The following is a 41226-nucleotide window of genomic DNA, read 5'->3' on the forward strand; positions in this document are numbered from 1 at the left end:
GCACCTCAGGGACCAGGGGGTGTGTGATTCTGTCGGATCAGGGAGCGGAGGGGCCGGTACCGATCACAGGATGAGCGTCACCACTATCGCCACGGCGCACGCCAGCACGATGATGCTGAGCGCCAGCACATCTGCGCGCCCGGGACCGGCGTGATGGGCGGTCAGACGGCCGGTGCCGCCGCGGGCGGTGATCGCCTCGGACATCTCGGCGCTGCGTCGGAGAGCCGAGGACATCGCCGCCGTGATCAGGTCCATGATCCCCATCTCCGCCGACGGATGATCGCTGCGTCCCCTGGTGGTGGGACGCAGCCGATGCGCGGCGCGCAACATGCGCAACTCCTCGATCAGCAGCGGAAGACCCCTGAGGCACAACGCGATCGCCACCGCCCACTCGTCGACGGGCAGCCGGAGCCACCGCAGCGGGCGCATCAGCCGCGCCAGGGCGGGCGCCACGTCTGCCATCGGGGTGGTCCAGATGACGAGGATCGAACTGGCGACGAGGACGAGGGCAAGCGTGATCGCACGCAGGAACACCAGGGCACCGGGAATGCCGGCGAACGACACATTGAACGCGACGCCGATCCCGATCAGTCCCCAGAACCACCACGGCGGACGCGGTATGGCGCCCAACGGGATTCCCGCCACGAGCGCGGTGATCACGACCATCGCGGCAACCATCCCGAGCGCCGGCCACGACGGCAGCACCCACGTCATGATCCCGAGGATCAGCACGATCACGAGCTTGGTCCCCGCCCACAGCCGGTGCACGAACGAGTTGCCCGGCACCTGCCGCAGGGGGACGGTACGCATCGTCATCGGATTCCTCCGTCCCAGCCGGTCGCCTGGTCGATCATGTGCTGCGAATCGGGTAGCAGCCGGCCGTCGACGAGCCGGACCCGTCGCGTACACACCGACTCCAGGGATTCGAAGTCGTGGGAGATGATCACGATCGTCATGCCCTCGGCCCGCAATCGGGCCAGCAGGGCGACGATCTCCTCGCGGGCCGGCGGATCGAGACCGGCCAGCGGCTCGTCGAGGACGAGGAGATCGGGGTGACGCGCGATGAGGCCCGCGAGCACGACACGTCGCATCTGCCCGCCCGACAGCGCGTCGACCTTGGTGATCGCCATCTGACGTGGCAGCCCCACGAGTTCGAGCACGCGGGCGACCTCGGCGGTGCCCACCTTCTCGCCGCCGGCCGCCATGATCTCGTCGGCGACGGTGACCTTCTGCAGCTGCAGCCGTGCGTGCTGGAAACCTAGCCCGACCGCGCCGACACGCTCGGTCATCGGCGTGCCTGCGTCGAAACCTGTTCCGGGATTGATCTTTTCGTGGGTATCCAGCAGACGGCACGTTCCGGTCCCCGGTGGGAGCAGTCCGGCCATGATCCACGCGAGGGTCGTCTTGCCCGACCCGTTGCCGCCGACGATCAGCAACCCCTCGCCGCGGTAGACGGTCAGCGAGATGTCCTGCAGCGCGACGACCTCCCACGGCGAGCCCGGCAGATGGGCGTACCCCACCTGGTCGAGAACGAGTAGCGGCCCACCGATCCGCGAGGTCGGCGCGGGCGGCAGCGACGGGCGCATCGCCTGCGCCGGCGCAGCCAGGTCGGCGTCGGGACTCGGCATCCAGTCCGGCGCGTGCGGCACCAGGCGCCCGGAGTCCAGATGGATCACCCGATCGGCCGCCGCGGCCTCGCTGCCGCGATGGGTGACCAGGACGACGGCGATCCCACGGCGCGCCGGCAGACCGGCGAGCAACGCCAGCAGTTGTCCGCGACCCTCCGGGTCGACCATCGAGGTCACCTCGTCGGCGATGAGGAGTTGCGGGTCCCGCGCGAGCGCGCCGGCGATCGCCAGCCGCTGCTGCTGGCCGCCGGACAGGTCTGTGGTCTCCCGGTCACCGAGGCCGGCGAGTCCGACCTCGGCGAGCAGCGCCTCGACATCGACGTCGACGCCGGGCGGCAGACCCCACACGACGTCGTCGGCGACGCGAGAACCCAGCATCTGGATCTCGGGACGCTGCAGGACGAGAGCGGTCCCGCCCTGCGCACCCAGACCCGGCAGGCCCGGCCGGTGGACCGTACCCGTCGTCGCGGGCCGGCCGGCGATGATCTTGGCCAGCGTCGACTTCCCGGACCCATTGGCGCCGACGACGGCGACGAACTCACCGGGATCGATCCGCAGGTCGATACCGTGCAGCACCGGGCGGGCCTCGGGCGAGTACGCGAATCCGACGTGGTCGAAGACCACGGGGAGCGGCGCGATGCCCGAATCGTGGGGCGCACCGGCGGACGCGGCCGGAGCAGACCCCGACGGGACGGCGTCGAGAGTGTCCTCACTCGGCACATCTCGCAACCGCCCGATGACGGAACCGAGAATCCACCACGCGACGACGAGCGAGATCGCGGTGCCCACGGTCCCCGACACCCAGACCCACACCCACCAGTGGTCGGCGATGCTCCGGCTCATGGTGTCGAGCCCGTCGGCGACGCCCCCGGTCGGTCCCCATCCGTGCAGCCACTTCGCGACACCGTGGATGGAGTTGGTCATGGCCTCGATCGTCAACTCGCGCAGGGGCACCAGCACGAGCAGGATCAGCACGGAGATCCCGCCGAGCAACGGCGACGCCACGAGTGTCGCGACACCCAGGACGCCGATACCCCGGCCCCGGCGCTTGATGTCTCCGACGAGCCCTCCGACCAGCGCGGAACCCAGGACGGTCGCCATCGCGCCGGTCCCCGCCATCGCGAACGCGACCGCGGTGGTGGCCACGGTGGCGGTGACGAGGGCCCGCGGCCGGGTGCGCGCCGCGATGAGTGCGAGCGGCACCGGGGCGAGCAGTCCGGCCGCCTGGGCCAGCGGGATGACCGACGCGATGACAACCGCCGCGACGGTCAGTCCGCCGAAGATCGCGACGGACGCGAACTCCATCGGACGCAGCGGGGGCGAGTTCTTCACCGGTCCAGTGTGCCTGGTGTCGTCGTCCCGACCGGCGGGGACAGCGCCCCCGAGCCGGGGCTGTCGGTCGTTCGCATGTTAAAGATCCATCACAACACGGTGATTCGAGTTGTCGGCGTCTCGCTGCGGGCGGATGGTCTTTTCACCCGGGTCGGCCATCGGTCCCCAGTCCGTGGATCATCGGCGAGGTCTCGCCCGGGCCGGAGGAGGACATGATGCAGTCGATTCCGATCGGTCTCACCCCGTTCCAGCAGGAGGGCACCCTGAACGGGATTCTCATCTCCGGCCGCTGGCCGGAGTCGACGCTCGAGTGGACGCAGACACTCGTGGCCTCGGTCCGCATCGCCTGCCGGCCGGGTTTCCTGTCGACGACGACGATCTTCGGCGTGGTCGAGCAGCGTCCCGAACAGGGTGAGGCGGACGCCGTCGGCATGATGGTCGCGATCGGCAACGTCGTCGACGACAGCTTCGTCGAGGCGGGCCGGTTCCTGAACAATCCGCCGGCTCTGGTCATGCTGCATCCGCCATCGCAGACGCGCCCGTCGCTGCCCGAGTGCTCACAGGTCGCCTCCGGGTGCGTGCTGCTGCCCGGTCTCCCCGAACTCGGGCTCGAGCACCGGGCGGGCTGGGCCGAGGCGGAAGCCGACGGGACCGTGGTGAACCTCCGCAATCAGGTGGGGATCGACCCCAACGCCGACCCCGACACCGCGGTGCTCGCGATGCTTCTCGCAGCGTAGGGCGCCGAGGCTCCCCGAAGGCGTTTCGACGGGCCGCCAGAGCGTTCGATCACGGGCACCCGAACATTTGATTTTGATGCCCCTACCTGCGGAAATACGGGCATTCGACGAGTTGCACCGGCGAGTTCGGGCTGACTAACCTGGCGTCCGTGATTGCTGCCCTGCTCCTGAGCTTCGGCGTGATCTTCGTCGCCGAACTCGGGGACAAGTCACAGCTGATGGCGATGACCTATGCCCTGCGCTACCGCTGGTGGGTCGTCCTCCTCGCGATCACCGTGGCCACCACCGCGGTGCACGCGGTCTCGGTCTTCTTCGGCCATTTCCTCGGACTGTCCATCCCCACCGCACTCCTGACGATCCTCGCCGGACTCGCCATGCTGATCTTCGGCCTGTGGACCCTGCGGGGCGACCGGCTCGACGACGAGGAGTCCAACCGGGCGACCCGCGTCGGCGCCTCGGTGTTCTTCGCGGTCATGTCGGCGTTCTTCCTCGCCGAACTCGGCGACAAGACCATGCTCGCGACCATCACACTCGCCACCGACAACGACTGGCTGGGGGTCTGGATCGGGTCCACGCTCGGCATGGTCGCCGCCGACGCCCTCGCCATCGGGGTGGGCGTCCTGCTGGGTCGCCACCTCCCCGAGCGCGTCATCGCCATCGGAGCGGCCGTACTGTTCTTCGCCTTCGCGACATGGCTGATCGCGGACGGGCTGATCGGTGCGTCGGTACCCGTGATCGCCGGCACCCTCAGCGCTGTCGTGGTCATCACCGGAGTGGGGCGTGGTGTTGATCCGCCGCGAGAACCGCCTCCGCGTCCAGGAACGCGCCCGAGCGCTCGTTCGGTAGAACCGAGGGCTGATCGAGGGTCCTTCACGACACCTGACTATCGTGAAACTGCAGCATGAGCCGGAGCGGCGTCGCCGACGACGGTGACGCGGCCGGCAGGAGAACGGGTCGGGTACCGCGAAAGGATCACTCACAAATGGACGTTTCAGGCGCTTCCGTACTGGTCACCGGCGGGGCTTCGGGCCTCGGCGCCGCCACCGCACGGCGTTTCGCCGCAGCCGGCGCCCAGGTCTTCGGTCTCGACCTGCAGGCCTCTATCGACAAGGCCGCGCCCACCGACGGTGTCACGCTGATCGCCGCCGACGTCACCGACGAGGCTCAGGTCCAGGCCGCGATCGACACCATCGCCGAATCCGGGGCGCCGTTGCGCGTCGCGGTGAACTGTGCGGGCGTCGGCTGGGCCGCACGGATTCTCGGCAAGAACGGCCCCCACGAACTCGGCCTCTTCCGCAAGGTCATCGACATCAACCTGATCGGCACCTTCAACGTCATGCGGCTGGCCGCCAACCGCATGCAGGAGGAATCCACCATCGATGGCGACGGCCAGCGCGGCGTCATCATCAACACCGCATCGGTGGCGGCGTTCGAGGGTCAGATCGGCCAGATCGCCTACGCGGCGTCGAAGGGCGGCGTGCATGCGATGACCATCTCGGCAGCACGCGACCTCGCGCGCATCGGTGTGCGCGTCTGCACCATCGCCCCCGGGACCATCAGCACCCCCATGCTGGCGGGCGTGACCCCCGAGTTCCAGAAGACCCTGGCCGAGGCCATCCCATTCCCGCAGCGTCTCGGGGAGCCCGACGAGTACGCACAGCTCGCCGAGTTCATCGTCACGCACAACTACCTCAACGGCGAGACCATCCGCATGGACGGTGCCATCCGCATGGCCCCGAGGTGACCTGGCGACCCCGTCGCGCAGGAGCCGGCCGGCCGATCACCGGTCGGCCGGTTCCTCGACATCCCGCTGCGCCACCACTGCGCGGGCCAGCCTGACCAGTGGAGCGGCGTCGGCCTCGAGTCCGTCGCCCTCTGCCGGGGCCAGGTCTCGGACGGCGCCGCCGGTGCCGTCCCGCGGATCGTGCTCGGCGACGGCAGCGCGCAACAGCCGCGCCTGCACCTCCGGTTCGGCATAGGAGAACACCGCCGGAATCCGAGGACTCAACTGGGTCAACGCGTCCCGGGTCTCGACGACGCGCCGATGCAGACGTGTGGTCGGCGCCAGTCGCCCGGCGTCGGGTAGCACCACTTCCGGGACCGCGTCGGTCACCAGTCGCCACAGGGGCAGCAGTTCGGTGTCGAGCCGTCGACGGCGCCGGTTGGCGGCGACCGTCTGTATCCGCGCGTAGACCATCGGGTAGCTGATCCCCATCAGGAACGCGACGACACCGACGACGGCGACGACCCGGTTCGTCGTCAGAAGCCACGGGGACCGAACGACATTCGTCGCGGACACGACCACGAACACGACCTGGCACACGGCGCCGATCGCAAGACACGTCAGGCCGGTCATCAAAAGACCAAGAGACACACGGAGATAGCCGTCCGCCGTGACGTAGAACTTGCGGACACTGTTGACGCACGCGATGAAACCGTAGGTCAGGTAGCCGCTGGCGATCAGCATGAAGAGCGCGAAACCCCAGTTCTGAACGGTCCATTCGTCGATCGTCGCGGTGCGGATCTCCACCGGGATGACCAGCATGGTCACCTGCAGACCGACGAGGGCCATCACGAGCGGCAACGCCTCCCACCCGGCCCGACGTTCGCGCGTGACCTGTCCGGGGAAGAAGAACACCACCACGAGCGCCGCGACCCCGATCGCGAGGAGTGCGTAGAACGCCACCCTGGACAGGCCGGCGAACCCGACCTCGTTCAGCACGTCGGCAACCGAGTCGTCGACGACGACGAACGCAAGGGTCAGCGCCGCGACGGCAACCATCATCGCCAACGGCTGCAGCCCCCACCCGGCGCGCCGGATCTGATCGAGACGCCAGCAGAACGCGAAGGCGAAGACGACCGCGGCGACCGCATTGACCGCGCCGATCCCGACGTCCACACCCGACGCCAGATCGACCGACGACGTCTGGACCTCGGATGCAGGGACGCCCCACGACACCGGATGGACCGTCGGGCCCCCGCCCGCGACAGTGATCACGCCCAACAGGGACTCACATTCTCACCGCGGTCGCAACCGGCCGGCATGTCACAACCATCCCCGGTGGCCGCCGAGCAGGCGCTGCAGGCCGCGCAGTTCGTCGTGCGCGGCGGTGCTCCCGACGCCGGTGCTGGCGTCCTCGGCCCAGCCGAGGATCAACGACGCCAGCATCTCGGCTTCCCACTCCGCGTCGTCGGAATAGCACGTGCGCCGTAGCGCGGCCGAGGACTCGTCCTGGCTCAGAGCGGCGATGCCCTGGGCCGAGGCCTCCCCCAGGACCTGGTGGCCGGCGACCAGATGTCCGAACTCGTGGATGACGATCTGGTCGCGGTGCAGCCGGGACGTCTCGGCCTGGTGGAAGAAGTAGTCCGCGTCGGAGGCAGCCAACCAGATGCCGTTGGGCACACCGGCGGGCAAGGGATGCGCGATCAGCCGGATCGGCCGGCCGCGACGCTCGCCGTATCGGTCGCACAGTTGAGTGACGTCGAGGGGCAGATCGAGATCCAGCCCCTTCAACGTGGTGCGGCACAATGCACGCAATGCGCGCTCTGATCGACGCATGGCCTCATCGAAGCACGAGCGCCGTCGGCGCCGCGACCCACCCACGGCGATCGACCTCTCGGGCCCGTCCGGGCCGACACCCCTCGGTCCGGACTGATCAGGCTCCGCGAACGCCTCGGTCGCGGTCAGTCGTCGCTGTTGTCCCCGACGACGCGCAGGCGCGAATCGGCCGACGGCTTGCTGTCACTCAGGCCGGCCGCGATGACGTCCGGCGGGTCCTTGGGCAGGCCCTGCTGCTCACGCAGCACCTTGATCAGCTCGTTGACCACCGTGACCGAGTCACTCGACAGCCCGGCCAGACGGAATGCCGCCAGTTGGACGTTCGTGTCGGCCTGCAACCGCATCAGGTCGATCTCGTCGCGGGTGCGCTGCGCCGCCCGATCCTCGAGGAAATAGTGCACGTCGACCCCGAAAGCGGCCGCGATGCCCTCGACCGTGCGGAACGACGGGGACTTGGCCTTCCCCGATCGCAACTGGCTCAGATACGACTCGCCCAGCCGGAATCCCCGTTCGGTCGATCGTGCCGCGATCGCTTTCGCGCTGTACGCCCGGCCGTTCGGCCCCGGAACAGTGCGGAACAGCTCTTCGAGCCGCCGGGCGAAGAGCCCGGGGTCGAGAGCATCCGTGTCCGTGGTCTTCGAACGATCGGTGTCAGTGCGTCCGGTGTCGCCCATAGGCTTCTCCGCCCCTCCTGAAGTCATGACACTCTTCTCCGAAATGCAAAATTTGAATTTGCAAGCATTAAAGCCCGCTGTACACGGCCATTGCAACGATCGGTACGATCAGAAAGTACCGGACCGCCGCACTCGGCGCGTATCACCTGTGAAGATGGTGTAACGATCGATAGTGTGGCGTTCTTCACATTCTTGGGGGTCATGGGTTGCAGACACGGATCCGGCGGGTGAACATCTGGCTCCGACCCGGAGCGGGCGGCGGTCTGCCCCGCAGTGTCGGCGGCGCTCTCTGTCCCCATCGACTGTACGCCTGACGCCATGACCCACCGTCTCCCTTCCGGCCCCAATGCCGGCAGCAGGCCACGCGGCCTCGCCGTCCTCTTGGTCGTCATCGCCGCGATCGCTTTCATCGCTCTGGCGCCCGGTGTCGCGTCGCCCGCGCCGTCGGACCCCGGCGCGTCCGGGTCCGACTCGGCCGGTTCCGCCGACACGGATGCCGACACCGACACGGACACCGATGCGGACACCGACGTCGACGCCACCGACGACGAGGACTCCACCGACACCGACGAACCCGGCGGCTCGGCGACCACGGATGATCCCGAGACCACCGATCCCGAAGACACCGACGAGCCCTCGTTGCCGTCGTTCCCCTCGGGATGCGAGTGCGGACCGACGCCGACGACCGGCACATCGGACCCGACGACGGAGACCACCGAGACGACCGAGACCAGCGAGACCAGCGAAACGACCGAGACCAGCGACACGACGACAACAACGACGACCGACGATCCGGACCCGACGAGCACCGAGCCCACGAGCACCGAGCCGCAGACCTCGTCCGGGAGCGACGGCGAGGGCGGCGTCACCGTCAGCCGCACCCGCGAGCCGGAGGCCGCCACGCCGACCTCCGACGACGACGCAGGCGGGTCCGATCCAGCAGGGGCACCCGCGGAATCCGGGCCCGCGAGCGGCGACGTGCCGTCGGTTGCGCCACCGAGCGGCGGCGGGTCCGCGGAGTCGTCCGGAACGCCTCCGTCCTCGGGTCCGGCGGGCGAGTCGAGGGCCGACCGCCCTTCTTCCGACGACACCGACGATTCGCAGACGGTCGCCGGTGCGCAGGAACCGCCGGCGGGTCCACCTCAGGCGTCGACCGGTACTTCGGATGGTTCGACGTTGACGTCGGTGCGGAAGTTCGTCCTCGGGGTGGCGCCGGGCGCGCTGCTCCTGCTGGGTGCCGTCGCCCTGTTCGGCAGCGGGTCGTTCCTCGACTCGTTACGGTCGATGCGTCCCTGAGTCGTTCCCTGCTGGTTCGTTCCCTGCTGGTTCGTTCCCTGCTGGTTCGTTCCCGGCCGGTTCGTTCTCGGTTCAGCCCCGGTGGTGTCCGCCGGTGTCGACGGCAGCCCGGGCCGGAGCCGGCGCAACGGGTGACCATTCGAGTAGATCCCGCTCGTGGGGCACCTGCGCGGCCGCGCCGTCGGACATCCACTCGCGCAGGACCTTGGTGGCGCGCACATCGTCTTCGTTGTACTCGAGAAGGCGCTGACGCTGGCCATCGTCGGGACGTCCACCGCCGAGCGCAACGGCCGCCCGGTACCACTCCATCGACGCCTCCCCGCTCGCGTCGTCGTCGCGCCAGGAGAATCCTGCCACCGGCGCCACCCGTTTCAGTCCTTTGCCGCGGGGACAGATGAAGTTCTCGCCGACGGCCTCGTAGATGTCCACCCATTCCGACGATCCGATGAAGGCCTGGACCTCGGCACGAGCGGGGATGCCCGGTTCACCCGCGAAGCGGTCGGCCGACCCCAGAAGCCACCGGTTCTCCGCCTGTTGGGAGTAGCAGTAGGCCGCGAACGTCTTGCCGGCGTCTCGCGCAGCATCCCGTTGCGCCATCAGCCAACCCCAGAACTCGGCGAAGGACCGTGCCTCGTCGCGGGTGGGCAGCGGATCCCAGGTGACGAACGGGCGATACTCGACGGGCACCGACTCATCGGTGGTGTCCGTGAGCAGTGTTCCCCACAGATACGCGCCGTGCTCGCCGTAGCTCTCCATGTCGACGTCGATCTCGACATCCGCGCGGTGGACCCGGGGCGAGTCGACGCGACGCACGAGCTCGGTGCCTGTGAGCCAGGCGATCGCATTGATGATCGCGTCCCCGAACCGGACTCCGCCCGGCCATCCCTCCGGCGGTGCCCCGCGCTGCGCGGCGAGCTGATCGATCGTCGTGATCCCCGCGTCGATCAGCACCGCTCCCTGGTTGCCGGTCGCCACGAGACTGACGTCGCGCTTCTCCTCCAACTCGGGTCCGCAGCGAACCCACCACGGACACGAGCGGCATTCGCTGATCCGGCGGGGCTCGGTCGGGATCTCCCCCGCCGCGACCGCGAGCCGGCGCTCGAGGATCGCCGAGTAGTCCTCGAGCATGGCTCCGGTGTCCAGGACGACGATGCAGTCGGCGTCCACGCCGATCACGCCGCCGCGCAGATCCGCCGAGTCGGTCGACGACGCCCTGCCGAGCTCGACGAGCATGGCGGTCAACTGTGCCAGCCGGAGGTTGTCCCGACGATTCGGCCGGCCGGTCCGATAGGGATCGGGACTCGGCGCCCACGTCCAGAACGGACTGGTCACCAGGGTGGCCGGACGTCCGTCCGGGTCCGGAGCCGACTTCGCCGGCTGGCTGACGCGGTGGTTGACGACGATGACCGGGACGTATCCCTCGCCGACCCGGACCAGCAGCTCGGAGTGGCCGCGCCGCCCGTGCACCTCGTCGACGGGGAGCGTCGCGTTCCAGATCCACTCGGCACCGTCGTCGCAGGCTCGAAGCGTCGCCGCGACGCGGTCCGATGCGCTCGCGTCGGGGTCGACGACCACGAACACGCCGGGCTGGTCGCTGTGCACGCCGCGAAGCAGTTCGCGGACCGCGGCGCGGTGATCGGCGGCGGCCTCCTTACGACGCTGCACACCCGGCGGGTCGGGCTCCTCGGCAGGACGTCTGCTGTGGGCGAAGTCGAGAGCCACTCGGTGCTCGCAACCAGCGAGGTCGCGCGGCGACAACACGACAGGGGCCACGCCATCCCTTTCTGGGCTCGAGCGGAGGAGACACGTGGTCGGATACAACCACATGTCATGCTTGTACTTGTTATCACGCGCACCTGACGCCGGGAGCGAAGCGAGCGGGGCCACAGAAGTGCGGCGCCGTGGGCGGGCGAGCCAGCCGGTCGACCGGCGCCGGGAGCGGAACGGGAGCGGGCCGGGGGTCGACTGCGGTCTACTCGGCAGCAGCGAAAGGGCATTCGATGGGATTGTTCTCCTCCGACGGTACGACTCGTGCGCAGCGCAAGGCAGAGGCCAAGGCTCTCAAGGCGAAAGCCAAGCTGGAGGCGAAGTTCGATGCCAAGTCGCGGCGCAAGGAGCAGAAGGCTCGTCGCAAGAACGAGCACAAGTACTTCAAGAAGGAGATGAAGGCCGAGCGCAAGACCGCCAAGCAGCTCGCCAAGTCCCAGACGAAGGTGAGCAAGGCCGAGGCGAAGAAGTTCGCCGTCGAGGCGCAAGCAGCTGCCGACGCGAAGGCGCTCAGCCCGGCCAGCGTGAAGCGCTACCTCACCGTCGCGCGGCTCGTGGCACCGATCGCCGCACCGGTCGTCTACCGGGCCGCAGTCGCCGGACGTGAGCAGCTCTCGACGCTGCAGGCCAACCGCGCGGGGGTCTCACCGGAAGTGTTGCGCCAGTTCAGCGGTCACGGCGCCAGCCTGTCCGCACGGATCGCCACCACCCGCACTGCCCTGGAGAAGGTCGTCGCGCAGGACACCAGTGCCGATGCCAAGGACTTCGTCGCGGCGATGACCAAGCGCCTCGACAACCTCGACATCGCGGTGCAGACCGCCGAGACGATGTCGGCCGGTCAGCGCCGCACCGCCCACAAGTCCATCGCCGACGAGCTCGAAGCGGTCGACGCCGACATCCTCGCCCGGCTCGGCGTCCGTTCCTGACGCGAGTCCCCTGCGGGCTCTGCAGGCACCGCCCAGGGGCCACGACCCTCGTCGGGTGAGGGTGCCGACCCACTAGGATGGGCCCGAACGGGCCGCGCGGCGGAGCAGTCGCCGAGCGCATGCCGGACACTTGCGAGGGAGCACCGTATGACCGAGCCGGATCCGAATGTCACGCCGTCCGGCGGTGACCCGAACCGCGACGAGCAGGCACTGTTCCCGATCGCCACACCTGGCGATCCGAACGCCGACGCGCCGGCCTCGGCACCCTCACCCGAGAAGCCGGTAGCGAAGAAGGCGGCCGAGAAGACGCCGGCGAAGAAAGCCACGCCGGAGACAGCGGCCGCGGAGTCGGGCGGCGACAAGCTCCCGCCGAAGAAGGCCGCGAAGAAGACATCCCCGACCAAGGCGCCGGCCAAGAAGAGCCCGGCGAAGAAGGCAGCCGGCGTCGCACCGGCGAAGAAGTCGACGGCCAAGAAGGCGCCGGCGAAGAAGGCACCACCGAAGTCGGCCCCGCCCGTGCCGGAAACGCAGGCGCCGACTCCCGAACCCGAGGCGCCGCAGGTGTCGGCCCCGGTGTCATCGTCGAGTCTGCCGGTGACCCGCTCCCCGGAGCCGGCCTCCACGGCTCCGGCCGCCACGCCGCCCGCACCGACGTCTGAGCCCGCACACCCGCCGGTCGACGTGGTCGCCGAATCCGACGCCGCCCGTGCGACTTTCGCTCAGTTGCGCTCGGGCTCCCCGACCGAACCCCCGACCACCAATCTGACGCCCGCATTCGCGGGGCTGGCGGCCGCGGTCGCCCTGATCGTCTTCGTCGTGTTACGCCGAATCCTGCGCTGACGGACCGCCGGCCGGTGACGCGGTGTCCGTACCGTGGGCCGGGGTCGAATCCGTTGCATCCGAGCCGGTTCGCGTCCGATGGTCGGTGACGCGGGCGAGGATCGCCGCCGCGACGTCGTCGGGGTGGGCCTCCGGTAACCAGTGGTCGGCGCCGGGCAGCACGATGAACTCGTAGTTCGCCTCGACCCAGCCCGAGCACAACCGGGCCGCGGCCGGGCCGATCGCGATGTCGGCGTCGCCCCACACGAACGTGGTCGGGACCCGCACCGGTCGTGGCGTGCTTCGCTTGTCCGGCAGGAACATCGCGCGGTACCACCCCAGCGCGCCGGGCAGTGCGCCGGAGTCGCCGATCTCGGTCGCGACCCGCGACGCGAACGGTTGCGGGAGTCCCATCCGCTCACCGAAATCCGGCTGCGTCCGCATCGCCGCGCCGAGGAGTTTCTCGGGCAGCACCGGGACCTGGAATGCGGCCATGTACCAGGAGCGGAAGATCTGGCCGTGGGGCATGGCGCGCAGGAACGCCCCGGGGTGGGGCACGGACAACGCGGTGAGCGTTGCGACCCGGTCGGGATGGTTCGCCGCGACCGTCCACCCGACGATCGCACCCCAGTCATGGCCGACGATGTGAGCTCGTCCGATGCCGGCGGCGTCGAGCAGGGCGACCACGTCGGCCGCGAGCTCCCCCTGGACGTAGTCACGTCTCCGTGTGGGCCGGGCGCCGGGCGAATAGCCGCGCTGGTCCGGTGCCAGCGTCCGGAACCCGTTGTGGTGCAACGTCGGCGCGACCAGCTCCCAGCACGAGGCCCGCTGGGGGAACCCGTGCAGCAGTACGATCGGTTCACCGTCGGCCGGCCCCGCATCGGTGACATCGAAGGTGAAGGGCCCGCGATCGAACCGGGTGAGGCGTGTCGTCATCGATGACCTTTCGTATCCGTTCACACGTGGACCGTTCACACCATTGCGAGTACGCGCGCCGGACCGCCGGTTCCGCCGGCGAACCTCGGGGCGCCGACGATCACGGTCGAGCCCTGCGGCGGAACCGCTTCCAGGTTCGCCATCGCCTCGACGGCGTACCGCCCGCTGCCGAGGATCGCGGTGTGGGCACCGGTGGCGCCGCGGACGTCGACGCTGAGCGTGTCGGTCCCGATGGCCACCACTCCCCGCTCGGTCACGAGCATGCCGACCGCGGCGGATGAGTAACCAGCGGCGTCCGCGCCACCGGTTCGCGGCTGCCACCCGGTGTGCAGCGCGACCAGCGCGCCGCGGGGAATCCGCCCGTGTCTCGACTCCCAGTCCTCGACATCGCGTTCGGTCAACTCGGCCCGCCGGTCTCGGCGTGCCCTGGACTCGATACTGATCACCGCGAGAGGCGCTACGAGGTCGGCCGGATCGATGCGGTCGACGGTGATCCCGCCCCCGATCTTGTGGGCGGGCGCATCGACATGGGTGCCGGTGTGCTCGGCGAACGAGACCCAGTTGGTCGCGAAGCCCGAATTCCCCGCCCGCACACGGGATGTCGGCACGGTGACCATCGGCGGGTTGCCCGGCCACACCGGGAACGTCGGTGAGAGTGTGTGGGTGAGGTCGACGATCCGCCCGGCCGATGCGTCACCCGGCGCTCCGCGAGAGGGAGCTGCCAGTCCGGCTCCCGCGGCCACCGAGGCCGAGATCCCCGTCGCCACCCCGGCAGCCACCCGCAGTGCCGTACGACGAGACATCCGGCGCGCTTCCTCGTGTACGTGCTCGACGATCGCGTCGTCGCACATGCCTCAGCCGTTCCAGCGCACACGCAGGATGCGATCCGAACCTTCGCCGTCGCTGGTCGTCAGGACGAGTGAGCCGTCGGGCGCGACGGCCACCCCGCGCAGGCGGCCGTGCGCGTCCTTCAAGGCCTCGGTCTCCGAGACCACGCGTCGCCCGTCGTCGGAGAGCTTCATGAACACCAGTCGCTTGCCCTTGAGTGCCGTGAGCACGAGACCGCCGCTGTACGCGCCCCAGCCGGTCTCGGGCAGGAAGGCGATGCCCGGCAGGGCTATCGTCGTGTCGCCCGAGCTCCACACCGGGCCGATCGCACCCGGGACCCGGACCGGATCGGTCATCGGCACCGATTCGTCGTAGATCACCGGCAGACGATCGGGTTTGTACCCGTAGTTGCCCCCGGCGACGATGCGGTTGAGCTCGTCGTCGCGGGTCGTCCCCTGCTCGATGGCGTACACGCGGCCCGTGCCGGGCTGGACGGCAACGCCCTGGACGTTGCGGTGCCCGAGGCTGTAGATCGGACTCCGCGGGTTCGGATTGCCCGGAGCCGGGGTGCCGTCGAGCCTGATGTGCAACACCTTGCCGCCCAGCGAGGTACGAGACTGCGGAATCCACGGAGTGGCGTTGTCGCCGGTTCCGATCCACAGACCGTCGGCGGTCGCCGCCAGCCCGCAACCGCCGTGGCGTCCCGACGAGTTGACCGGAATCCCGCTCAGCACCGTGCGTTCGCGGGCCATCTGGGTCCAGTCGGAGCCGACCCGCCAGGACACGACCTTGATGGTCTGCCCGGTCTGCGGGAACTCGATCGGGATGTTCGACAACGACCCTGGCGCACCCGGAGCACCGGGCACGGTCGCCTCCGCCTGGCAGGAGTACACGCGGCGGGTCTGTGCGAAACGCGGATCGATGGCGAGTCCCATCAGCCCCGACTCGCCTTCGGCGAAGATGCGCGACAGGTCGGCGCGGACGTTCACGCGTTGTCCTCCCGGGCGCACCGCGACGAACCGTCCCGACCGCTCGCCGGTCAACACGGTCCCGTCGGGAGCGACCACGACGCCCCACGGGATGCTCAGCCCGTCGGCGACGGTCGTCACCTGGAGGGCCGGTGCCGCATCGGCGGCGGGCGCGGACACCAGCGTCCCGACGAGGGCTGCCGACACTGCCGCGGTCAGCACCCCCAGACGCGTCCGGCGGGATCGGGTCACGGGGTCTCTGCGCATGCGGGGGCTCCGGGTCACGGGGCTACCGTAACCACGCTCACACCGATCGGGCAGGACAATCGGCTCACTCGGGGGGCGGGAGGCGCCGCCGGGCGCTAACGGCCGGGCAGGTACTTCAGCGCGCGGACAGCGGCCGGGGTGATGGCGCGGTAGATGTTCGTCGGGACCACCGGCATGCGGTCGATGCCGATGAAGCGCTGTTCGGCGATGGTCTGCGGCTCGGTGTACTTCAGCAGGCCCTCGTCGCCGTGGCGGCGTCCCACCCCGGAGATGCCCATGCCACCCATCGGGGCCGCCGTCGACGCCCACGCCGCCGCATAGCCCTCGTTGATGTTCACCGTCCCGGCCCGGAGTTGCTCGGCGACCTCCTGCGCCTCAGCGCTGCTACCGGCGAAGACGCTCGCGTTGAGGCCGTAGTCGGTGTCGTTGGCGAGTTTGATCGCCTCGTCGGTGGAGTCGACGGGGTAGACGGAGACGACGGGTCCGAAGGTCTCGTTCCCGAAACACACCATGTCGTCGGTGACGTCGGTGAGGACCGTCGGCTCGAAGAAGAAGGGGCCCAGGTCGGCTCGTCGTTTCCCGCCGGCCAGCACCTTCGCGCCCTTGGCGACCGCATCCTCGACGTGCGCCTCGGCGGTGTCGACCTGGGCGGCCGAGGCCAGCGAGCCCATGTCGGCGCTGAAATCGTAGGAGGCCGACAGCTTCATCGTCGACACATGGGCGGCGAACCGCTCGGCGAAGTCGTCGGCGATCTTCTTGTCGACGTAGATCCGTTCGATCGAGATGCACAGCTGCCCGGAGTTGGAGAACGACGCGCGCGCCGCACCCCGGACGGCGTTGGCGATGTCCGCACTCGCGGTGACGACCATCGGGTTCTTGCCGCCGAGCTCCGCCGAGAAACCGATGAGCCGACGCCCCGCCTGCTCGGCGAGGGTCGCCCCGGTCTCCGAGGAGCCGGTGAACATCACATAGTCGGTGGTGGCCATGATCGCCTGTCCGACAACCCCGCCCGGGCCGGGCACCACGGCGTACAGCTCGCGCGGCAGGCCCGCCTCGTACAGCAACTCGGCCAGGGCCAGTGCGCAGTACGGGGTCTGGCTGTCCGGCTTGATGACCACGCCGTTGCCGGCGATGAGCGCCGCCACCGCATCGGACACGGCCAGTGTCAGCGGGTAGTTCCACGGGCTGATGATGCCGACCACGCCCTTGGGCAGGTAGCGCACACGGACGCTGGTCGCACCCGGCAGCATGCCCTTGACCTTGCGGTCGGCGAGCAGCTTGGGTCCGTTCGTCGCGTAGTGCCGCGCGGTGATCGCGACGTCGATGACCTCTTCTTGCGCGTAGATGCGCGCCTTGCCGGTCTCGGCCTGCGCGATGTCCATCAGCGACGCCGCGTTGCGGTGGACCAGCTCGGAGAACCGATCGATGATCGCGGCGCGGTCGGCCGGCGTGCGGGCCGCCCACCCCTGCTGTGCCTGGCGGGCACGGGCGACCGCCACCTCGAGATCCTCGGCGGTGGCGACGGGAATGGTCGCCATCTCCGTCCCGCTGAACGCCTCGAGGACGGGGCGCGTGGGACGACTCGCGGCGTCGTCGATGGCGACGAGCGCACCCAGGCGGGCGAAATAGTCTGCGGTGGGCTTCGGCATGGCGGTGCTCCCTAGCGCTGTCGGGTGTCCGGTGTTCTCTTCGATGGCGATCGCCGTTTCCGGCGATCGGGGTTCTGCCCGGTGTCGGCCTACTGTGGTTCCGGCGCGACGAGCACGATGCCGTCGTCGTCGGAGTAGACGATGTCGCCGGGGGTGAACGTCTCACCGCCGATGCTCAGCGGGACGTCGCGCTCACCGGCGCCGGTCTTGGTCGATTTGCGCGGGTTGGTGCCCAGGGCCTTGACCCCGATCTCCATCCCACCGATGGTCTTGGCGTCGCGGATGGCGCCGTTGACGATGATCCCCACCCAGCCGTTGGACCGGCCGAGTTCGGCGATCAGGTCGCCCACCAGCGCGGTGTGTACCGACGCGTCGCCGTCGACGACGAGCACCCCGCCGGGGTTGGACTCACCGAGAACCGACTTCAGCAGGGCGTTGTCCTGGAAGCATCTGACCGTCGACACCCGTCCGACGAATTCCCGGTTGCCGCCGTACTGCGTGAACTGGGTGTCGCAGCTACGGACATCGGCACCGATCTCGTCGACGAGGTCGGCCGTCGGGGTGAAGGTCAGCTCGCTCATGCCGAACAGTTTAGGTGTAACCGCAAGTAGCTGGTTACTCGCGGGTAGGGATCGATCGGACCCCACGGATGATCTCGGCGACGTCATCCGGGCGCTCGGAGACCAGGAAATGCCTCGCCCGCGGGAGAACGGCGATCTCGCGCGCGCCGAGCACCTCGGCGTATCGCCGTTGCTTCCATTCCCACAACTCGCGCCACCCCGGAAGCCTCGACGACGCCACGACGACGATCACCGGGGCGTCGGGCATCGGCGCGGACCGTCGCAGACTCCGCAGTGTCTGGTTCATCGACCCGAAGGCGGCGTTCTCGACGAGGAGCGCGAGCAGATACGGCGGCTGCCCGAACACGTGGGTGCTCCACCGGCGCTGCTGCTCCCCGCGGCCCTCCGGGGGCGCCGGCACCACGCGGCTCCACACCTGGAAACTCGGCCAGCGGCGGATACCGACGCGACTCGTCACCGCACGCGCCGCACCAACCACCCGATGGGCGTTGCCGACCCGGAACGAGAGCGGGACGAGCCGCCACGGGAGCAGCACGAACGACCCGTCGAGCACGACCACACCCGCCGTCCGTTCGGGATATCGCCGCGCGAACGCCTCCACGTACAGCGACGCCAGCGAATGACCCACGACCACAACCGGTTCGTCGACGCCACGCGCATCGAGGACGGCGGCCATCCGTTCCACCTCGCCCAGCAGCGAGGGATGGTGGCCCCGGCCGATGGGATCGGACAGCCCGTAGCCCGGGCGATCGTAGCGAAGGACCCGCCACGACGAGGACAGCCGCGCGACCAGCGGATCGAGGTCGAACCAGTTGCTCCCGAGCGCCGCCATCAGGAGCAGAGGCGGCCCCGAACCCTCGTCGAGCACGTGGAGACGATGCTCCCCCACCGTCACGACCGTGCCGGGTGTGTCCGGGCCCTCGTCGGGCATCCTCTCGCGCACTCGTCCAGTGTGCCCGGAGGGACCCGGCAGCGTCGGCGGACGATGCGACCGGACGCCACCGACGAGCCTGGTCAGCGATCGTCGTGCGAGTCCAGGCAGATCCGCAGCCGGCGCAACCCGTCCCGGATCCGGGACTTCGTGGTGGGGAGCGGTGTGTCGGTGCGCGCCGCCACCTCGGGATAGGTGAGCCCGCCGAAGTACGACATCTCGAGGCTCCCGCGCTGCAGGTCGGTGAGGTGTCCGAGGCAGGTGCGCACCGCGCTCACCTCCGCCGCCCGGACGACTTCTTCGAGCGGAATATTCTGCGCACCTTCGGGTTCCGCGTTCCGAGCGCCGTACTCCGACATCCGCTCGGTCTGCATGTTCTCGGAGCGGACCCGGTCGACGGCGCGGCGGTGCGCGATCGTCATCATCCAGGTGATGACCGACCCGCGAGCGGGTTCGTAGTCGGCGGCCCGCTGCCAGTACTGCAGGTAGGCCTCCTGGACCACCTCTTCGGCGTAGTGCCGGTCACGGACCACCCGGACGGCGAGCCCGTAGATGCGGGAACTGGTCAGATCATAGAGACGCGTGAACGATGCGCGGTCTCCTCCGGCGACGGACACCAGAAGATCGCGCAAGAGCTGCGATTCACCCCCGCCCCCGTGGTCCGCTCTCGCGGTTGCGTCGCTCTCCCTCGGCGCCACGGGTTCAGGTGCTGCGCAGCTCTTCGACGACCATTCCGGGCACCTCTCGTCAGACGTAGGGGGTTGATTACTAGGTCGTTCGACCCGATCCCACCGTTACAGATCGTGACCACGTGTAGCTCAAGCGGATGACAGGCGGTCCCCCGGACGGGTTATGTCCGACAAGTGCACACGGCGTGACTGTACAGTGCGTATGCACACGATGTCTTGCCGATGTACGGCAGCGAGACAGCCGGGTTTTCCTCCGGTCAGGCGTCCTGTGGTTTCGCGAGCGGGAACGCCAGCGACTCACGGATCGACTGTCCGGTGATGAGCATGACGACCCGGTCGACGCCGACGCCGAGACCGCCCGTCGGCGGCATCGCGTACTCGAGCGCCTGTAGGAAGTCCTCGTCGAGTTCCATGGCCTCGGGGTCGCCGTCGGCCGCCAGGATCGACTGCTCGGTGAGGCGCTTGCGCTGCTCCACCGGATCGGTGAGCTCGGTGTAGGCAGTGCCCAGTTCGACGCCCCAGGCCACGAGATCCCACCGCTCGGCGACGCCCGGCTTGCTCCGGTGCGCGCGTGTGAGGGGCGATGTCGACGTCGGGAAGTCGATGTAGAAGGTCGGGAACGTCGTGCGGTCCTCGCCGAGGTGCTCGTAGAGTTCCAGCACGATCTGCCCGGCGTCCCAGTCCGGCCGGTGGTTGATCTCGAGGCGATCGCACACGGCGCGCAAGACCTCGACGGGGGTCTCGGGGGTGATCTCCTCCCCCGCCCCTTCGGACACCACCTGGTGGACGGTCTTGACCGGCCACTCCCCCGAGATGTCCACGCGCTCTTCGTTTCCGTCGGCGTCGGTCCGCACGATGACCGGTTCCCCGTAGGCGGCGGTCGCCGCGTGCTGGATCATCTCGCGGGTGAGGTCGAGCATCTTGAGGTAATCACTGTGCGCCTCATAGGCTTCGAGGCTGGTGAACTCCGGGTTGTGACTGAAGTCCACGCCCTCGTTGCGGAAGTTGCGGCCGATCTCGAAGACCTTCTCCACACCGCCGACGCAGAGTCGTTTGAGGTAGAGCTCCGGCGCGATGCGCAGGTACAGGTCGAGGTTGTAGGCGTTGATGTGCGTCTGGAACGGGGTTGCGTTGGCGCCGCCGTGGATCTGTTGGAGGATCGGTGTCTCGACCTCCAGATACCCACGCGCGGAGAGGAAGTCGCGCAACGACTTCACGACGAGGCTGCGCGTCGCGAGTGATGCCCGGGTCTGCTCGTTGATGGCCAGGTCGACGTAGCGCTGGCGGACACGCGCTTCCGGATCGGTGAGGCCGGCCCACTTGTCGGGCAGCGGGCGCAGGCACTTGCCGTTGATCCGCCAGGCGTCGATCAGGATCGACAGCTCGCCCTTGCGGCTGGTGCCCACGACGCCGCGCGCCTGGATCAGGTCACCGAGGTCGACGTCGGTGCCGAAGTCGGGAGTTCCCGGGATCACGCGGGAATCCTCGACGAGGACCTGGACCTCGCCGGACCAGTCGTGCACGTCGGCGAACACCACCTTGCCGAAGTCGCGAAGCCGCGTGACGCGGCCGGCGACGGTGACGACGGTCCCTTCGGGTTCGGCCTTGGCCTGCGCGATCGTGTGCGTGGGCCGGTCGGCCGGCGGGTACGGATCGAAGCCCCGTTCGACGAGCCGGTCCATCTTCTCGAGCCGGACGCGGACCTGCTCCGGACGGTGGACGACCGCACCCTCCGGGGTGGCCGCCTCGGCGTCGAGTTCGGCGATGAGGGCGGGGGCGTCGACACCGGGCGGGATCGACGGCTGGCCTTGCGTGTAGTGCTTGGCCCGGCCGAAGCGCGGCAGCGTGATGAAGCCCTCGGTCACGATCGCGGCCAGGCCCACCCGGGGCAGGATTCGGCTGTCCTCGAAGCACAGGTAGCGCGACTGCCAGTCCGGCAGATACTTCGCATTCGACTTGTACAGCGACTCCATCTGGAAGAACCGCGAGCCGAACATCAGCACCGAGTAACCCATCCTCATCACGGGTCCGGCACCGATCTGGGGCCCCTGCTCGAAGAACGCCCGGAATGCGGCGAAGTTCAGGGATACCTCGGTGATGCCCAACTGTTCGGAGTCGCGGCACAATTCGGCGACCATCGTCTCCACGACGCCGTTCGGCCCGTGCCGGTCGCGACGCATCAGGTCGAGCGAGACCCCACGGCGCCCCCACGGCACGAAGGACAGCATCCCGACGACCCTCTCGTCGGGAGCGCCTTCGTCCATCACCGCCTCGACCAGCAGGCAGTCGCCGTCCGCGGGATCGCCGATGCGCGAGAGCGCCATAGCGAAGCCGCGTTCCTCGTCGGTGTCGCGCCAGTCATCGGCCCGCGCGACGATCTGCGCCATCTCGGTGTCACCGATCTCGGAGTGCCGCCTGATGCGGACATCGACCCCGGCACGCCGGGTGCGTGTCACGGCCTGGCGCACCGCCTTCATCGCGGGCCCGCTGAGGCTGAACTCACGCGTGTGGAGGATGGCCTCGTCACCGATGTTGAGGGAGACGAAACCGGCGGCGTCGAATGCCGCCGCGCCACGTGGGCTCGACCCCATCGACGCCGGATGCCATCCGTATTTCTCGCAGAGCGTGAGGAATTCGGCGATGGCGTCGGGCCACGACTCGGGGTCGCCGATCGGGTCACCGCCTGCCAGTCCGACGCCGACCTCCACCCGGTAGGTGATGGCCGCGCGGCCGTCGGGCGAGAACACGACGGCCTTGTCGCGACGGGTCGAGAAGTAGGCGAGCGAATCGTCGTCGTTGAACCGCGCGATCAGAGCGCGGATGAGTGCCTCGTCCTCGGCGGTGATGAGCCAGCGCAGCCGCTGCGAACGGAACAACACGATAGCCGCGGCGATCAAGGCCAGCGCCCCGAACAATCCCAGCAACCCGTTGACGAAGAGATGCGTGTGCCGGCCGTCGAACGACGCGTCTTGGTCGATGGCGCCGAAGGCGACCACCCGGTTGAACGCATAGGGCAACCGGTCGCCACGGGTGAGCGTGTGCGGGAACGCCCATACGAGCGCCCAGCCCAGCAGCGTCGCGATGACCAGGCCGGCGACGAGGGTGCCGAACGCCGCGGGGATCGCTCCCCTGCGGACCCGCGTGTAGAACTGCCGGTACGTGGACAGCAGGAACATCAGCGCGAGAGCGTCGATGAACAGGCCGAGGTAGATGTTGGTGCGGTCCCACGCCGTGACGCCGAGGTCGTCCTCGAGCGACGGCACCAGATAGAGAACGTTGGCCGTCATGAACAGCACGAGGTAGACCACACTGATCCACCAGGCGATCCGCTTGCGTGCGGAGAGCGCGACGGCGATGAGCGCCAGCACGAACGCCCAGGCGAAGCTGGTGTCGGGCAGGGTGATGATGTAGTCGTCGACGTAGCGTCGCGGGTCGTGGATCAGATGCCGGATCGCCGGAAAGAGACTGGACAGCAACGCGATGGCGGCGAGGACACCGACAACGGTGCCGGCGATGTGCGGAGCGCGGGTACCGAACCCGGTCGGTCGCCTGATCTTGTCGAGGAGCGCCAGGGATCGACGATCGGCGGCGGTGGGTGCGCGCGACGTGCCGATGTGACGCTCATCGGGGTTCTCGGGGTCGACCGGCGCGAGGGGGGTGTCGGTGGCCATGCGTAAACGGTAGTCGGGAACATGAGTATGTCCGGGCAGTCCACGCGGATCGGCCATGTCCGGCTCAGATCGTCTCCACGGACCGTTCTCCGGTGCGCGCCCGGCCGAGGTGGCCCCGCCCGCCCGGTACCGGCATGATCGAAGCCGTGTACGACGTGACGATCCGGGACGAGTCCATCCGCCTCGGCCAATTCCTCAAACTCGCCAACCTGATCGAGTCCGGCGCGGAGGCCAAAGAGGTGATCGCCGACGGTCTGGTCAGCGTCAACGACGAGGTGGAGACCAGGCGGGGCCGGCAGCTGGCGATCGGCGACGTGGTGTCCGTCGGCGGGATGAGCGTACGAGTGGTCTCCGGGACCGACGACCTACCCGCTCCTTGATCCGATAGGGCGCGAACCACTGGCACACCCGCTCCGTGAGGAGCGAGCCTCCTGCTCCCTGAGCCTCGAAGGGCGCTACGTGCGGACGCCGAATCGTCGGAGTTCGGCAGGGGTGATCAGACGTTCCGCTTCAGCGGGGAACATCGTCGTGGAACCGCGACGGCCCCCGAGTCGCCCGCCGGTCAGCGAGTTCAGCAGGGAACCCCGGCGGGGTGGGTGAAATGGGTCAGCCAACTTCATGACCAATCACTTCCTGATACTTCACATTCGTTACAACGGACTCGAACTTTGTTCTACTGTAGCGGCTGTTCCGGATCGTGTCGCCGGACTATTGCGTGGCCTACGCCACGTCCCCCGCGACTGCCGACACGTGTGAATCCCGCACCTCCGGAACCCGAAGTGGCGAGTGCCGCACACGACGGCTAGATCGATCATTCCACGCGAAGCGTTACGTCGCGGTCAGCGACGCGCCCCTCACCTGCATGTATGACTCGGCACGCGTCTCGGCGAGCGCCCGGGGCAATCCGTCGGGTGCGGCTCGACGAATCCCTGTCAGCCCGCGGCGCGTGGGCGGGCACGGTATTGAGTGGAGGAGATCGCATGGTCGAGGTGTCACGGACCTTCCCGGTGAGACAGCCCATCGAGACAGTGGTCGCGTACATGCGCGACTTCGCCAACGCCGTCGAGTGGGATCCGGGAACGCAGAAGTGCGAGCAGATCGGCACCGACCCCATAGCGCTGGGCACCCGCTGGCACAACGAGACGAAGCTGTACGGGATTTCGACGACGCTGACCTACGAACTCACCCGCGACGACCCGGACCACGTCGTGTTCACCGGTCGCAACAAGACCGCGACCAGCGTCGACGACCTGTCGTTCGCGCCGGACGGACCCACGCGCACCTCGTTCACGTACCGGTCCCACATCACCTTCAACGGCCGTGCCCGGCTCGCCGACCCGCTCGCGCAGCTCGCCTTCAACCGGCTCGCGGGTTCGGTGGAGGATCAGATCACCAGGGTGCTCAACAGACTCTGAACGACCGAAGCCGGCCGCGCCTATCCGGCGGTGCTCGCTCGCCGGCGACGCACCCGCTTCACGACGAACCAGGCGACCATGAGGACGAGAAGCGCGATCACGATGTTGGACAGCGCCCCGCTCCAGCGTTCGAGCGCCGGGGCGATCGCCGGACCGAAACCGAAGCCGATCCCGATCCACAGGGCGTTCCACACCCCCGAACCCAGCGCGGTGTAGGCGGTGAAGCGCCAGAACGGCATCTTCTCGATGCCCGCGGGGATCGAGACGAACGATCGCACGAGCGGCACGCACCGGCCGAGGAGAACCGCCATGCCGCCCCAACGGACGAAATACTCCTCCGCCTTGTCGAAGTCGTCGTAGTCGAGCAACGGCAGCCGGCCGACGAGCCGCCGGGTGCGGTCGCGACCCAGGGCGGCACCGATCCAGTACCACAGCCAGGCGCCGACGAGCGACCCGACGGTCGCGGCCACCCAGGCGAGCCAGACGTTCATGCGGCCCTCGTAGGCGAGGAACCCGGCGCCGGGAAGGACCGCTTCGGACGGGATGGGCGGCAGGAAGGTCTCGAGGAGGATCGCGACCCCCACACCCAACTCGCCGAGTGTGTCCATCAGGTCGAGGATCCAGCCGATGAAGCCGCTGTGACCCTGAGACGGGTCGGTCTGGGCGAGTACGGCGGCGAGCTGCGTTGGCAAAGAATCAGTCCGTTTGTCCGAGGGGCGGTCGGCTGGTCCCCGGCAACGGTGACCGCCTCGGCAGCCACTCTAGTCGGAAGTCCGATTCATCCGGTTTCCGCGCAGGTCGACCGACCGGCATCGGCTCAGGCGAGTCCGGCGAGGAACCTGTTGGCCCACTGCACCGCGGTCACCCCGGGACGAACCTCGAAGTCCCGGTAGGTGCCGTGGGACCCGGACTGCAGGAACCGGTTGAACGATCTGATCTGTTCGCGGGCCCGGTCGTCGCCGAGTTCCTGCACGATCTCCCCGGGTCCGCCGAGGGTGAGCAGTTCGGCGAGGATCGCGCCCGCCTCCGCCTGATACTGGACGATCTGGCTCGGCGTCGGATCACTGGTCTCGGCGAGGTAGCCGACGATCCGCGTCACGTAGTAGTCGCGAGGCACGTTGCAGTAGACATCCCCGGGTTCACAGATCGTGAACGCTCTCGGCAGGACCCAGCCCATGCCGTCGACGCGAGGGCCGCCGCTTCCCTCCCCGCGCAGCGGCGGACCGACGAGATTGTCGCGCTCGGACCGTCGCGGATCGGCGATCAGGACGACGCCCGCCACCTGACCCGGCCTGATGGCGGCACGTCCGGTGCCGATCTCGGAGGCCAGGTCCCCGGCGGCGTCGGCGCCCTGGCTGTAGCCGACCAGTGCGATCCGGGTACCCGGGCATCGACGCAGCATCTGCAGGGCCAGTCCCGTGGTGTTGGCCACGGCCTGCCCCTTCGACTTGCCGTAGATCGCCTTCTCCCAGGGGAACGCGGTGGCGTCGTATCCGACGTACTGCACGCGGGTCTCCGGTCCGAGCCCTGCGGTGACCTCACCGAGCAGGCCCGGGCTGGCGCCGTTGGACCACGTTCCGGGCACGGCGAGCACGTAGATCTCGGGGCATCCTCGCGGCGCGGCGTCGGCTTTCGGGACGGCGAGGCCTCCTCCGGCCAGGACGGCACACAACAGCGCGCACATGGTCGCGACGATCCGACGCATGGTCCGTTCCCTTCGTACTGGCCGGTGAGGGCCGACAGCGATGAGGCGAGTGTAGGGCGGGAGATACCTACCCAGCACGGTCACCGTTCACACGCAGAACTCCCGCCCACCCCGAAACGGGCGAGCGGGAGTTCTGTGTTCTGCTCTGTGCGAGGCGCGCGGTCAGCGCTGCGCGACCTGCGTCGGCACGATCGGCGCGGGCAGCTCCGACGCCCCGGTGAGGAACTTGTCGGCGGCCGCAGCGGCTGACCGGCCCTCGGCGATGGCCCACACGATGAGCGACTGTCCGCGACCGGCGTCACCGGCGACGAAGACGCCCGGCTGCCCGACGGCGGCGAAGTTGTTGTCGCGCTTCACGTTCCCACGGGGATCGTAGTCGACGCCCATCTTGTCGAGGAGATCCTCGCGTTCGGGACCGACGAAGCCCATGGCGAGCAGCACGAGGTCGGCCTCGAGCTCGAAGTCCGAACCCTCGACCTTCTCGAAGCGTCCGTCGCGCATGACGACCTCGTGGGCCCTGAGACCGGTGACCTTGCCGTCCTCACCGAGGAACTGTTCGGTGTTGACCGAGAAGACGCGCTCGCCGCCCTCTTCGTGAGCCGACGACACGCGGTACATCAGCGGGTAGGTCGGCCACGGGGTCGACTCGGCACGCTCGATCGGCGGCTTCGGCATGATCTCGAACTGGTGGACGATCTCGGCCCCCTGGCGCAGCGAGGTGCCCAGGCAGTCGGCGCCGGTGTCGCCACCGCCGATGATGATGACCTTCTTGCCCTTCGCCGAGATCTGGCCTTCGACGGTGTCGCCGAGCTGCACCCGGTTGGCCTGCGGCAGGAACTCCATGGCCTGGTGGATGCCGTCGAGTTCGCGGCCGGGGATCGGCAGATCGCGGCCGATGGTCGATCCGTTGGCGAGGATCACCGCGTCGAAATCGGCGCGGAGCTGCTCGACGGTGATGTCGACGCCCACGTTGACGCCGGTGCGGAAGACGGTGCCCTCGGCCTCCATCTGCGCCAGACGCCGGTCGATGTGGCGCTTCTCCATCTTGAACTCGGGGATGCCGTAGCGGAGCAGACCACCGATGCGATCGGCCCGCTCGAACAGCGTCACGTCGTGTCCGGCACGCGTGAGCTGCTGCGCCGCAGCCAGTCCCGCAGGTCCGGAGCCGACGACGGCAACCGCCTTGCCGGTCTTCGCCGACGGCAGGACGGGGGTGACCCATCCGTTGTCGAAGGCGTTGTCGATGATCTCGACCTCGACCTGCTTGATGGTGACCGGCGGCTGGTTGATCCCCAGCACACAGGACGCCTCGCACGGAGCCGGGCACAGGCGGCCGGTGAAGTCCGGGAAGTTGTTCGTCGCGTGCAGACGCTCGATGCCGTCGCGCCACTGGTCCTTGTAGACCAGGTCGTTCCACTCGGGAATGAGGTTCCCGAGCGGGCAACCGTTGTGGCAGAACGGGATACCGCAGTCCATGCAGCGGCTCGCCTGCGTCTTCAGGTGGCCCTTGTCGAAGTCGGTGTAGACCTCTTTCCAGTCCAGCAGACGCAGATCCACCGGGCGGCGGTCGGGCAGCTCCCGCTCGGGGTGCTTGAGGAATCCTCTGGGGTCAGCCACGTGCGGCCTCCATGATCGCTTCGTTCACGTCTCGCCCGGTCTTCTCCGCCTCGGAGATGGCCAGCAACACGCGCTTGAAGTCGCGTGGCATGACCTTGGCGAACTTGGTCTGGGCGGTGTCCCAGTCGTCGAGAAGTGCCGCGGCGACCGGGGAATCGGTCTCGGCACGGTGCTCGTCGATGATCGCCGAGAGGAACTCGACGTCCTCGTCGACGAGCGGCTCGAGGTCGACGAGCTCGGTGTTGAGATTGTCGGCCAGCTTGCCCTCGGGGTCGTAGACGAAGGCCATACCGCCGGACATGCCCGCCGCGAAGTTGCGGCCGGTCTCTCCGAGGACGACGACGCGCCCGCCGGTCATGTACTCGCAGCCGTGGTCGCCCACGCCCTCGACGACCGCTGTGACACCCGAGTTGCGGACGCAGAAGCGCTCGCCCACGATGCCGCGCAGGAAGATCTTGCCCGCGGTGGCACCGAACCCGATCACGTTGCCTGCGATGATGTTCCGCTCGGCGACGAAGTCGTCCGGCGCGTTACGCGCCGGGCGGACCACCAGACGGCCACCCGACAGTCCCTTGCCGACGAAGTCGTTGGCATCACCCTCCAGGCGCAGCGTCACACCCTTCGGCACGAAGGCGCCGAAGCTGTTGCCCGCCGAGCCGGTGAAGTCGACGATGATCGTCCCGTCGGGAAGACCCTGTGCGCCATAGGCCTTGGTCACCTCGTGGCCCAGCATCGTGCCGACGGTGCGGTTGACGTTGGTGATCTTCGAGGTGAAGGACACCCGGGTACCGTGGTCGATCGCCTCGCGGCTCTGCGCGATCAGCTGCTGATCGAGCGCCTTCTCCAGCCCGTGATCCTGCACGCCCGAGCAGTACAGATCCTGGTTCATGAACGGCGATTCCGGCATCGTCAGGATCGACGACAGGTCGAGCTTGCCGGCCTTCTCCGACTTCCAGTGCGCCAGCGCCTTGGTGGTGTCGAGTGCCTCGACGTGACCGACGGCTTCCTGCAGGGTGCGGAAGCCGAGGCGCGCCAGCAGTTCCCGGACCTCTTCGGCGATGAACATGAAGAAGTTCTCGACGAACTCCGGCTTGCCCGCGAAACGCTCACGCAGGAGCGGGTTCTGGGTCGCCACGCCGACGGGGCAGGTGTCCAGGTGGCACACGCGCATCATGATGCAGCCGGAGACCACCAGCGGCGCGGTTGCGAAACCGAATTCCTCACCACCGAGCAGGGCGGCGACGACGACGTCCCGGCCGGTCTTGAGCTGGCCGTCGACCTGCACCACGATGCGGTCGCGCAAACCGTTGAGCAGCAGGGTCTGCTGGGTCTCGGCGAGGCCGATCTCCCAGGGCGCTCCCGCGTGCTTCATCGAGGTCAGCGGGGTGGCGCCGGTGCCGCCGTCGTGACCGGAGATGAGGACCACGTCGGCGTGCGCCTTCGACACACCGGCCGCGACGGTGCCCACGCCGACCTCGCTGACGAGCTTGACGTGGATGCGCGCCTTGGGGTTTGCGTTCTTCAGGTCGTGGATCAGCTGAGCGAGATCCTCGATCGAGTAGATGTCGTGGTGCGGGGGCGGGGAGATCAGACCGACACCCGGCGTCGAACCACGGACTTCGGCGACCCAGGGGTACACCTTGTGCGGCGGGAGCTGGCCGCCCTCACCGGGCTTGGCGCCCTGCGCCATCTTGATCTGGATGTCGGTGCAGTTCGACAGGTAGTGCGAGGTGACACCGAAGCGTCCCGAGGCGACCTGCTTGATCGCGCTGCGCCGCCAGTCGCCGTTCTCGTCGTGATGGAAGCGACGCGGATCCTCGCCGCCCTCACCGGAATTCGACCGGCCGCCCAGACGGTTCATGGCGATCGCCAGGGTCTCGTGGGCCTCGGCGGAGATGGAGCCGAAGCTCATCGCACCGGTCGAGAACCGCTTGACGATCTCGCTCGCCGGCTCGACCTTCTCGATCGGGATCGGGTCGCGATCGCCGAAGTTGAAGTCGAACAGGCCACGCAGCGAGGCCATCTGCCGGGACTGGTCGTCGACCAGCTTGGTGTACTCCTTGAACACCTTGTACTGGCCGGTGCGCGTGGAGTGCTGGAGCTTGAACACCGTGTCCGGGTTGAACAGGTGGTACTCGCCCTCACGACGCCACTGGTACTCGCCGCCCACCTCGAGCTCGCGGTGCGCGCGCTCCGAGGGACGGTCGGAGAACGCCAGGGCGTGCCGCACCGCGACGTCGTCGGCGATCTCGTCGAGGCCGATGCCGTCGAGCTGGCTGTTGAGTCCGGTGAAGAACTCGTCGACCGTCTCCTGCGACAGACCGATCACCTGGAAGAGCTGCGCGCCGGTGTAGGAGGCGATGGTCGAGATGCCCATCTTGCTCATCACCTTGAGCACACCCTTGCCGGCGGCCTTGATGTAGTTCTTCTGCGCCGTGGCCAGGTCGAGGTCGCCGAGCACACCGCGCTCGATCATGTCCTCGATCGATTCGAAGGCCATGTACGGGTTCACCGCTGCCGCACCGAAACCGACGAGCGCGGCGACGTGGTGGACCTCACGGCAATCGCCGGACTCGACGATCAGGCCGGCCTGGGTGCGCTTGCGCTCACGCACCAGGTGGTGGTGCACCGCAGCCGTGAGGAGCAGCGACGGGATCGGTGCGTAGGTCTCGTCGGACTCGCGGTCGGACAGGATGACCAGGTTCGCGCCGTCGTCGATCGCGGCGCTGACCTTGGCGCGCACCTCGTCGAGCGCCTTGCGGAGTCCGGCACCGCCGTCGGCGACCGGGTAGAGGCCGTGGATGTGCACGCTGCGGAAGCCGGGCAGCGCGTCGTTGGAGTTGATCTCCACCAGCTTGGCGAGAGTGTCGTTGTCCAGGACCGGCGACGTCAGCTCGATCTGCCGGCACGACTCCGGACCGGGGTTCAGCAGGTCGGCCTCGGTGCCGATGGTGCCGCCGACGCTGGTCACGATCTCCTCGCGGATCGCGTCGAGCGGCGGGTTGGTCACCTGCGCGAACAGCTGCTGGAAATAGTCGAACAGCATGCGCGGACGCTTGGAGAGCACCGCGATCGGGGTGTCGGTGCCCATCGAGCCGAGGGCCTCGGCGCCGGTCTTCGCCATCGGCGCGACCAGGAGGTCGAGTTCCTCGCGGGTGTAGCCGAAGACCTGCTGGCGCAAGGCGACACGGTCGTGCGGCATGTGCTGGTGCGGCGGCGCCTCGATGTCGTCGACCGGCACGAGTCCCTGCTCGAGCCACTCCCCGTAGGGGTGCTCACCGGCGAGCTCGTCCTTGATCTCCTCGTCGTCGACGATGCGGCCGGCCGCGGTGTCCACGAGGAACATCCGGCCCGGCTGCAGACGCATCTTCTGCACGACGTCGGAGTGGTCGATGTCGAGTACGCCGACCTCGGAGGCCATCACCACGAGGCCGTCCTTGGTGACCCAGACCCGGCTGGGGCGCAGTCCGTTTCGGTCGAGCACGGCGCCCACGACGGTGCCGTCGGTGAAACACACCGACGCCGGGCCGTCCCAGGGCTCCATCAGAGCGGAGTGGTAGCGGTAGAAGTCCCGGTGCTCGGGCTTCATCGACTCGTGACGCTCCCAGGCTTCCGGGATCATCATGAGCACGGCGTGCGGGAGCGAGCGTCCACCGAGGTGGAGCAGCTCGAGAACCTCGTCGAAGCGCGCGGTGTCCGACGCGCCGGGGGTGCAGATCGGGAAGATCTTCGACGCCGCGTCGGCCCCGAAGGCCTCGGTGTCGATGAGCGCCTCGCGGGCCCGCATCCAGTTCTCGTTACCGGTGACGGTGTTGATCTCGCCGTTGTGGGCGACGCGGCGGAACGGATGTGCCAGCGGCCACGACGGGAAGGTGTTGGTGGAGAAGCGCGAGTGCACCAGACCGAGCGAGCTCTCGACACGCGAGTCCTGCAGGTCGACGTAGAACTCCCGCAGCTGCGGGGTCGTCAGCATGCCCTTGTAGACGAAGGTTCGTCCGGACAGGCTGGGGAAATAGACGGTCTCGCGGCCCGGGCCGTCGGCGCCGGCGCCCTTGTTGCCCAGCTCGTACTGCACGCGCTTGCGCACGACGTAGGCACGACGCTCGAGTTCCATGCCCTCGGCGCCGCCGACGAACACCTGACGGAAGGTCGGCATGGCGTCGCGGGCGAGCGCACCGAGCGAACTCTCGTTGGTGGGCACCTCGCGCCACCCGAGCAGGGTCAGACCCTCGGCCTCGATGACCTTCTCCACACCCTCGCAGGCAAGGCGAGCGTCCTCCGACCCCTGGGGCAGGAATGCGATACCGGTCGCGTAGCTGCCTTCCGCGGGCAGCTCGAAGTCGACGGTCTCCCGCAGGAAACGGTCCGGGACCTGGATCATGATGCCGGCACCGTCGCCGGTGTTCGGCTCGGCGCCCGCGGCGCCGCGGTGCTCGAGATTCACCAGCGCCATGATCGCCTTGTCGACGATGCTGCGACTGCGCCGTCCGTGCATGTCCACGACAAACGCCACGCCACACGAGTCGTGCTCGTTGCGTGGGTCGTAGAGACCCACCGGTCCCGGAGCCTGCTTCATAGTTCGCCTCACTTTGCGCGCGAGGGGTGCACGCACTACCCGTCGTCAATGTCTGGGGCCACACCCGGCCGTGTCGGGCCGCGGACCACGATGTCCCCGGCGTCGTCGTCATCCGCCCGCATCGGGGCTGACCTGGGCGGAGCCGACGATCACAGCGGCGGTGAGTCCCGGTCAGCGCCGTTGCTGACGGTCCCTTCGAGCCGCGTCGTCGGGGCCCGAACCACCCTGCTCATCGCAACTACCGCGCGCAGCACGCCAGAGCGCCCCCGGGCAGCCGTATGAGCATTGTGAGCCATTTTTCCACGCGGAGGGCCGAGTCAAGAAATCCGGATACCACAACAGCACCTCAGGTGCACGTCAGACGGGGATCTGGCGTTTCGGGGCCACCCCGGCCACGGTCTCGGCAGCGCTCGCGGCGAGGGGTTGCGGGCTTCGTCGGTCGCGATCGGATTGCGGCCGGATCTCGCCCGCGGAATCTCACCCCGCGGGAAACGCCGAACATCTACCGTCAGGTGATGAGTGTCACTGTGCCGGCGGATGAACCCGCCTTCGACCCAGCGGTCGAGCATCCGTTCGGTCACCTCGGCGTCGCACCCCATGGTTCGCGCCGCTCCCGGGCGGTCAACGCCTACCTGGCCCGCGTCGCGTGGCCGATGATGGCCGCGGCCGGGGTCAGCCATCCCCGGGTGACGGCACAGATGATCCAGCGGACCCGTCCGGCCCTCAACCGGACGATCGAGCGGATGAACCCGCCACCGGCCAACACCCGGGTGGATCTCGTGCGCGAGACGTTTCGCGGCGGACAGGTCCGCGGCGAATGGGTGATCGGCCGGCACGCCGCCGCCCCGGCCCCCGGCACGCGGATCGTCTACTACCTGCACGGGAGCGGGTACGTCGTGTGCTCGCCGCGAACGCACCGCGGCCTGGTCGGCCGGCTCGGCAACAAGACCGGTCTGCCCGCGTTCAGCCTCGACTACCGGCTCGCCCCCGAACACGCGTGGCCGTGCGCGGGCAACGACACCATCCGCGGCTATCGCTGGCTCCTGTCACAGGGGTACCGCGCCGAGGACATCGTGGTCGCGGGCGACTCCGCCGGCGGTCACCTCGCGCTCGACCTGCTCGCCGTCAACCACGCGACCGGAACCCCGCAGCCGGGGTCGATGGTGCTGTTCTCGCCGCTCTACGACCCCACTTTCGACCTGGCCGTACGCAACCAGCGCACCGGGGTGCGCGACCCGATCATCGACGCGATGTCCGCGCGGAAGATCCTGCGGCTCTACACCAGGACCGCGGACCCCGATCACCCTCGGATGCGCGTCCGGCTGACCCGGGACATGGGTCTACCCAAGACCCTCATCCAGTACGGGGCACGCGAGGTGATGGGCGCCGACGCCCGGGCCACCCACGATGAGATCGTCGGCGCCGGCGGGGTTTCGGTGATCCAGGCGTGGCCGGATCAGGGGCACGTCTTCCAGCTGATCCCAAGACTGTCGGCCGAAGCGCGGTCGGCGATCGACACCGCGGCCCGGTTCATCGCGGTGACGGCGCCGGCTTCCTCCGGCCCGCGAATCCACCCCTTTTCCGCAAACCCACCACGCTCGGACGGGGTGGGTTTGCGGAAATAGGGTGGGTTTGTCGTCAGGCCGGGTCCGCGAGCCAGGCGCCGTGGAGCCCGGCGGGGACGCGGATCGGCAGTTCGACGGTGGCCACCGGCCCGGCCGCGGGGTCGTCGGCGGCGAGAAGGTAGAAGTACGAACGCATGTCGGCGGGATCCGTGCCGATCGCGCCCCAGTGGTCGCGTTCGGTACCCGGGATGTAGATCGGCTCGCCGATGGCGGTTCCGGGGCTCCAGAAGGTCTCGGTACCGGCGGAGAGATCGTGGAACCAGAGGCTGTCGCCGGCACCACTGTCGCGCGGCCCCTTGGCCACCGAGGCGATCCGGTGGTGGTCCCGGGTGAGCAGGCGGTCGTCGACCCGTGGGAATTCCATGTTGAAGGCGTTGTCGCTGACCGTATTCCGGGTGATCGTCCCATCCGGGCGGATGATCGCGCGGGTGAGCGCCGAGGTCGCCGGCCGCGGTTCGTCGGCGAAACCGCCCGGGTAGCTCCATTCGACGTAGTCGACGGTCACGCCGTCCTCGGGTCCCGGGCCGTCGAAGGCGTTGGCGAAGTGCCACACCCAGAACGGGTCGGTGTGCACCCAGCGCACCGGACCACCGTCGCGCGGGATGAGCGCGATGCGCGTGCCGTCGTCGGGCTGCCACGACAGCAGGGACCCACCGGTCATCACGCCTTCGAGGTCGAAGATCAACGGGCACACGAAGAGTACGAGGTATCGCGACGTCAGCGCCATGTCGTGGATCATCACCGGCTTGTCGAGTCCGTCGACCGGAGTGGGGCCGGTGGTCGCCGTCCCGTCCGCGGCGACCACCGACCACGTCAGGTACGGCGCCTCGAGCCCGTAGTTGAACAAGACCATCTCGCCGGTGGCCGGGTCGATCTTCGGGTGGGCGGTGCTACCCACCCGCATCGCGCCGTCGCAGTCGGTCTTGGCCAGGGTCGCCAGCGACGACGGTTCGAGCAGATAGGGACGGTCGGATTCGGCCATCGCCATCAGGCGTCCGCCGTGCCGGACGATGTTGATGTCGGGCAGTTCGCGGTATGTGCCGGCGAGCTCGTCGCCCACCACACTCGCCGGCGGCGTGTATCCGTCGGTGAGTCCTGACCAGAGGGCATGTCCGGCAGCCTCTTCCGCGAGGACCATCGGGGTCCGGACAAAACGGTTGGTGTACCCGACCCGACCGTCGTCGATGCTGATCCGGTGCACCATGCCGTCGCCGTCGAGGGGGTAGACGAAGGATCCGATGGGGTCGAAGCGCGGATTGGGGCCGTTGCGGAGATAGCTGCCCCGCAGATCCGCGGGGATCTCCCCGGAGACGGGCAGGTCGGCGACATCGACCTCTTCCCGCTGCGGGGCGAACACGCCGGTGAGGTGGGCGTGGTGCGCCATGTCGACGGGGGCGGGGGTGGGGGGCGTGGTGAGGGTCATCGGACCACCTTCGGGCTGATCGGCGACGGGCTGGTCGGGCGGCGGGCCGTCAACCGGCGGGCCGGGCAGTGGCGGTGCGCTGGGCGCCGAACTCGCGCATCTCGTCGACCACCGCGCGACGATCGGCGGGCCGGGACGCGAGCACGAAACCCAGGGTATCGGCTGTGTCCGATTCGCGTGATCTATCCGCGCACCCTCACCGGCCGAATTCGGAACCGTAGCCCTGCCGGTCCGCCGCCGCGGCGAGTCGCCGGTCGAGGTCGTCGGACCAGTCGCGCGCGACCTGCGCGTCGAGCACGGCCAGCCGCTCGGTCACCGGGACGCGCTGCGCCGGGCCGCATCCGTCGAGGAGGGACTCGAACAACGCGCGCAACCGGCGTTGCACTTGCACCTGGCCGGTGCTGTGCCGGCGGATCTCGTCGGTCCCGATCGCGACGTAGTCCGCCCAACTGCGGCGGATGCCGCGCACCGAGGTGCCCGGTGCAGTCGGTTCGCCGCACAGCCGCGGTGCCAGCAGCAGCAGTAGATCCTCGGTGTGATCGAGTGCCTGCACCACGACGCTCGGGTCGTTGCTGCCCGCGGACATCGCCTTGAGCGCGATGTCCGAGATCGCCTGCAGCGCCGCGGCGGGACTCACCGACGGCTGGTGGGTGTCACCGAACAGCAGGCAGGCCAGCACCCGACGCGTCTCCACCCGTGCCGGGTCGCCGACGATCTCGACGACCGGGAGATCGTGGGGGACATGGTCGCCGACGGCGACCAGCAGGTTGATCCGCACGTCCCAGGAAGCCGCATATCGTCGCAGGCGGTCACCGTTGACCGCCAGGAGCACCCGACCGCGCGCGGTCACCTCCCCCAGCCTGATCTGCATGTGCTCCGCCTCGATGTCCGCACCCGCGTCTGTTCCCCCATCGCCCCGGTCGGGTGTGGTCTCGACGACGACCTGGTCGTCGAAAGCCATTGGGGCCGTGGTCTCGTCGTGCGCTGTCGGCGGCGGTAGCTGCCGGACGATCGCCGACCGGCCGTCGTCGGCGATCCACTGCAGCAGGCGCGCGGTGTTCAGGATCGTCCCGACCTTGCCGACGAGCGCGATGAAGAGGTACGCGCTGATCGTCGTGAGCATGAACGCGATCGCCGTGGACAGACCCGGAGTCGGCTCGTCCGGGCCACCCACCGACAGGTCGATCGCGATGATCACGCTGTAGACGAAGGTCGCGAGGAAGAACCCGGTGGACCACCGCATGACGGGTTCCTGCTGCAGCATCGGGATCACCCGCACCGAGATCGACGACGCCCCGAACTGCATCGCGAGGGTGACAGCGGTGAACACGAGACCGGTCAGCGTCGCCATCGAACCGGCGATCACGCTGAGCAGCGTGGCCAGTGTTCCGGGGTCGACCTCGAGTTCGAGCAGTTCGTCGAAACCCACCGTCGTCCACGCCGCGACGATCGCGAACGTCACGAGCACGACCGGCAACCGCCAGATCGGGACGGTGCGCAACGCCCGCCGCGTACGCCGCCACCGGATCGCGGTCGCCAGGGCGCTCGGTACCGCTTCCGTCACCACGCCGACCGCGGTCGGGGCCGGCGTCGGGTCGGGGACGGGCGCGAGGGTGTCGGGCACCCCGAATCGGCCTGCCACCGCCTCCTGCACGACGATCTTCCATCGCATCAGCGGTTCTCGATACCGCTGCTCTCGCCCGATCGCCCGAGCGATCTTGCGGGGACGGTTCTTGTACCGCCACCGGGCCCACGGTGATCGCGGGCGTGCCAGCCGGGCGGCACCGAACCACAACAGGACCGGGACGAACATGCCCACGAGGCCCGTCCACACCTTGCCCTTGAGGAGGGTGACGACTGCCAGGAGCACGTTGAGCACGACGACACCCGCCGCCACGAGCCGCGCCACCAGCCCGTCCTCCTTGCGGATGTCCCCGACGACCTCGAACGCCCCGAACGGCTGCAAGCCCAGGAGGAAGAGCAGGCCGATGGCGATCGCGACGAACACCGCGTCGATCGACGTCCGGCCCTCCTCCGCCCAGTAGACGTCGCGGAGGTGGAGGATGAGCGCGAACTCGTCGAGCACCAGGGCCGCGCCGATGCCGAACGCGACCGCCAGCACACAGTCGATGACCGGCGTGCGCAGCGGGTCGACCGCGACGAAACCGAAGCCGGACAGGAGCATCGCCATCATGCCGAAGAAGGCGTGATGGACGTGCACCCCGCCGGGTGTCACGTTCCCGGGCCACCAGCTGACCTCCGCGCGGATCATCCGCACGCTGAACCGGATGAACAGGAAGGTCAGGACGAAGGCGAGCAGAAGGAAGAACAGCGGCAGACGACCGGTCTCGACGATCCGCTCATCGAACCATCCGGCCATCCCCCGACCCTAGCGGTATGTCCCGGAAACCTACGGGGTTCGATCGACGTCGGGAGGTCGAGTCGATCTCATGCGGTCATGTCGCCGGCGACGATGTCATTGCGGGTCCGGCTGATCGGACCGTCGGGCCCTGTTGCGTCGGACCGACGCCAGCCGCGACGACGCCTGCGCATGGAGGGCGGTGATGTTCGCCGCCGGCGCGGGCGCCGTCGCGGCGCCCAGCGACGAGGCCGGTAGTCGGCGGCGTAGCTCGGCGATCAGGTCCGCGGCCTGTCCGGGCGGGCCGTCGTCATCGTGGACGAGGCAGATCGCGAAGTCGGAATCACCCAGGCGTGCCATGGCGGTCTCGGTGGGAAGCAGATCGACGCAGGTCTGGGCCAGGTGCACGAGCTGTTGATCCGCCGCCTCGCGACCGAGCGTGTCGGTGGCCGTCGCGTCGTGGTCGATCGATAGTGAGATCACCGTGATCGCCGCGGCCGACCGACGCCCGTCGACAAGCCCGCTGGTGGCGAGTTCCCAACCCGCCCGGTTGAACACACCGGTGACCGGATCCGTACAGACCGCGGTGAGCAGCGTCCGCGTCAGCAGTCCGAACGACTCGGCGGCCGCCGGGATGGCGACGGCGACGACGATGTACGTGCTGAGGTACTTGGGCGCAGGTGCCACTGCCAATGCGACGACGCACGCGACGGTCAGCAGACCGATGAGCGCCCACGCCTGCCGGCGCGGAAAGGTGGCGCGCAGGTACATCGCCAGGAACATCGCCGCGACCATGCACAGGAACTCGGCACTGATCAGCTCGTGGAACGCCATCACCGCGGGGGTCGCCGCACAGGCCGCGATCACGGCCGGGAGCGGGCGCTGCGGACGCACGGACAGCCAGCCGAGCGCCGCGATGCCCAGCGCCACGGCGACGAATCCCCCGGTCGGGTCGGACAGCGTCGCCGAGTCGTCGACCGGGAACAGCGTGAGGGCCACCCCGATCGCGTACAGCAGCGATGTCACCGCGAGATAGGTTCGCAGCACGTGCAGCGGCGATCGCGGGAGCGGGCCCCGCAGCGCTCCCAGGTGCAAGTCCGGTCGGTACATCCCCCACTCCGATCCTCGGTATCGGTCCCCCGTCCCCGGTCCGAGGTTGCCAAACCGCGCCGCGATGCGCGACCGGCGGCGGACAGTGTGGTCGGGGCACCCCTCACTCGAAGCGCCGTTCGACTCGGTTCCAGCCGTTCCTCCACATATCCTGGGCCGATGGACAGCCTCGTCACCGTCGTCGTCGTCGACGACCACCCGTTCTTCCGCGACGGGGTGTCCCGCGGCCTGACGGCAAGTGGGCGGGTGCGGGTCGTCGGCGAGGCCGCCGACGGCATGGCGGGGCTCGAGCTGATCCGGCAGGAGAAACCCGACGTCGCGGTCGTCGACCATCAGATGCCGCTCATGACCGGCGTCGAGGTCGCGCATGCCGTCTCGCGCGACGGGCTGCCGACGCGGGTGTTGCTGCTCTCCGCGGTCACCGACGGGCCGATCGTCTTCCGGGCGCTCCAGGAGGGTGCGGCCGGTTATCTGTCGAAGGATGCCGCCCGCGACGACATCGTCGGCGCGGTGACCCGGGTGGCCAAGGGCGAGACGGTGGTGCCACCGGAGCTCGCCGCCGGACTGGCCGGCGAGATCCGGGCGCAGACCCAGCGCGATGCGCCCGCCCTGAGTGAACGGGAACGACAGGTCCTCACCGGGTTCGCACGGGGGCAATCGATTCCGCAGGTGGCCGCCGAGCTCTACATCGGTGCGTCGACGGTCAAGACGCACACGCAGCGTCTGTACGAGAAGCTCGGGGTGTCCGACCGTGCGGCGGCGGTGGCCGAAGCGATGCGCCGTGGCCTCCTCGAGTAGCGCGGCCTCCTCGAGTCGAGGGGTCGACGTCGGCGGTGACGACGAGATCGCCGGGGCCACCCGGTATCTCGGCCTCGACGAGTTCGCCGACGAGCCGAGGATCCACGACATCCTGATCGATCACGCGATCCGCGGTATTCGGATTCAGGTGGTCCTGCGGCTGTTCCTGTCGGTGTTCGTGTTGCTGACCGTCAGTCTCGATCCACCCGCGCACGCGGAGACGTTCAGCGTCGTGACCGCAATCCTGTACGCGGCGTGGTGTATCGGTGGAGCGGTCGTCGTGGTCCGCCACGAGTCGGCGATGATCCGTTACTCGTGGATCGCGTTGCCCATCGACCTTCTCCTGCTCACCGCACTCGCCATCGCGGCGAGCCGGTCCAACGAATTGAGTTGGACCACCGACGTTCTCCTCAGTGGTTTCGTCCTCGTGCCGATGATCGCGGCGATCGCCCTGCAGCCCAGGACATGTGCCGCGGTGGTGGTCGTCACGACCGCGGTGTACGCCGTCTCCTCCGCGTTGGCCCGCACGTCGAACGGCGAACCGTGGTCGGTGATCGTGCTGCGCATCCTCGTCGTCGCGGCGCTGGCCGTCGGCGCGATCCTGCTGTCCCGCTTGCAGCGATCCCGGGTGAGGACGATCGGGGCGCTCGCCGCCGAACGCGCCCGACTGCTCGATGCGACGATGGAGATCGAGGAGCGCGAACGGCGCGATCTCGCCGACAATCTCCACGACGGCGCCCTGCAGTACGTGCTGGCGGCGCGTCAGGAACTCGCCACGCTCCGTGATTCTGCTGATCCCGTGACCCTCGACCGCGTCGACGGTGCGCTGCGCGACGCGGCCCAACTCCTGCGTTCGACGCTGAGCGAGTTGCACCCGGCGGTGCTCGAGCAAGCCGGGCTGGCGGTCGCCCTGACCGATCTCGCGTCGTCGTTCGGCAGCCGCGCCGGAGCACCCACGGTCTCCGTCGACACCGCCGGATGGCCACCGGGGCTTCGTACCTCGGTCGATCCGCTGATATTCGCCACCGCTCGCGAACTGCTGGCCAACGTCGCCAAACACGCCTCCGCCACAACCGTCGAGGTCACCGCCGAGTTCGACGACGGGCGAGCGCGACTCGTCGTGGTCGACGACGGTGTCGGCCTGCCCGCCGACGTCGACGTCGAGGAGCTGATGCGGCAGCGACAGGCCAAGGGCCACATCGGACTTGCCTCGCGACGAGTGCGGATCGAGGGGGCCGGCGGCACGATGTCGCTCGCCGACCACCCCCGCGGCGGCACGGTCGCCATCGTGGAGGTACCCGCCCGCGAACAGTGAGGGCGTGTCCCCCGATCGGTGGAGG

General features: G+C 68.9%; 32 protein-coding genes. 11 read left to right on the top strand and 21 right to left on the bottom strand.

The features are described 5' to 3' along the window. Positions 1 to 63: 63 nt before the first annotated feature. Positions 64 to 816 (bottom strand): energy-coupling factor transporter transmembrane component T family protein, encoded by a 753-nt coding sequence (locus AMD30_RS20255; protein ID WP_010843983.1) that lies wholly within the window; start codon positions 814 to 816, stop codon positions 64 to 66. Then, positions 813 to 2960, bottom strand: a complete 2148-nt coding sequence (locus AMD30_RS20260; protein WP_010843984.1) for an ABC transporter ATP-binding protein — start codon at positions 2958 to 2960, stop codon at positions 813 to 815. Before AMD30_RS20260 ends, AMD30_RS20255 begins: the two co-directional genes overlap by 4 nt. A gap of 215 nt (positions 2961 to 3175) precedes the next feature. Here AMD30_RS20260 and AMD30_RS20265 point away from each other — a divergent pair, with 215 nt between their 5' ends. From AMD30_RS20265 to AMD30_RS20275, 3 genes are all read left to right on the top strand, one after another. After that, positions 3176 to 3697: a hypothetical protein gene (locus AMD30_RS20265; RefSeq protein WP_014924907.1), complete on the top strand. Its 522-nt coding sequence runs from the start codon at positions 3176 to 3178 to the stop codon at positions 3695 to 3697. Positions 3698 to 3846: 149 nt separating this feature from the next. After that, the gene (locus tag AMD30_RS20270) at positions 3847 to 4602 is read left to right on the top strand and encodes a TMEM165/GDT1 family protein (protein ID WP_156354348.1); all 756 of its coding nucleotides are present in this window, start codon (positions 3847 to 3849) and stop codon (positions 4600 to 4602) included. Positions 4603 to 4679: 77 nt separating this feature from the next. Beyond that, complete coding sequence (locus tag AMD30_RS20275; protein ID WP_010843987.1) at positions 4680 to 5441, top strand: SDR family NAD(P)-dependent oxidoreductase; 762 nt, start codon at positions 4680 to 4682, stop codon at positions 5439 to 5441. Positions 5442 to 5477: 36 nt separating this feature from the next. Here AMD30_RS20275 and AMD30_RS20280 read toward each other — a convergent pair whose 3' ends face one another. The 3 genes from AMD30_RS20280 to AMD30_RS20290 all read right to left on the bottom strand — a co-directional run bounded on the left by AMD30_RS20280 (position 5478) and on the right by AMD30_RS20290 (position 7957). Continuing rightward, positions 5478 to 6656 carry an MAB_1171c family putative transporter gene (locus AMD30_RS20280; RefSeq protein ID WP_035717976.1) on the bottom strand — a complete coding sequence of 393 codons (1179 nt, stop codon included), beginning with the start codon at positions 6654 to 6656 and terminating at the stop codon, positions 5478 to 5480. Positions 6657 to 6743: 87 nt separating this feature from the next. Further along, entirely contained in the window at positions 6744 to 7256 is a 513-nt protein-coding gene (locus AMD30_RS20285; protein ID WP_035717958.1) for a hypothetical protein, read from the bottom strand. A 125-nt stretch (positions 7257 to 7381) separates the two neighbouring features. Then, positions 7382 to 7957, bottom strand: coding sequence for a helix-turn-helix transcriptional regulator (locus AMD30_RS20290; protein ID WP_014924902.1), 576 nt, complete (start codon positions 7955 to 7957; stop codon positions 7382 to 7384). Between the two features lie 291 nt (positions 7958 to 8248). Here AMD30_RS20290 and AMD30_RS20295 point away from each other — a divergent pair, with 291 nt between their 5' ends. Beyond that, the gene (locus tag AMD30_RS20295; protein ID WP_055476887.1) at positions 8249 to 9226 is read left to right on the top strand and encodes a hypothetical protein; all 978 of its coding nucleotides are present in this window, start codon (positions 8249 to 8251) and stop codon (positions 9224 to 9226) included. Between the two features lie 72 nt (positions 9227 to 9298). Here AMD30_RS20295 and AMD30_RS20300 read toward each other — a convergent pair whose 3' ends face one another. Then, positions 9299 to 10999, bottom strand: a complete 1701-nt coding sequence (locus tag AMD30_RS20300; protein ID WP_035717964.1) for a TM0106 family RecB-like putative nuclease — start codon at positions 10997 to 10999, stop codon at positions 9299 to 9301. Between the two features lie 227 nt (positions 11000 to 11226). On the opposite strand from AMD30_RS20300, the gene AMD30_RS20305 reads away from it, so the two are divergent. Together AMD30_RS20305 and AMD30_RS20310 are read left to right on the top strand one after the other, a co-directional pair. Then, positions 11227 to 11919, top strand: coding sequence for a DUF6474 family protein (locus tag AMD30_RS20305; RefSeq protein WP_010843993.1), 693 nt, complete (start codon positions 11227 to 11229; stop codon positions 11917 to 11919). Between the two features lie 147 nt (positions 11920 to 12066). After that, positions 12067 to 12759 carry a hypothetical protein gene (locus AMD30_RS20310; RefSeq protein ID WP_010843994.1) on the top strand — a complete coding sequence of 231 codons (693 nt, stop codon included), beginning with the start codon at positions 12067 to 12069 and terminating at the stop codon, positions 12757 to 12759. Here AMD30_RS20310 and AMD30_RS20315 read toward each other — a convergent pair. From AMD30_RS20315 to lysX, 8 genes are all read right to left on the bottom strand, one after another. After that, complete coding sequence (locus AMD30_RS20315; protein WP_010843995.1) at positions 12739 to 13674, bottom strand: alpha/beta fold hydrolase; 936 nt, start codon at positions 13672 to 13674, stop codon at positions 12739 to 12741. The genes AMD30_RS20310 and AMD30_RS20315 overlap by 21 nt on opposite strands. A gap of 35 nt (positions 13675 to 13709) precedes the next feature. Further along, positions 13710 to 14525, bottom strand: coding sequence for a cyclase family protein (locus AMD30_RS20320; RefSeq protein ID WP_010843996.1), 816 nt, complete (start codon positions 14523 to 14525; stop codon positions 13710 to 13712). Positions 14526 to 14528: 3 nt separating this feature from the next. Next, on the bottom strand, positions 14529 to 15737 hold the full coding sequence (locus AMD30_RS20325) for a PQQ-dependent sugar dehydrogenase (protein ID WP_051129838.1): 1209 nt from the start codon (positions 15735 to 15737) through the stop codon (positions 14529 to 14531). Between the two features lie 95 nt (positions 15738 to 15832). Further along, complete coding sequence (locus tag AMD30_RS20330; RefSeq protein ID WP_010843998.1) at positions 15833 to 17386, bottom strand: succinic semialdehyde dehydrogenase; 1554 nt, start codon at positions 17384 to 17386, stop codon at positions 15833 to 15835. Between the two features lie 89 nt (positions 17387 to 17475). Further along, positions 17476 to 17967, bottom strand: a complete 492-nt coding sequence (rraA, locus tag AMD30_RS20335) for a ribonuclease E activity regulator RraA (RefSeq protein ID WP_010843999.1) — start codon at positions 17965 to 17967, stop codon at positions 17476 to 17478. 34 nt (positions 17968 to 18001) lie between these two features. Beyond that, entirely contained in the window at positions 18002 to 18898 is an 897-nt protein-coding gene (locus AMD30_RS20340) for an alpha/beta fold hydrolase (RefSeq protein ID WP_055476888.1), read from the bottom strand. An 83-nt stretch (positions 18899 to 18981) separates the two neighbouring features. Continuing rightward, the gene (sigK, locus tag AMD30_RS20345) at positions 18982 to 19596 is read right to left on the bottom strand and encodes an ECF RNA polymerase sigma factor SigK (protein WP_044505619.1); all 615 of its coding nucleotides are present in this window, start codon (positions 19594 to 19596) and stop codon (positions 18982 to 18984) included. Between the two features lie 248 nt (positions 19597 to 19844). Beyond that, the gene (gene lysX, locus AMD30_RS20350) at positions 19845 to 23258 is read right to left on the bottom strand and encodes a bifunctional lysylphosphatidylglycerol synthetase/lysine--tRNA ligase LysX (RefSeq protein WP_055476889.1); all 3414 of its coding nucleotides are present in this window, start codon (positions 23256 to 23258) and stop codon (positions 19845 to 19847) included. A 134-nt stretch (positions 23259 to 23392) separates the two neighbouring features. On the opposite strand from lysX, the gene AMD30_RS20355 reads away from it, so the two are divergent. Both AMD30_RS20355 and AMD30_RS20360 read left to right on the top strand, forming a co-directional pair. Further along, entirely contained in the window at positions 23393 to 23638 is a 246-nt protein-coding gene (locus AMD30_RS20355; protein ID WP_010844003.1) for an RNA-binding S4 domain-containing protein, read from the top strand. A gap of 600 nt (positions 23639 to 24238) precedes the next feature. Continuing rightward, the gene (locus tag AMD30_RS20360; protein WP_010844004.1) at positions 24239 to 24673 is read left to right on the top strand and encodes an SRPBCC family protein; all 435 of its coding nucleotides are present in this window, start codon (positions 24239 to 24241) and stop codon (positions 24671 to 24673) included. A 20-nt stretch (positions 24674 to 24693) separates the two neighbouring features. Here the strand turns inward: AMD30_RS20360 and AMD30_RS20365 are convergent, their stop codons facing one another. From AMD30_RS20365 to gltB, 4 genes are all read right to left on the bottom strand, one after another. Continuing rightward, entirely contained in the window at positions 24694 to 25365 is a 672-nt protein-coding gene (locus AMD30_RS20365) for a DedA family protein (protein WP_010844005.1), read from the bottom strand. A 125-nt stretch (positions 25366 to 25490) separates the two neighbouring features. Next, positions 25491 to 26378 carry a cutinase family protein gene (locus AMD30_RS20370; RefSeq protein WP_010844006.1) on the bottom strand — a complete coding sequence of 296 codons (888 nt, stop codon included), beginning with the start codon at positions 26376 to 26378 and terminating at the stop codon, positions 25491 to 25493. A gap of 162 nt (positions 26379 to 26540) precedes the next feature. Next, positions 26541 to 27995, bottom strand: a complete 1455-nt coding sequence (locus tag AMD30_RS20375) for a glutamate synthase subunit beta (protein ID WP_055476890.1) — start codon at positions 27993 to 27995, stop codon at positions 26541 to 26543. Continuing rightward, positions 27988 to 32571 (bottom strand): glutamate synthase large subunit, encoded by a 4584-nt coding sequence (gltB, locus tag AMD30_RS20380; protein ID WP_010844008.1) that lies wholly within the window; start codon positions 32569 to 32571, stop codon positions 27988 to 27990. The genes AMD30_RS20375 and gltB overlap by 8 nt, the downstream gene beginning before the upstream one ends. Before the next feature lie 515 nt (positions 32572 to 33086). Between gltB and AMD30_RS20385 the strand changes: the two genes are divergently transcribed. After that, positions 33087 to 34196, top strand: a complete 1110-nt coding sequence (locus AMD30_RS20385) for an alpha/beta hydrolase (protein ID WP_231632805.1) — start codon at positions 33087 to 33089, stop codon at positions 34194 to 34196. Positions 34197 to 34209: 13 nt separating this feature from the next. Here AMD30_RS20385 and AMD30_RS20390 read toward each other — a convergent pair whose 3' ends face one another. From AMD30_RS20390 to AMD30_RS20400, 3 genes are all read right to left on the bottom strand, one after another. After that, complete coding sequence (locus tag AMD30_RS20390) at positions 34210 to 35619, bottom strand: carotenoid oxygenase family protein (protein ID WP_055476891.1); 1410 nt, start codon at positions 35617 to 35619, stop codon at positions 34210 to 34212. 196 nt (positions 35620 to 35815) lie between these two features. After that, positions 35816 to 37999 (bottom strand): DUF2254 family protein, encoded by a 2184-nt coding sequence (locus AMD30_RS20395; protein WP_055476892.1) that lies wholly within the window; start codon positions 37997 to 37999, stop codon positions 35816 to 35818. 96 nt (positions 38000 to 38095) lie between these two features. Then, complete coding sequence (locus tag AMD30_RS20400; RefSeq protein ID WP_010844012.1) at positions 38096 to 39088, bottom strand: GGDEF domain-containing protein; 993 nt, start codon at positions 39086 to 39088, stop codon at positions 38096 to 38098. 159 nt (positions 39089 to 39247) lie between these two features. On the opposite strand from AMD30_RS20400, the gene AMD30_RS20405 reads away from it, so the two are divergent. Together AMD30_RS20405 and AMD30_RS20410 are read left to right on the top strand one after the other, a co-directional pair. After that, the gene (locus AMD30_RS20405) at positions 39248 to 39886 is read left to right on the top strand and encodes a response regulator (RefSeq protein WP_055476893.1); all 639 of its coding nucleotides are present in this window, start codon (positions 39248 to 39250) and stop codon (positions 39884 to 39886) included. Then, positions 39870 to 41201 (top strand): sensor histidine kinase, encoded by a 1332-nt coding sequence (locus AMD30_RS20410; RefSeq protein ID WP_051129839.1) that lies wholly within the window; start codon positions 39870 to 39872, stop codon positions 41199 to 41201. Before AMD30_RS20405 ends, AMD30_RS20410 begins: the two co-directional genes overlap by 17 nt. Positions 41202 to 41226 lie beyond the last annotated feature (25 nt).

It is taken from the genome of Gordonia sp. HS-NH1 (genome assembly GCF_001418765.1).
In the GTDB taxonomy this organism is placed as follows: Bacteria; Actinomycetota; Actinomycetes; order Mycobacteriales; family Mycobacteriaceae; genus Gordonia.

Bases quoted from the DNA above. Each gene is read 5' to 3' on its own strand.
- AMD30_RS20255 (WP_010843983.1), bottom strand. From the start codon at position 816: ATGACGATGCGTACCGTCCCCCTGCGGCAGGTGCCGGGCAACTCGTTC.
- AMD30_RS20265 (WP_014924907.1), top strand. From the start codon at position 3,176: ATGCAGTCGATTCCGATCGGTCTCACCCCGTTCCAGCAGGAGGGCACC.
- AMD30_RS20275 (WP_010843987.1), top strand. From the start codon at position 4,680: ATGGACGTTTCAGGCGCTTCCGTACTGGTCACCGGCGGGGCTTCGGGC.
- AMD30_RS20285 (WP_035717958.1), bottom strand. From the start codon at position 7,256: ATGCGTCGATCAGAGCGCGCATTGCGTGCATTGTGCCGCACCACGTTG.
- AMD30_RS20290 (WP_014924902.1), bottom strand. From the start codon at position 7,957: ATGACTTCAGGAGGGGCGGAGAAGCCTATGGGCGACACCGGACGCACT.
- AMD30_RS20295 (WP_055476887.1), top strand. From the start codon at position 8,249: ATGACCCACCGTCTCCCTTCCGGCCCCAATGCCGGCAGCAGGCCACGC.
- AMD30_RS20305 (WP_010843993.1), top strand. From the start codon at position 11,227: ATGGGATTGTTCTCCTCCGACGGTACGACTCGTGCGCAGCGCAAGGCA.
- AMD30_RS20310 (WP_010843994.1), top strand. From the start codon at position 12,067: ATGACCGAGCCGGATCCGAATGTCACGCCGTCCGGCGGTGACCCGAAC.
- AMD30_RS20315 (WP_010843995.1), bottom strand. From the start codon at position 13,674: ATGACGACACGCCTCACCCGGTTCGATCGCGGGCCCTTCACCTTCGAT.
- AMD30_RS20320 (WP_010843996.1), bottom strand. From the start codon at position 14,525: ATGTGCGACGACGCGATCGTCGAGCACGTACACGAGGAAGCGCGCCGG.
- AMD30_RS20325 (WP_051129838.1), bottom strand. From the start codon at position 15,737: ATGCGCAGAGACCCCGTGACCCGATCCCGCCGGACGCGTCTGGGGGTG.
- AMD30_RS20330 (WP_010843998.1), bottom strand. From the start codon at position 17,386: ATGCCGAAGCCCACCGCAGACTATTTCGCCCGCCTGGGTGCGCTCGTC.
- rraA (WP_010843999.1), bottom strand. From the start codon at position 17,967: ATGAGCGAGCTGACCTTCACCCCGACGGCCGACCTCGTCGACGAGATC.
- AMD30_RS20340 (WP_055476888.1), bottom strand. From the start codon at position 18,898: ATGCCCGACGAGGGCCCGGACACACCCGGCACGGTCGTGACGGTGGGG.
- lysX (WP_055476889.1), bottom strand. From the start codon at position 23,258: ATGGCCACCGACACCCCCCTCGCGCCGGTCGACCCCGAGAACCCCGAT.
- AMD30_RS20355 (WP_010844003.1), top strand. From the start codon at position 23,393: ATGATCGAAGCCGTGTACGACGTGACGATCCGGGACGAGTCCATCCGC.
- AMD30_RS20360 (WP_010844004.1), top strand. From the start codon at position 24,239: ATGGTCGAGGTGTCACGGACCTTCCCGGTGAGACAGCCCATCGAGACA.
- AMD30_RS20370 (WP_010844006.1), bottom strand. From the start codon at position 26,378: ATGCGTCGGATCGTCGCGACCATGTGCGCGCTGTTGTGTGCCGTCCTG.
- gltB (WP_010844008.1), bottom strand. From the start codon at position 32,571: ATGAAGCAGGCTCCGGGACCGGTGGGTCTCTACGACCCACGCAACGAG.
- AMD30_RS20385 (WP_231632805.1), top strand. From the start codon at position 33,087: ATGAGTGTCACTGTGCCGGCGGATGAACCCGCCTTCGACCCAGCGGTC.
- AMD30_RS20390 (WP_055476891.1), bottom strand. From the start codon at position 35,619: ATGACCCTCACCACGCCCCCCACCCCCGCCCCCGTCGACATGGCGCAC.
- AMD30_RS20395 (WP_055476892.1), bottom strand. From the start codon at position 37,999: ATGGCCGGATGGTTCGATGAGCGGATCGTCGAGACCGGTCGTCTGCCG.
- AMD30_RS20400 (WP_010844012.1), bottom strand. From the start codon at position 39,088: ATGTACCGACCGGACTTGCACCTGGGAGCGCTGCGGGGCCCGCTCCCG.
- AMD30_RS20405 (WP_055476893.1), top strand. From the start codon at position 39,248: ATGGACAGCCTCGTCACCGTCGTCGTCGTCGACGACCACCCGTTCTTC.